The sequence below is a fragment of the Lysinibacillus halotolerans genome (assembly GCF_003711845.1).
In the GTDB taxonomy this organism is placed as follows: Bacteria; Bacillota; Bacilli; order Bacillales_A; family Planococcaceae; genus Ureibacillus; species Ureibacillus halotolerans.
Genome location: NZ_RHLQ01000028.1, coordinates 1 through 46,911 on the forward strand (window position 1 = coordinate 1; position 46,911 = coordinate 46,911).

Genomic DNA, 46,911 nt, shown 5'->3' on the forward strand with positions numbered 1-46,911 from the left:
CAATTTTTTGAGAAGAACCTACACCAAGGAAGTAATCAGCTGCAACTCCCGCTGCCATTTTACCAACCGGCATTGCAACAGATTCTATAATTGTTGCCGGAATTGGTAATACCCCATAAACGTAATTTCCATCTGCTGTTAAAACTGTTGTAGCAGGGAATAGTTTTTCCCAATAATCTGCAGGGTTAACAACTAAAATAACATTACTCACTTTTCTTTTACCGTTTTTAGTAAGAGGGTACATCACATTTTTGCCAAGTGACTTTGGTGTTAAATCTGATAATGCTGTTGCTGTTTTATCAGGATATACACCATCTACTACCGCTCCATTTAAATCTTTAATCATTCCAATCGGTTCATCTTTACCAGTGCCCGAAACAACGGCTGTTTCTAAAGCGATGTTGCAAGCTTCTACTAATACCGCTCGAACATATTTATCTAACCATTCTGGCCCTAAGTTCAGCATTGATTTAGCGACTGGTAAATAAGCTGATAATTTATATAGATTTGTATTAACAACATTAAATCCGTTATCAAGTTTTTGCTTGATTGCGTCTGTTAATTTACCCCAAAATGCTGGGTTTACATCACCATTTTTAGTAATCCATTTTGTGACACCTGTTGTATTTACAAACGTAATTGCTTGTAATAAAGCGTGTGATTGCTCTAATTCATCAAATACTCGGTTAATTACCGTCGCAGGTACAAGCTCTTCAACTCCGCCAAAACCTTCATTGTTAATAACAGCATTGTAATACTTTTGTTCTGCAGAAGTTAATGGACGAATACCGCGCTCAGCTAAGATACGAGAATCGCTCATTTCATTTGTAACTAATGACTGTGCTTCTTGTAATATTTGGTTTTGAATGCCACCTGCAAGAGCCACAAGAGCATTTGCAAATTTTTCTGTGTCCCCCTCTTGTAATGCTGCAACGATATTAGACTTCATTTCATTTTGTGCTTGAATATTTTGATCTGGGTTTAAAATTCCTGGCATATTATTTGCCCTCCTATTTTTTTAAAATAAAAAACGCTACTCGTTTGAGTTGCGCTTGAATTTATTAAGAATATTTTGTTTTTCATTTTGCTCTGGTTTTTTATTTCGGAATTTTGCAAGAATGCTATTTTTTACTTCTAACGGATCTAGTTCTTCTTCTTCCTCTTCTTCTGACTGAGTTGTATTTCCAACACTATCTGCAAAACCTACTTCTACGGCTTCTTCATCTGTAAACCAAGTTTCAGCAACGATGAGTTTTTCTATATCTTCTTTTTCACCTTTGAATCTAGTCATATAAATATTGGCAATGGATTTATCAATACCTTCTAATGCATTCAATGTTTTTTGAATATCGGTTTTGGTACCCCAAACCCATGTTGATGCCTCATGAATCATGATCATAGAACCCGTATTCATAATCACTTCATCACCAGACATGGCTATTAAAGAAGCTGCAGAGGCTGCAACACCATCTATATGGATAATAACTTTTGCATCATGGTTTTTTAAAAGGTTATAAATAGCAATACCATCAAATACATCTCCACCAAGAGAATTAATGTGTACATGAATTTCATCGGCATCAATGTTTTTTAAGGCATTTTCAACATCATTTGCTGATGTTGAATTATCATCCCACCAACTTTCGCCTATGTCACCATAAATAATTAGTTTCGCAACATTCTCAGAAGCTGTTGCTTCAAACTGATTTGTTATATGTTTTTGTCCGTACGTATTGCTGTACGGATTGTTTTTAAAACGACGTTTCGTCAATTTTTCTCACCCCCTTCTGGTGCAGATGCATCTGCATAGTTCTTAGTGACATATCGTTTATCTGCCCATTCTTCATTAATTCTTTCGCCGCCAATGCGTTCAATAATATCATTTATTGATATTGCTCCAATGGCGAATAATTTATCGAGACCTGCAGCTTGTTCTGATAAATCAGTGACTTTAATATTCGTAGCATCTATTTTTATATAGTTGCCGTTTAGATAATCTTCTGGTTTGTACCATTTTTTATTGACTTCTGCTGAAATCAAATCGATAAGTGGTAGTAATCCGAACATTAATAAATAATTAACTAGCTCCTTTACGTTCACAACGTCACCTTTCACTAGTCCCCGTGGCACATGTAATGCTGATGAAACAAAATCAAATATATCATCTACTAAATTACGAACATCCCGACTATCATTTTTATTTGCCCCACTTTTTCCGTTACCACTTAAGTCTTCTAAGACATAACCATCTTGTAACTGAAAAATAGCTCCGGCATTATTGGCTTCCAACCAAGGTTTAAATTGAGCTGTAAGCATCTCGTTAATTTGTTCTTGTCGTTTGTCATTTTGTGGTCTAAAGAAATCCCCTTTTAATACTAGTCGTTTAGCATTAGAACGCTTATAAATATCTCTAGCAGAAGAAATAAGAGAACCATAGTCCGAATACAGTGTGTTTATAACATTCATCACGTTTTCGTTATTTAGTTTGAAATAGAAAACTTGGCTTTCTTTAAATGTTTTAGTTAAACTTAAATCTCCTATTGTCACACCAGAGTAGGTATTTTCTTTAAATGCATATTCTTCTTTGTCGAAACTATCAGCAACATACCACATTTCATTTTGTGGAATCACTAACACTTCATTGTCGTAATAGAGTTTGTATATAACCTTTTTCCAAAATTCAACTGCATTTTCATTTTGGTTAGGGGCTATATTCATTAGGTAATAATTAATTTTTTTCACCGATTTGTTTTCTTCCATTGTTTTAAATTCACATCTTGCAAATGCATCAGCAATTAAATTTACACATGCATCTATTGCTAAGCGTTTATATGAGTCTGCTACTGTAAGTTGTACAACGATGTTCATTAAATCTTTATTTGACGAAAATGGATTCCAATTTCTTAGCCAACCAAACATTGACATGGTACCACCCCTTTCTAAATAACAATTGGTTTGAACTCTGCTAAAGATTCATAGTCAATGTCTCCATAATCCTCTAATTCAGAGTCAAAATTCAGTGCATGTAAAAAAGCGAAAAAACCATCCGTTTTTCGCTTTTCAGGATCTATTTTTTTGTATTCTTTGTTTTGATTATCAAGGTAATCTACATAAACATTTCCGACATACCATCTCATTAAAGGATCATCGCCAAAAACTAATGTTTGATTAATAAACATATCATCAACTAATGGTGATAATTTAGCGTGTGTAAATTTCCCTGTACGACAGACCTCTACTTCAAAGCCTGCCTCTTTTAGTGCGGGACCTAATATTGTGGCTCTATAAGTATCTAAAGAGATTTTCTTTATATAAAACGTTTCTGCTTGTTTAACAAACCAAGCAACTATTTTTTCTGGTGGAATCGACTTACCATAAACTATTTCTGCAAGTCCTTTATCCAGAGCAATCTGTACAATATCCTTATTGATGTCTTGTAATTCTAATGCTTTTTGGTGAATAAACGTATGGTGTAACCAATAACGTTTCCCATTGTATTTAGCTAATAATCCAACTGAGCAGAAATCTCGAACATCTGCAAAGTCTACTCCACCGATAGTATCAAGACCTTCTAATTTGTTATATGGGATAGGTTGATTTGTTGCAAGTCTATCTTCATATGAAGCGACTTCAAAACGTGTATCTTCCATCGGACAATTCATTCGTTTTGTCATAAAAACAATTCGAAGAGCAGCATTTCGTTGCATCTTGTTATATTCTTTAATCATTTTTCTTTTCAATTCATTATTGAACGGAAGAGACGGATTTGCTTTTGGCCACATTTCCATATCATCAACTTCTGATGGATCATCTAATTTACAGATAAACGGGAAAACAGATGATTGCTCGATACCAATCTCTCCATTTAAAATCATTCGGGATTCCTCTTTTAAATCATCCAATGGTCCACCTCTAACCGTTCCATCTGTTGATATATGAAACTCTCGATAGTCTTTGATTTTACCTCCACCAGTTGTAAATACATTAATAGTTTTGTAATCTTCATATTCGTGCTCTTCATCAAAAATAACACAACCCGAACGCTTACCGTCTTTTGTCCTCGCATTAGAAGTATTAAATCTTAAACTACTATTCGTAGCATTATTTCGTATGTTTACCTTTGAACGATAAAATGCCTTTTTTAAACGGTCTTTATTTTTTCCATCTTCTAATACTTCGTAAACATCATCGAACGATCTCTTAGCTTGATCTTCACTCGTTGCAACAATATCAATATCATAATTTTTGATTCCATGTTGTTTTGTTAACATAAAAAAACCATCATACGATATAAAACCATTCTTTCCAGCGCCACGCCCCATATATAAAAAGTACGTATCAAAAACTAACGCATTCGATTGTTTCCACCGTAGACCAAATACAAAAACATTAATAAATTTTTGCCAATCGAATAATTTAAAGGGAAAATACTTTTCTGGAATCTCAACGCTGTTCTTCACCATTTCATCATCAATATAAACATCATCTCGATTTAATATATTTCTTAAATAATCGATTAATTGAAATTGCTCTTTGCATGCAGCTACTTTGCCAGATTCAATTAGATTAAAATATGTTTCTATATATTCATGCGAATTATACGTCGTCACCATCATCACCACCTGGCTTTTCTACTTTAGAAGCATCTAAGCCCAGCTCACTAAGAAGTTTTAGCATTTGTGCATTAGTTTTGTTCAACTCAGTCACACTATCATTCTTCTTTTTATTAACACTACGACCGTTTGCCACTAAAACCGTTACTCCACGTTCTTCAATGTCAGCGATTAATTTATTTTTTACATCCCATAAAGACATATAATCATTAATTAAATCGCTATAGTGAGCCTGTATTACTCCTTTTTCTTCCAGTTGTTTCCGTAAACTAGCTTCAATATTTTTACGGGTGCGTTTGTATTTTTCGTTTTTCACTGTTTTTGTGTGCAATTCATTACTATTCTGTTCTTCATTATCATCATTTTCAGTAATTTTTTTGGCCCAATCATACCGTCGATGCCAACTTTTCACTGTATTAATAGATACATCGTATTTTTCCGCAATTTCCTTGTATTTCAAACCTTTTTTATAATCAATTAATGCTAATTCATGATTCTTTTTTTCCATCTCTCCACCACCTTGCACCCCTAACTACTAGTTGCAACTTGTATGCAAATCGAACTCACGTGAGGAAATGAAAAAATATTTTTTCCCATCGCCCCCCTCCGTTGAATTGTCCCCCGAAAAAAAGCCGAATTTTTTTAAGGGGGGTATAAAATTGTTTTTGGTTTACCATTTTTCTTCGTTAACAAATCTTTTTCCTTGTTGGCCCATGATTGTCCCATAACGATCATGCATCTTGTTATGACAAGAGTTACATAAGCTTTCTAGATTACTAAGAGTTAAGGCAAGTATCGGAACCACTTTAACTTCTTTTAAGTGATGAACGCACTGTGCTCTACGATACCTACCTTTACGTTTACATTCTTGGCATTCATAATTGTCACGCTCAAGCGCTTGAAGTCTAAGCCTCATCCATTCACGAGACTTATAAAACTTCATGAGATTACCCTCATGAATGTATCTCATAAGCTCTTTAAAACGTTTCTGACTAATCATTTATAACGCTCCTTTTCATAGTTCAAAACGTTTTTCCCTTTCACTTATAAGTGGCATTCGTCAACCTCTGCACCCTATAACACAACATATCTATAATTCTGTTGCATTTTAAAATTAGAGTTGCATCCTTGAAATAACTGTATTTTTATTTTTTTATTGTTAAAAACGCACAATTTAGTTATTGTGTTGTATTTTAGGATTCAAGGTGCAATTTCATTTTTAAAATAAAAAAAGAGCTGTTTGAAAAATAATCAAAACTAGCTCTTATATATATATTTTATTTAATTACTTTTGGTAGATTCAATAATTGCAATTCGTGTAGATAATTTTTCTGATTTTCTCCAACTTAGGTCGAGAACAATATCTTCATCTATCTCTAGTTCCATTAATAGATAATATTCTATCATTAATTTTAATAATAATATTAATTGGTATAATTCTTCACCTTTAAGTGATTTTCTCTTTAGTCTTTCATCAAAATGAGTATTATAGTTTCTTGTATTCTTAATATCTCTAATAATTTTAACTTTATCTTTTTTACCTAATCTAAATAAATGATGATACTTTATTTCGTGAGCTTCAGTTTTACCTTTAGGTGTTAATAATTCTTCAAGTCTTTCGTGTAGACTTGGTTCGTTTGAAAAATTCAATTTCTCTTTTATCCAATTTTGATATTGTTCTGGTGCATTTGTTATAATACTTTGTATTTTTCTTTCATGTTCTTCCTTTGGCAACACATGATTTTTCCTAGTTAATCTATGATATGCCTCAAGAGCTTGTACTAAGTTAAGAAAATGACGTTCAAGTGAAGTTCGATGATAATTTATTGACAAATATAAATCTATTACTGGCCTTAACTTTTCATTTTTTTCAAACCAGTTTTTCATACATAAATTGAAATCCTTTTTTATATTATCTAAGCTTATGTATACGTGATAATTCTGTAATTCTTCAATATTTTTATTATCTCCAAATTCTATTGCATTACCATAAATTTTAATAGGGATTTGCAATTCGTCAGGATTAGTATAATGAGGTTTAGCAGTGATATAATCAATATACGTTCTTAAATTAGTGCATAGAGAAATAAAATCTCTAATTTGATATATAATACTATGTATTCTTTCCAAATGCGTTGGTTTGGTAAATTTAAGTTCTAATCGAACATAGGTTTTAATACTTACTGAACTTGTAGAATAACTATAATCCCCTGCGTAAGTATAAATACTAATTTTAAATTCAAATTCTTCATTTTTATGAAGGATTTCATCAGACTTATTAGTAGTTATTGAATATCTCGTATAATCATCGTGTGATTTTACCTCTACATTGTTTTGAAATGCCCACCTTTCTAAATTAGTAACGCTAAAATAAACTTCACTTATTAAAACTTCTTGTTCTGAATTGAAAATCGCATCTTCTAAAATATAATCGCAGTGAACCTTATATATATACTTAGTTTCATAATCATGTACTATTGAGGAATTCGTAGAACCTTCAATTTGACATTTATATAAAGTAAACGCCTTTCCCTGATAAGTTTTTCCATAGACAACATCAGCTTTATATGGAAGTGGCAATTCTTCATCACTATATAATTCTAAAACTCCTGATTCTTCAGTTAGGTTTAATATCCCATTCAAATTAATATCTAAACCACCAATAAACCACTTTCCAAATTGTAGATTGTTTTTACTGTTCATAATATCCTTCCTTTATAAATTCTTCGATTAATTTACTTAATTCTATAAAAAAAGCGTTAATCCTTTTAGATTAACGCAATAACAACTAAATAAATTTTTTAACTATCGATATAACCCTGCAATCTTCTCATCCAAATCATCCTGACCTACACCAATATAAAATAATGTTGTCGTTTCTTTGTTATGATTAAATATTTTCATGAGTGATGCAACTTCTTTATATTTTGAATAAAAGTTGTATCCAAAAGTTTTACGCATTGAATGAGTACCAATTGGCTCTGGATATCCAATAGCTATAGCAGCTTCTTGCAATATTCGATAAGCTCTTGTACGATCGATTGGTTTCTGTTTGCCAGATGATGTTGTTTTTTGACTTTTAAATAGATAATCAGTATTTCTTAAATCTTTGATATAATCATCTAATATTTTTTTTAATGGACGTGGAATAATAAAACGCTTCTGTTTTCCAGTTTTCTTTTCAAATAACATAATATGCGTCCCCAAAACATCCTTTTTCTTTAACAGTAAGATGTCTGATATACGTAAACCTGTATGGATTCCAACCATAAACATTACATAATCTCTCATGTTGTTTTCCTTGAAGTAATTTATAAATTCCTCTAACCAATCTGTTTCACGTATAGGCTCAACATATCTCATGACATTACCCACCCTTCGCCTTCAATTTTCTTTTTACAAGCATCAATCGTTTTCCATACTCCTTGTTTTGTGATACCCAACATCTGCCCTATTTCCTCACAAGTAAATCCCTGTGAGTAGAGTTCTAATATCTCTCTTTGTCTCTTTGTTAGAGAGGCTACAATTTCTTTTGCGATTTGAGATTTATAAGTATCGTCCTCGATTTCATCTGATGATGGATTATCGTGACTATATTGATCGTAGCTTTTGAAATGTATTACATTTCTTTCACTTTTCATTTCTCTTTGATATACTGCTCTTCTTTCAATTCCTCTCATCAGTCCTGGTTGCCGACCTGTTGCTAACCATTCGATAGTAAAGTTAATAGTTCTTAAAGCAGCATTTAATATTCTTTCATCATGCTGCAGCATAAGTAAGTGTTCTTTCCCAGTGGGATTTAAATATCTTTGCTTTTTATAAAATCGTATTTGCTTTTGTACTTTCTTCAATTTATCCTCTGTGAAAATTAAACTAGCTTGATATTCTTTTAATAGATCGAGCACTTATACTGCACCTACCTAACTAATTATTTTTTGCGAAATGAACCTTTTACAGGTTTAAAGGTATCTCTCCTAATACCCATTAATTCCTCTAATTCTCTTTTACTTAATTGTTCTTTAGATTTTTGTATTTTGTTCTTTTGTCTTCTCTTCTTCATTGGTTTTTTAGCAAGTCCATTTTTAATTAGCTGCTCTTGTAGTGTACGTGTCATATTTACTCTCCCCTATGCACAAAATAAAAAGGACATCAAATCATGAGAGTGCCCATACTCTCAAAATTCGATGTCCTCGGTTGTTCCGATAGACTTATAATTTTTCGCTACATTCGTGTACTGCTCTAGTTGGTTTATTTGATTCCCAACTAATTATTGTTTTGCCATAACCTGTTGTTGGTGCTTGCACCTTTTTCATTTGTCCATCTTTCACTAAGTAAATTCCGTCTTGCAATTCTTGTAGTTGTTTGCCCATTCAACCACTCTCCTGCTATAATAATAGTGTCGAGATATAGCAAGAGAGTGTGAGTCGTAGTTGCTGCTACGGCTTTTTTATTTGTCGTAAAATATTGTGGTAAAAATATTTGTTAATGCAACTGAATCCTTTCTTTTTTATTTTATTTCTCAAAATGGTTGTAACTTTGAACTAATAAAGGAATAACATTTTTCCTTTGTTTTAAATCCTTCATGAAGTTCCTCATTTTCAACTTCATAAAACTTGTCCGTTTTTCTAATGTTAAATGATTCAATTTTAACTTCGTCATTTTCTTTTAAGCTATTAATTTTTCTATATACCGGATCATCTTCTAATCCTAGTACTTCATACAAATTCATTTGTAAAAGCAATTAATCAGCTCCCTCCTAATGAATAAAATGTTCGAATTGCATAAGCTCCTCTCCTTAGAATAAAGTCGTCCTTTAGTTGTTTCCGAGTTTTGCTAATATTTTCTGTCTTTCAGCTTCGAAATCAATGTTTTCGTTTGGTTGTTCGGTAGTTTGTGGCTCTTGTTGATTTCGTTTTTTAAACCATTCAGGTATTATTTCAGTTTGTCCATTGTTGTGTTTTTTAGGTGCTGATTCTCTTTCTTTCTCAGCTTTAATTTGTCTTATCAAGGTAGTGGCTTTTTCTCGTAATTTCTTAGTTGATAGAATATTAGATTTCCAGAAAGAGTTATTTTGCGACCACTCAATTAAATATTTGATTTGTTCCACCGTTCGACCATCACGTTCCATCATCAAGCGAATATGATCTGACCAAGTTTGTAAGTTAGGCTCTTTAAAACTTGGATCATCAACTAGGATTTTTTTGTAAAGTAATTTTGCTAATTGATAATGCTCAGAAGATTCGTCGTAAACTTGTTTGCGATTCTTCTTTTTCTCTGTTGTATTCTCTGTTGTATTCTCTGTGTATTCTCTGGTTATTGGTACTGCCATTTTGTCATGTTCAGATACCGCCATTTTGTCATTGTCCATTGCGTCATTTTGTCGTGATTCATTTAGACAACTTGGCGCATTCATTGATGACAAATTGTCATCTTCGATAATGTCATTTTGTCGTAATGCGTTATTGCAAAGTTTTTCAAGTTTTTCATAGTCAATTCGATACCATTTTGTTCTGTCAAATTTCAGCTTATTAAAGTTGCCTACTACAAGGATCTCTTTACCTTCTAACTCTGCAATAATCCTTTGAACAGTGCGTTTTGAGTAAAATGGGAACTGTTCTGCCCATTCGTCCATGGACTTGTACACCCAAGCGTGACCATCACGAATGTTATTTGAAATGCGTAGCCAGTAATGCACTTGCTGAACCACTATGGCATTATTTAAACCTATTTTAGTTGCAAGTGTTGGTAGAACCTGCAACGGCGGTTCATTGATTAATAGATTCATAATTTTATTTACCCCACTTTTCGACAAAACATAGTGCATCTTGAAGTTGATACTGCTTAATGTCACGATATGAACCTACATGATAACGCTCTTTAAGAGCAGCATAGAGTGAACGGAATAAGGATTGTCTAGCCCCTTGATTATCAGTTAATTGGCAAACACGAGTGTTAACTGCTTTGCGTAATCTTAATTGTTCACCTGAATGTAAAGTTGAGTTCTTTGCAAGTTGTTCCAAAGTTTCAACCCTCCTTTCAATTTGCTGAAATAATTTATAAGAAATCGCTAGAGTTTGAGGTTCTTCCTCAAGTTGCTCCTTGATTTGGTAGTAGCTTGAAATCAACATATTGTATGCTTGCCAAGCCTTATCGCTATTGAGTGATTTGGCATGAAGCCATGCTCCTTGTTCAGTCCATAAGTACAGTACTGAGACATATTTAAGGGAAACGTCATTTTGACGGGAACTTTTAAATTGTTTTAAAGTCTCTCCAGATAAAGCAAAATAGTGCATTCCCTGCTCGTAACGATCTTGATTACGTTGAAAGTTACGTGCGATAATTTTTGCGTTAGTTCCAAAAGCTTCGGCAATTTGATTAGTTGTTAGCACCCTTTTATCCAAATGCTCTATTACTGGTAATTGCTGCATTTGTTATCCTCCCTTGCAAAAGGCTCCGTCAATTTGACGTTAAGCCTTTCCTTCAACTTTTAATGCCATATTTAAAGTGTCTTCAATACCACTAACACGTGCTAATTGAGTTGAATAGATAGCTTTGGCTTTTGCTAGTTCATAATCTGATTTAGCATTTGCTACATCTAGAGCTAAATCAGTTAACAGTTCCTTTTCATCAGCTAAAAATTGCTTTAATTGTTGAATGTAAGTTTTCATAAGTATCAGTCCCCTTTTTCACGATTTTATGTTATAATCGTTATAGTTAAAATTTGATTAATTTCTTTTACTGTTTAATCGTTGGCGCGATTAAGCAGTTTTTTATTTGCACTGAATTGTAGTAATACTAGCTTTTGTTCGAAAGTTAGATGTTTCCACGCTTTAACTTTAATTTGCAAATCGTTTCACCACCTTCGCAACCACACCAATTCTTTTCAAATAATGTGGCATTACATTTAACTGCTTGCGTTTTTCTAATTCTTGTAGAGCATTGATAGATTTAATTGCATCTTTCAATAATTCCCGTGCAATGTTCCAATCTCCACGCTCTCTATAAACATCTGCCCTTGTAATTAAATCTTCGTAACATAAATTTTCAGTCACGATCTTTTGATTGATTTCTTTTAGATCCATAAACTAAAACCTCCTATGAATGTTGGTACTAATTGAGCTGCTTGCATAATTGCATCAACACTAAATATTGATGAAATAACAATATCCTCTGAATTTGTTACCTTTGCTGCTTTCATTAAGAATCTTGCTTCAACAGCAATAAGGTTTTTTTCAATTCTGCTAATAGTCGACTGTGTTGTGTGCATCAAGTCTGCAAATACTTCTTGTGACAATTTTGCTCTTTTACGACAGGTCTTTACTAACTTTCCGAAATCTACTTCCACTCTGAATCACCCCCTTTTTATGCGTTATCTGCATATATGCATATTGTGCATGGTAAGTTATTCCACAAGTTAGTAGAATTAAATTATAGAGTTCATGCCCAAACCTATTGTTTCGACTGCCTTTTCAACCATTTCACAACATAATCATGTGCTTCTTGTGCAGGCATAAGCCATTTGCTCCCGACTTTAAACTTTGGAAAGTCTTCATTATAGAAGAAATGGTCTTTTATAAAAGGGATACTCATACAAACTTGACGAGACAACTCGTTCATATCCCATAGAGTGTGTTGGATGATTGCTCGTTCCACTTTCTTTTGAGCTTCCTCGCGAACAATTTCTTCAACTTTCATCTCATCGATTGCGATGTTCAACATTCTTTCCCCTCCTAAAATGAAGGCTGTAGACTACAGCCTTTAATATTTAATACACTCACCGCACGTTTTGTGTTGTTCATGAGTAAAAAATTTCTCCTACACTTTTATTAAAGTAGGAGGCTATTTTTACTTTTATCTCGTCCTTAGGTATACGTTGACCGTTTTCGTACATCTGCCAAGCACTCACACTAACGCCAATTTTACGCGCAACATCTTCCCTAGTTTCTTCTCCTCTCAGCTTGGTTAATTTCTGACCAATTCTCTCTTTATTCAATTTCCCACCTCCGCACGTTTCGTGTTGTTAAATCAACTATAAACCACACGAAACGTGTTGTCAACATGTAATATTAATAATTTTTCCTAACACGTTTTGTGTTAGAATTGAGATAGGTGATATGACTATGACAGAACTTTTTGGAAAAAAGTTAAAAGCACTTCGTACTTCTAAAAAGATATCTCAAAAAGAATTTGGGAAACTATTTGGAGTTGCTGAAAGCACAATTGGGATGTACGAACGTGATGAGCGAAGACCTGATTTTGAATTGTTAAATAAATTCGCTGATTATTTTAAAGTTAGCACCGATTACCTTCTTGGTCGTACTGACACCAAAGAATCTACAACAAAAGACGATGAGGCAGAATTCCAAGCATTCATCAATGATCCAGAACTCCAAGTATGGTACAGAGAACTTCCGAAATCTGATGAAGAAGAACTGCGAAAACTTCGCATGATTTGGGAGATGATTAAGAATGAGAAAAAATAAAAGCGACATGTCTAGTCGACATGTCGTTTATACGATTTCTTTATGTAAATATTAAACATTTATGGATTTAATATTTTTTTTAAACTCTATGTAGATATATTGGATTACGACATAAGTTACATTATTGGGATTAAGAGATAATTAGTTAATTTACATATATAATATATCCTTACTACATTTTAATTTATCTTTTTGTTAATATTGTGTTACATAAAAAGTTAAATTTTTAGGAGGGATATAATTATGAACAATTTCTTTAAAAACACTGATTTATATTATAATAATCGTTCTATTGAAATCGTTCAGCTATTTCCCTCCTTTAATTTAGCAAAAATAAAGTACTCAGGAACTTCTGAAGAAATTACAGTAGATATTAATTTTATTGATAATCAAATTTCTAAGGAGAGCTATTTAACAATAAAAATTTGAGAGGATAAACAAATGATCTTTGACTTATTAGATTCCTCATTGGATGGAGATTTATGGGAAGAACTTATAGTGAAATGTTATAAATTGAAATACAATAACCAACATTTCACACCGATTCCTGCTGAATATCAAGGAGATGGAGGAATAGAAGGATTCACCAAATCAGGTGTCGCTATCCAATGTTATTGCCCTAATGATTCTAATTTATCTAATGAAAAGCTTCACGAAAAGTTACGAACTAAAATGACTAACGATATCAACAAATTTATTAATGTTCAATACATTAGTAAATTAAAAAAATTAGGTATTCCTATAATTAAAGAATGGCATTTTGTTATACCAGAATATCGAGATAAAAGAATCATAGAACATGCAGCCAAAAAAAAAGAACTTGTTTTAAGCACTAGAGAAAAAGACTTACAATTATATGATTATATATCAGAAGATTTCGATATAATCATAAAAGTTGCTGATGATTATATGGTAGAGCTATCTACTATAGTACGTTCCAAAATCACTAATGTTAAATTAAATATAGTATTAAATGAGAATAGTAAACCAAACTGGACAAATTGTGATATTGATAAAATTAACAATGTTAAGAGAAAATTATTAGCGATTCAACCTGATTTATCTAACTACCCCAATCAATTTAATGAATTATTAGATATGTATATGACTTTCTATATGTTAGGCATTGAGCAATTGGAAAGGTTAAATGATAACTTTCCAGATATAAGAAAAGATATTTTAGAACTCACTGCATCCTTCCGATCTGAAGTAACAATTAAAACATTATTTAACACAGATAAAACATTAAATTCAAAATTATTCATTGAACTAGGTGAAACATTTGAAAAAAATTTGAGAAGAGACTTTGACTTTTTATCTAGTGCATCAATTATGAATTTAAAAAATAATATAGTAGCAAGTTGGTTAGCAGATTGTTCAATGGAATTTAAAGGAGATGTTTAAATTGAAAAACAATATTCTTATTCCATCTGAATATGTTAAATTTGATGCAAAACCAGATGCTGTACCATATAAATATCGATTAAGTTATAGAATATCTATTACATGTCTAATATTAAAAATTACAGGTGGAAGAAGCGGATGTTCCTTAACCAAGATACATCTAATCACTATTTCTATGTATTCCACTAAAAGTATGGACCATTTATTAGCTTATTTAAATGAACCTAAATCAAATTTTTTAACACTAAGATTTGATCCTGCAGTCAATAAAACAATTAATTTTATGCTTGCAGACAAAATTATATATCAACAAAAAAATGGACTATTTAGACTCTCTGATAAAGGGAAAAAATTCACTCAAAAATTAATTCGCTCAAATGAATTATTAATTTCTGAGAAAAGTTTTCTAAATAATATCTCTACTCATTTATCAGAAGATATTATAAAAAATATAAGCAATACTCTTCTGGGGTGATAAAAGTGTTGACAATCAATGAAGTAAAAATTGACATTGAAACAAATTTAAAACGATTCAGTTTTTCAAGCATTTTTAAAAAGGGTGTTAACTTAATATACAGCGAAGGTAATACAGTAGGGAAAAGTTCTGTAATCTCTGCAATTTACTATGCTATTGGATTAGAAGAGATAATTGGGGGCAAAGGTCCAAATGTATTAAGTTCTGCTTTTAAAACACAAATTGAATATGATGAAAAAGAAATACCTGTTTTAGAATCAAAAGTATATCTAGAAATATCAAATGGAATTGAACCTATTACAATATTTAGAGCAGCAAAGTCTTCTACACGCGGGTCAAATTTAATTACAGTATATTTTTCAAGTTTAGATAAAATTAATGATCTTAATATTAAAAAAGAAGATTATTATGTTCATTTGCATAATTCTGCAAAACATCAAAAAGGTTTCTATACCTTTTTAGAATCATTCTTACAATTAAACTTACCCTATGTACCTAGTAAAAATGAAGAGGAAAGGAAATTATATCTCCAATTAATATTTTCTTCGATGTTTATTGAACAAAAGCGTGGCTGGGGAGATATTTTTTCAGGTATGCCCTATTATGATATACTAGACCAAAAAAAACGTGTTATTGAATATATTTTAGGATTAGATACACTCGCAAATGAAAAGTTAAAGTATTCCTTAAAGAATGAAGAGAAACTCTTAAAAGAGAAATGGGAAAATTTATATAAACAATATAGTATTAAATTAAATCCCTATAAACTTGAATTAAAAGGCATCAACAAAAATATACATATAATAGAAAAAGACTCCATAGACTTAATTTATACAGATAATGAATTGAATTATAATATAAAAGATTATATAAAAATTTTAGAAGATGAATTACAAGAATTAAATAAAGTTAAGATTAAAAAAAAGGAAAATCTAGAATCCTTGATTAAAGAAGTAGAAGAAACAAAAAATAGTATTAAAGAATTTGAAGATAAACTAAAAAATACAACTGAGTATTATGATAAAGAACTTTCAAGTTTAAAACACTTGCAAAATAGTTTAGAAATGATAAATATTGATATTTTAAATAATAAAGATGCCTTAAAACTACAAAACTTAGGGTCGATGGAGAAGTTTAAGACTTTTGATAATTTTTGCCCAACATGTGAACAACCTATTCAAGATACTATTTTAACTAATCAAATGTCTACTAATATAATGAGTATTGAAGAAAATATAAATCATTTAGAATCTCAGAAAAAATTATTTGAGTATGCAATAACCCAGAAAGAAAATACTATCATTAAATTAAAAGAGGATATTAAAACATATAGAACTTCTATTAAGAAACTATATTTTCTATTGCAAATTACTAATAACGATTTATATTCACCAGTTGAGACATATTCAGAAAAAAGTGTTTATAGAAAAGTAGAACTTCAAAAATTAATTTATGATTTATATGAAGTTATATTGTTAAAAAATGAAATCAATGAGTCATTCTATAACTTGTCTTCTGAATGGAAATTAAATCAGGACAGTATTTTAAAGCTTCCTAATAGTAACCTTACATTTCAAGATATAAATAAATTGGATAAATTACGTGCATACTTTATAGAGAATTTGAATACTTTTGGATATAGAAGCTCATTAGATATTAATAAAGTACAAATATCTAAAGATACCTACATGCCAATGATTGAACAGTTTGATATGAAATTTGATTCCTCAGCAAGTGACCATATTAGAAGAATCTGGGCATTTACCATAGCTTTATTACAAACATCTATTGAAATGAATGGAAATCATCCAGGAATATTAATATTTGATGAACCTGGACAACATAGCATCATTGTAGACGATATGAAAAAATTCTTTAATGTATTGAGTAAAATTAAAGGTGTTCAGATAATTATAGGAATTACTATAAAAGAAAGTGATATTAGAAAAGTAGTGCTTGAAGAAGTGCAAACCGGTTCTTTTGGAATTCCACTTATAAATCGAGCTTTTAGTTAATATAAACCCCACTACCAAAAGGTGGGGTTTTGTTTTATACTAAAATAGGAACATTCGTTCCTATTTTGTTTCAAAGCATTGGAGATGGTAGTATGTATTACAGTCATATAGAAGACTTTGTAAAGGAATTTTATACAAGGATGGATATTAATGATCCCTTACAACTCAATTTTAAAAAAGTATCTTCGAAACTAGGAATAAGAGTTTTCTACTGGAACGAATCAAGTCAGGCACTTTTTTTAAATAATTATTCATACATATTTTTAAATAATCAATTAACCGAACAAGCAATGTGGCAAGACTTTTGTCATGAACTTGCTCATGTTTTATTACACGTCGGTAACCAGAGGCAGATGCCAAAAAGTTTTAGAGAATATCAAGAAGCGAAAGCAAATAACTTTATGTATCATGCTTGTGTTCCCACTTTTATGTTGGAACAACTAGAAATTACTGATTATACGAATGAATCTATTAAGTTAATACAAACATTATTTAATGTCGAAAAGGCATTTGCTTTACACCGTTTAACTCAATACTTAAATAAAAAATTTTTTATGCTAAATTCGCATGGTGCTTAACTTCTAACTTTTCTATAGTTAATTTACTAGTTTAAGATTTATATTTTAGATAGAAGGTGAGAATATGGCGAGTTTTCGTAAAATAAATGGTACTTGGGAATATCGAATTCGCTTCAAGGATTTTGCTAGTGGTAAGTGGAAAGAAAAGTCAAAACGTGGATTCTCTACAAAAAAAGAGGCTCAATTAGCTGCAAACGAAGAAGTATTAAAATTTGAGTACTATGGCTTTCAAGAAGATGGTAAGGAAACTCTAAATGAATTTATTGTGAAGTGGTTTGAACTTTATAAACGACCAAACTTAAAACAATCAACAGTTGATTTGCAAGAACGAAATATTAAAAATAATATACTCCCTCGATGGGGTAACTATAAACTAAAAGAAATTACGAGATTGGAATATAAAGAGTGGTTAACAGATTTAAGTGAACGTTATTCAGAAGGGTCTATCCGAAGAATTCATAGTATTATGAGTACTGCAATGCACGATGCTGTTCATGAATTTCGAATACTCCGTGAAAACCCAATAACACGTATGAAGATTCCAAAATTAGCGGAAGAACATAAGATCAAGTATTTTTCCGTAGAAGAGATGGAAAAATTGATTTGTGTAGCAAAAGAAAAAGTAAAAAAATCAAAATACAGAGAATCCAGTCAGCATTACACACTAATATATTTTTTGTTTCACACTGGGTTACGAATTGGTGAAGCTCTTGCATTAACTTGGGACGATATAAATTTTGAACATGCTCAAGTATCTGTTGATAAAACCTGTAGATATAAAGATAAAGGTAAAGAAGTCGTCATTACCAGTACGAAAACAACTTCAAGTGAACGTATTATTGAAATTGATATCGATACTTTAGAAGTTTTAAAAGAATATAAAAAAAATCAACAAGACATGTATTCCAAGTTTAATTATTATAAAAAGCCTGAAAATGATCTAATTTTCCATACACCGACCGGAGAATATTGGAGAGCTAATGTCATTCGGGAACAATTCAAAGTCTTTTGTAAAAGAGCAGGAATTCCAGAACTATCACCACATGCATGCAGACATTCTCATGCAGTTCACTTACTTGAAGCTGGGGCAGATATTAAATACATTTCAGAGAGACTTGGACATAAGTCTGTAGAGACTACTTACGATACCTACACACACATAACAAAAAAGATCGAGCGCAATGCACTCGACCTGTACAAAAAATATTTAAAATCATAATTTTGTGGGGCGTTTGTGGGTTTGTGTTATTTTCACACCACCCACAAGGCCTTAACAGTACTGATTTTATTGGAATTAACCAATAGAACCTTCCATTTCGAATTTGATTAAACGGTTCATTTCTACAGCGTATTCCATTGGTAATTCTTTTGTGAATGGTTCGATGAAGCCCATTACGATCATTTCTGTTGCTTCACCTTCTGAAATACCACGGCTCATTAAGTAGAATAATTGCTCTTCAGATACTTTAGAAACTTTTGCTTCATGCTCTAAAGATACATTATCGTTTAAGATTTCGTTATATGGAATTGTATCAGATGTTGATTCGTTATCTAAAATTAACGTATCACATTCGATGTTAGAACGTGCACCTGTTGCTTTTTTACCAAATCGAACGATACCACGGTAAGTTACTTTACCACCTTGTTTAGAGATCGATTTAGAAACGATTGTTGAAGATGTGTTTGGTGCTAAGTGAATCATTTTTGCACCAGCATCTTGGTGTTGACCTTTACCTGCAATCGCAATTGAAAGGGTCATACCACGAGCACCTTCTCCTTTTAAAATACATGCTGGGTATTTCATCGTTAATTTTGAACCGATGTTACCATCAATCCATTCCATTGTACCGTTTTCTTCAACAACCGTACGTTTTGTAACTAAGTTATATACGTTGTTCGCCCAGTTTTGGATTGTTGTATAACGGCAATAAGCATCTTTCTTAACGATAATTTCAACTACTGCTGAGTGAAGGGAGTTTGTAGTATATACAGGAGCTGTACATCCTTCTACATAGTGAACACTTGATCCTTCATCAACAATAATTAACGTACGTTCGAATTGACCCATATTTTCAGAGTTAATACGGAAGTATGCTTGAAGTGGAGTATCTAATTTTACACCAGGTGGAACGTAAATGAATGATCCACCAGACCAAACAGCTGAGTTTAGAGCAGCAAATTTGTTGTCTGATGCTGGAATAACTGTACCCCAATATTGTTTGAAAATATCTTCATTTTCACGTAATGCTGAATCTGTATCTTTGAAGACAATTCCTAAATCTTCAAGATCCTTTTTCATGTTGTGGTAAACTACTTCAGATTCGTACTGAGCAGATACACCAGCTAAATATTTTTGTTCAGCTTCAGGAATACCTAATTTATCAAATGTAGCTTTGATTTCTTCTGGTACTTCATCCCAAGATTTTTGAGTTGCTTCAGATGGTTTTACATAGTAAGTAATTTCATCGAAGTTTAAAGCAGATAGGTCGCCACCCCATTGTGGCATTGGTTTAGAGTAGAAAATTTCTAACGCTTTTAAACGATAGTTTAACATCCACTCCGGTTCATTTTTCATATTTGAAATTTCACGGACGATTTCATCAGTTAATCCACGTTTTGAACGGAAAACTGAAACGTCTTTATCATGGAAGCCGTATTTGTAATCGCCGATATCAGGCATTTTTTTCGCCATTTTTATTCTCCTCCGTTCAAAAATTAATTTTGATCGCTTACGCCTTTTTCCATTGCTTTCCAAGCTAATGTAGCGCATTTAATTCGTGCTGGGAATTTTGAAACACCTTGAAGGGCTTCAACATCCCCTAAATCATATTTATCGCTATAGTCTTCACCTAGCATCATTTTCGAAAAAATATCAGCTAGTTCAAGAGCTTCATTTACTTTTTTTCCTTTAATAACTTCTGTCATCATAGAGGCAGAAGACATTGAAATGGAACAGCCTTCTCCATCAAATTTAGCATCTTCGACTATACCATCGTTGATTTTTAAAGTTAAATGAATGCGGTCACCACATGTAGGGTTATTCATATCGATTGTGACACTGTCACCATCCAATGAACCTTTGTTACGCGGTTTTTTATAATGATCCATAATGACTGAGCGGTATAGTTGATCTAAATTATTAAAAGACATCGTTAAAATACTCCTTCGCTGTGCGCAATCCTTCAACAAGTCGATCAATATCTTCCTTCGTATTATACATATAGAAGCTTGCTCGAGCTGTTGCAGTACATTGTAGCCATTTCATTAGCGGTTGAGCACAATGATGACCTGCACGTACAGCAATACCATTCATATCTAAAACAGTTGCTAAATCATGTGGATGTACACCGTCGATATTGAATGTAATTAAGCCGCAACGTTTCTGTGGATCTCGAGGTCCGTAAATGGTTAAACCATCGATTTTATCCATTTCACTTATAGCATATTCTACTAGGCTATGTTCATGTTCCGCAATTTTTTCCAATCCAATTTCATTTAAGAAATCAATCGCAGCACCTAAGCCAATAGCACCAGCAATATTTGGAGTACCACCTTCAAATTTCCAAGGCAGTTCTTTCCAAGTAGAATCATATAAGCCTACAAAGTCAATCATTTCCCCGCCAAATTCAATTGGTTCCATGTTTTCTAAAAGCGCTTTTTTACCATATAGTACACCAATACCTGTTGGACCGCACATTTTATGACCAGAAAAACCTAAAAAGTCACAATCAAGATCTTGCACATCGATCGGCATATGCGGTGCAGCTTGTGCTGCATCTACTACGATTACTGCACCAACTTCGTGGGCGATTTCAGCAATTTCTTTAATTGGATTAATCGTTCCTAAAACGTTTGAAGCCATTGTAATCGCGACAATTTTCGTTTTTTCTGTAATCGTATTGCGAACAGTATCTAATGTAATCGTACCATCTGGTTCAAGGTCAAAATACTTTAATACAGCACCTTTTTCCTTCGCCAATTGTTGCCAAGGAATTAAGTTTGAATGGTGTTCCATATAGGAGATAATAATTTCATCTCCTTCTTCAACATTCATTCGTCCATAAGCAGCTGCTACCGTATTTAAAGAAGTTGTAGTACCACGAGTGTAAATAATTTCTTCTGTTGACGTCGCGTTAATGAACTTACGGATTTTCTCACGAGCTCCTTCATATGAATCAGTTGCTCGATTTCCTAAAGTATGTACACCACGGTGAACGTTGGAATTATCTAACTCGTAATAGTTTTTTACTGCTTCTAATACTTGAATTGGCTTTTGGGATGTTGCTGCACTATCAAGGTAAACGAGCGGATGCCCGTTTACTTCTTGATTGAGAACAGGAAACAATTTACGGATTTCATTCATTAGCGAACTTTCCCTTCAATGACTTTCGTCAATTGATTTTTAACGCTTTCGATAGGAAGGTTAGTAACAACAGGCGCAAGGAATCCGTGGATAACTAAACGCTCTGCTTCTGATTTTGAAATACCACGACTCATTAAGTAATAAAGTTGAATTGGATCAACACGACCAACAGATGCTGCGTGTCCTGCCATTACATCATCTTCATCAATTAATAAAATTGGGTTTGCATCACCACGAGCATTTTCAGATAACATTAATACGCGTGATTCTTGTTCTGCATTTGATTTTGTAGCACCGTGTTCAATTTTACCGATACCATTGAAGATTGTTTGAGCTGCATCTTTCATAACACCATGTTTTAAGATGAAGCCTTCAGAGTTTTTACCCCAGTGACGAACTTCTGTTGTGAAGTTTTGTTTTTGTTCTCCGCGCCCTACTACTACTGTTTTCGCATTGGCAGTTGAACCGTCACCAATTAAGTGAGTAATATTTTCAGAAATTGTATCTGAATCGTTCATTAAACCTAAAGCCCAGTCCATTTTCGCATCGCGTTTAATATGACCGCGGCGGTTTACGTAAGTTGTAAAACCTTTAGCAAGAACATCTACAGCACCGAAAGTAACTTGTGCATTGTCTAATGCAACAACTTCTTCGATTAAGTTAGCTTGTCCATTTGCTTGTTCTACTGTAGATACATAAGTTTCTACATATGTTACTGCTGAATTGCTGTCAGCTACGACAAGAACATGGTTAAATAATGAAGCGTCTGCATTGTCGTTTAAGAAAACAACTTGTAATGGTTGTTCAACAACAACGTTTTTTGGTACGTATACGAATACACCACCGTTAACTAATGCAGCATGGTAAGCAGTTAATTTATGCTCATCTACTTTAACAGCTTCTGTCATAAAGTATTTTTGAACTAAATCACTGTGCTCACGAATCGCAGTTCGGATATCTGTAAAAATAACACCTTGAGCTTTTAACTCTTCAGAAATTTTAATAAATGCAGGTGTATTATTACGTTGAATATAAAGGTTTTCTTGGCCTTCAATATCAATGATTTCTTTTACTTCTGTAGGAAGCTCATCTAAAGAATTAAATGGTGCACTTTCTACTGTATGTTGAGGGAACTCGATAAAGTTCCAACCTGTAATATTTGTTTTATCTGGCTTTGGCATTGGTAGCTCAGCAGCCTTTTCAATTGCTTCCGCGCGCAAGTTCGCAAACCATGATGGTTCATTGTTGCTTTGCGAGAACGAGCGTACTTCTGTAGCTGATAACGCCAATTTTGTTTCAACCGTCATGTTGTTTCGCCCTCCTCCATTAAGCTTCTTCTGTTACCGCGTCTGTATCTTCGATTCCTAATTCTTTTTTAATCCAGTCATAACCTTCTGCTTCTAGACGTTGAGCTAATTCTGGACCACCAGATTTAACAACGCGACCTTGCATCATAACGTGTACATGATCAGGAGTAATGTAGTTTAATAAACGTTGGTAGTGAGTGATTGCAAGACATCCGAATCCTTCACCGCGCATTTCGTTAATACCTTTTGCAACAACTTTTAATGCGTCGATATCAAGACCTGAGTCGATTTCGTCTAAAATAGCGAAAGTAGGTTTAATCATCATTAATTGAAGAATTTCATTACGTTTCTTTTCCCCACCAGAGAATCCTTCATTTAAATAACGTTGAGCCATATCTTGATCCATTTCTAGGAAATCCATTGTTTTATCAAGCTCACGGATAAATTTCATTAATGAAATTTCATCGCCTTCTTCACGACGAGCGTTAATAGCTGAACGGATGAAATCTGCGTTTGTTACACCTGAAATTTCAGAAGGGTATTGCATAGCTAGGAATAAACCAGCTTTTGCACGCTCATCAACTTCCATTTCAAGTACGTTTTCACCATCTATTTCAATAGTACCTTGAGTAACTTCATATTTAGGGTGACCCATAATAGCAGAAGCTAATGTAGATTTACCTGTACCATTTGGACCCATAATTGCATGGACTTCATTTGTATTAATTGTTAGGTTTACACCTTTTAAAATCTCTTTATCTTCAATCGATACATGAAGATCTTTAATAACTAAAGTTGACATTATATTACCTCCGTAGTTGCGAGTTAAATGGTAGAACCATTTCTAATTTATTATCATTCTAATCTTAACCGAAAACTTCAAAGCATGCAAAAGATTTATTCCACAATCATTAGATTTCAACAAAAACCATTATTATATTGGTGTTTTACACATTTTTTCAGTTTTGACGAAAACTAATTTTTAAAAAAAGGAAAGAAATTCATTTTCAATAAAAGAATACTAATTGAGAATAGATTTCAAATATCATAGAGTAAAAAATAATTTTAATCATTGAGATTAGAGACTTAAGTAGTTTTCCTTAGTATAACCAATTCTTATACATGTTGCGAAGAAATTATATTAATAAAATGTTTGATTCAAAATCAAAAAAAGACGACTTCTGAGTTCTATTAAAAACTCAAAAATCGCCTAATCAAATTATGCTTTAACCGTTGTCATTAAAAATTCATCAACACTTGCTGCTACCGCGCGACCTTCTTTAATAGCCCAAACAACTAAGCTTTGACCCCGTCTTGCATCCCCTGCTGTAAATACACCAGGAACATTTGTTTCAAAATCTTTAATGGATGCTTGGATACGGTTATTGACTAATTTCACACCGAATTGTTCTGGTAATGATTTTTCCACTCCTTCAAATCCAATCGCAACAAACACATATTGAATTGGCCAAACCTTTTCAGTACCTGGAAGCTCTTTGAAGAAATAAAATCCGTCATCGCCTAAAATTTTCTCCATTTGAATCGTATGAAGTTCTTTTACGCGTCCGTTTTTATCAGCAACAATTTTTTTCGTTTGAATGCAATATTCCCGTGGGTCACGGCCCTTTGCCGCTTCTACCTCTTCATAGGCATAATCCAATTTATAAACATTTGGATCTTGCGGCCAAGGACGATCTTCTTGTCGTGTTTTTGGTAATTGTGGATGTTTACCGAACTGATACACAGAGCGTGCCTTTTGACGAATAGCTGTCGCCACACAGTCTGCACCAGTATCACCGCCTCCGATAACAATTACATCCTTACCAGCAACATCGATTGCTTTTTTATCTTCAAAATTAGAATCTAGTAAACTTTGCGTAACACCTGTTAAGTAATCCATAGCTAAATGAATTCCTTCAGCCTCACTGCCCTCTAAATGAAGCACCCGTTGTTTTTGAGCACCGATACAAAGTATTACAGCATCGTATTGAGCCTTTAATTCATCTGCAGTAATATCCTTGCCAATTTCCGTATTTAATATGAAATCAATTCCTTCTTGACGAAGTAAATTTACTCGACGTTCAATGACGTCTTTTTCTAATTTCATATTCGGAATACCATACATTAATAAACCGCCTGGACGGTCAGCCCGTTCATAAATCGTTACACTATGGCCAAGTTGATTTAATTGATCTGCCGCTGCTAATCCAGCCGGCCCTGATCCAACGATGGCGACCCTTTTCCCTGTACGAGTTTGAGGAATACGAGGAACAATCCAATTATTTTCAAACCCTTTATCAATAATGGAACGTTCGATTGATTTAATGGCAACGGCAGGATCCGAAATTCCTAATGTACATGATCCTTCACAAGGCGCTGGACAAACGCGCCCTGTGAATTCAGGAAAGTTATTCGTCATATGTAGACGATCTAATGCTTCTTTCCATTTCCCTCTATAAACTAAATCATTCCATTCGGGAATAACGTTTTGGATTGGACAGCCTGCAGCTGCACCGCGAATTTCCACGCCCATATGACAGAACGGTGTACCGCAATCCATACAACGCGCGCCTTGCCTTTGTAATGATTCATCTGACAGCCTTGTAGCATATTCATTCCAACTCGAAATACGCTCTAGTGGAGGCTGTTCCTTTGTTTTTTCTCGTTTATATTCCATAAATCCTGTTGGTTTCCCCATGCTAGAACCCCCTCTTATTTGGAAATCGCTAATTCTTTCACTCCAGTTGTTTCAACAAAAGCTTGCATCGCAGCTCCATCCTCTGTTAACCCTTGGAATCGATGGTAATTGATTTTCTCAATCATCGCTTTATAATCCGTCGGTACAACTTTAATAAACTTCTTAACAAATTGATCCCATTTCGCTAGAATATCTAACGCAATCGTACTTTCAGTATGCTCCAAGTGTTTAATAATCATTGAGCGTACAGCCTCGATTTCCGCTTTATCTTCTAAACGTTCCAATTGAATCATTTCTGTATTACATTTTTCTTTGAAACTTGCTTCATCCGTTGGTAAAACATAAGCAGTTCCACCACTCATACCAGCAGCAAAGTTTTTTCCTACATCTCCTAAAATAACGACACGACCACCAGTCATATATTCACAGCCGTGATCACCGATACCTTCCACCACTACATTGGCACCGCTGTTACGAACCGCAAAGCGCTCTCCTGCTCGACCATTTATATAAGCAGTTCCACTAGTCGCTCCGTACAAACAAACGTTACCAGCGATCACATTCTGTTCTTGCTCGCCTTTAATAGGGGCAATGGCAACTAATTTACCTCCAGATAACCCTTTGCCGAAGTAGTCATTGACATCACCAACACAGGATAACGTCATCCCTTTCGGAACAAAGGCACCGAAACTTTGGCCAGCATGACCAGTAAATTTCAATGTAACCGTGTCATCTTTCAATCCTTTTTCGCCGTACTTTTTCGAAATTTCACTTCCGATAATTGTTCCAACAACCCGGTCTGTATTTTTAATCGTGTACTCTAACTCTATATGCTCTTTTTCTTTTATACTATTTTCTACTTTCGGTAGAAGCTCGCGTACATCGAAGGTTTCGTTAATACGTAAATCTTGCTCTGTTTGTTTCGTACGAACCCCTTGTACTTGATAAAGCAATGCCGATAAATCAAGTTGACTCGCTTTCCAGTGGGATTTTGCCCGTTCACTAATTTGAAGGACGTCTGTACGGCCGACCATTTCTTCCATTGTACGGAATCCTAATTTCGCCATATATTCTCGAATTTCTTCCGCTACAAATGTCATATAGTTCACGATATGATCTGCATTCCCCATGAATTTTGCACGCAATTCTGGATTTTGAGTTGCTACACCAACTGGGCACGTATCTAAATGACAAGCACGCATCATAATACAGCCAAGGACAATTAAAGGTGCTGTAGCAAATCCGTATTCTTCCGCTCCTAGCAAAGCCGCCATGACAACGTCTTTACCTGTCATTAACTTTCCATCTGTTTCTAATGTTACCTTTTCCCGAAGTCCGTTTAACATTAATGTTTGATGGGCTTCGGCTAACCCAAGCTCCCAAGGTAAACCGGTATGTTTAATAGAAGTTTTTGGTGATGCACCCGTTCCGCCATCATATCCAGAAATAACGATGACATCAGCTCCACCTTTCGCAACACCGGCTGCGATTGTTCCTACACCTGCTTTAGCAACAAGTTTCACTGAAATACGAGCGTTACGGTTAGCATTTTTCAAATCGTAAATTAGTTCTGCTAAGTCTTCAATTGAATAAATATCATGATGTGGTGGCGGAGAAATTAATCCTACACCTGGTGTTGACCCGCGAACTTCAGCAACCCATGGATATACTTTATTCCCTGGCAATTGTCCACCTTCACCTGGTTTTGCCCCTTGAGCTACTTTAATTTGCAACTCATTCGCATTCACTAAATAATGGGATTTTACACCAAAACGTCCTGAAGCAATTTGTTTAATCGCACTATTACGGTTATCACCGTTTTGATCTACTTCAAAACGAGCTGTATCTTCTCCCCCTTCACCAGAATTCGAACGACCACCAATTCGATTCATCGCAATAGCTAATGTCTCATGGGCTTCTTTTGAAATCGAACCAAAGGACATTGCCCCCGTTTTAAACCGTTTAAAAATCGATTCTACCGGCTCTACATCTTCTAACGGAATTGATTGGTTCGTTGTTTTGAATTCAAAGAGGTTACGTAAAAAGCCAATACGTTCTTCATTTGCCATCTCAGCATACATTCTATATAAACCGTAATCATTTCTTCTCGTAGCAGTTTGCAACGTATGAATCGTTTTTGGATTAAAGGCATGATGTTCACCATCTGCACGCCATTGGAAGTCACTGCCGGATTCTAATAATTCCGACTTCGAATGACACGCTAATGCATGACGGCGTTTTGCTTCCTCACCAATCGTTTCTAAATCAATACCATCAATTTGGGATGCTGTACCTGTGAAATACTGATCAATCACTTCTTTACTAATACCTACCGCTTCAAAAATTTGAGCTCCACGGTATGATTGAACTGTAGAAATCCCCATTTTTGACATGACTTTCACGACACCATCTGCAATCCCTTTACGATACTTCGCTACAGCATCTTGATAACTTAAGTTAAGATGTCCTGCTTCAATTGTCTGTTGAATTGAAGCGTAAGCTAAATACGGATTGATTGCATCAGCACCAAATCCAATTAAAGAGGCAAAATGATGAACTTCTCTTGCTTCACCACTATTGACAATTAAACTTACTAAAGTTCGCTTACCTGTACGAACTAAATATTGATGTAAGCTACTTACCGCAAGTAAGATTGGTATTGTTGGTGTGTGGACTGAATCAAGTTCATCCGTTAAAACGAGCAATGTTACTCCTGCGTTAATTGCCTCATCTGCTTCTTTGAAAAGACGTTCCAATTCTTTTTCTAAAGACATTTCAAATTGAAGATTGATGACTGAATGTTGAAAATATTTATTCGACAAGCTTGTCAGTTCATCCAACTCACCGTTTGTTAATATAGGTGTTTCTAAGAAAATACGACGGGCATTTTCAGCATTCGGGTGTAGCAAGTTTCCTTCCGCACCTAACAAAGTCATCGTAGAAGTAACGATATGTTCACGGATTGAATCGATTGGCGGATTCGTAACTTGAGCAAACAATTGCTTAAAGTAATTAAACAATGATTGGGGACGATCGGATAATACCGCTAATGGTGAATCATTCCCCATTGAACCAATCGGATCCTTTGCACTGCTTGAAATTGGAACTATATATTTTTGAATATCTTCAAATGTGTAACCGAAGGATTTTTGACGTAAAGATAAATCATCTACCTTTTTCGGTAATTCATTTTCTGCTTCGATCGTTACTAAGTTCTCTTCTAACCATTGGGCATAAGGTTCGGCCTGTGCCATTTCTCTTTTTAACTCTTCATCGGAAACAATTTTCCCTTGTTCTAAATCGATGAGCAACATACGACCAGGACTTAAACGTTCTTTATATAAAACGTTTTCCTCTTCGATATCAACAACCCCTACTTCTGAAGAAAAAACAATCATATCATCTTTTGTTACATAATAGCGTGCTGGACGTAACCCGTTACGGTCTAAAATCGAGCCAATTTGTTTACCATCTGTGAAACAAATTGCAGTCGGTCCATCCCACGGCTCCATTAAGCTTGCATGATATGCATAAAACGCTTTTTTCTCTTCTGAAATATGAGGGTTTTCTGTCCACGGTTCTGGAATTAACATCATTGCCGTATGGGCAGGAGTTCTACCTGCTAATACGAAAAATTCAAAGGCATTATCCAACATGGATGAATCTGAACCTGAGTTATCAATAATCGGTAATAATTTCTTTAAATCTTCACCAAAGCTTTCTGAAATAAAACGTTGTTCCCTAGCCGTCATCCAGTTAATATTGCCACGTAATGTGTTGATTTCACCGTTATGAACGATATAGCGGTTTGGATGAGCACGTTCCCAACTCGGGAATGTATTCGTTGAGTAGCGTGAATGGACTATGGCAAAAGCTGAAACAAAGCTTTCATCTTGTAGATCTATATAAAACTCACTTACTTCTTCTGGAGTTAATAACCCTTTAAATACAATCGTTTGGCTCGACATACTTGGGCAATAAAATTTCATATCTTGTTCCTTTGCCCAAAACTCCGTCTGCTTACGAATTAAATACAATTTACGCTCAAAGGCTAAAGTATCTTTAACGTTTTCTGCCTTTATAAATACTTGGCGAACAACAGGCGCCGTTGACTTAGCAACATCGCTTAAAATCTCTTTATTTGTAGGAACAGTTCTCCATCCGATTAAAGATTGCCCTTCTTGTTCAATGAATTCGTTTATTTTTTTCTCAATGGATTCTCTCTCTTTATGATCCTCTGTAAAAAATAATTGCCCTACACCATACTCACCTTTCGCTGGTAAGTTTAGCTCTGGACAATTTAATTTATAAAATAGGTCAGGAATTTGTACCATTAAACCAGCACCGTCGCCAGTTTTGCCGTCACCTCCGCGTCCTGCTCGGTGATCTAAGCGACATAACATTTCTAATCCATTTTTTACAATTTCATGTGAAGCGTGTCCCTTAATATTTGCATAAAAACCGATACCACAAGCGTCATGTTCAAAAGTCGGTGAATAAAGACCTTGTGCCTTCGGATACTGATGAAAAGCCATGTAAATCCCCCCAAATCTCATAAATACCTTATTTACATTTTAAGGTTTATAAAATAATATAAACAATATATAGTTTGGATTGAATTAATCTAATTTTTAGATAAATGGGGTGAAAACGTTGGAATTACGCCAATTGCGATACTTTGTAGAAGTGGCAGAAAGGGAACATATTTCTGAAGCAGCCGAACATTTACATGTCGCCCAATCAGCAGTCAGCAGACAAATTGCAAACTTAGAAGACGAGCTAGGTACAGCACTTTTTGAGCGAGTAGGTCGAAATGTGAAGCTGACACCAATTGGTAAAATCTTTTTAGACCATACAGTTACCGCACTGAAGGCAATTGATTTTGCAGTCAAACAAGTGGAAGAATATTTAGACCCCGCAAAAGGAACCATTAAAATTGGCTTCCCTACTAGTCTTGCAAGCTATGTATTACCAACCGTTATTTCTGCTTTTAAAAAAGAATATCCAAATGTTATGTTCCATTTACGCCAAGGATCATATCGCTATTTAATTGATGCCGTAAAAAATCGAGAGCTTAATTTGGCTTTTTTAGGCCCTGTACCACAGGCAGACGAAAGCATCAATACAACGATCTTATTTAGTGAGAAAATCCATGCTTTACTTCCTGCTAGCCACCCGTTAGCTAAACGAAACAAAATTCATTTATCCGACCTACGCCATGATAATTTTGTATTATTTCCGGAAGGGTATATTTTACACAAAGTCGCCATTGATGCTTGTAAATCGGCAGGCTTTATCCCAAACGTTACTTCTAAAGGGGAAGATATGGATGCATTAAAAGGATTAGTTGCTGCCGATATCGGTGTATCACTCCTACCCGAAAGCTCTTTGTACGACTCGACACCACGTTTAACCGTTAAGATGGAAGTGGAAAGCCCTATTTTAACAAGAACTGTCGGTGTCATCTATCCGACTAATCGAGAACTCGGACCGTCGGAACAAGTATTTTTAAAATTTATTAACACATTTTTCTCAAGATTAAATCGTTTTATATAATGTAAAAAAACCTTCGGATCAATCCGAAGGTTTTGTAATAATTATTCATTTACAGGTACGACTGCGCCGCCCCACTCATCAAGAATGAATTGTTGGATTTCGTCAGAATGTAGTACTTCAACTAAACGTTTAATCGCTTCATTATCTTTATCTTCAGAACGTACAGCAATCACATTTACATATGGAGATTCAGAATCTTCAATCGCGATTGAATCTTTAATTGGGTTAATACCCGCATCGATTGCGAAGTTCGAGTTAATTACAACCGCATCGCCTTCGCCTTCTTCATAATACGTAACTAACATTTCTGGAGCAGAGCTATTATCAATCGTTAAATTTTTAGGATTTTCAACGATATCATCAACAGTTGCTACTGCTTTGTCGACATTTTCATCTAATTTAATTAAACCTTTTGCTTCTAGAAGAGTTAAAATACGACCTTGGTCACCAACAGAATTAGAAATAATAATCGTTGCACCTTCCGGTAGCTCATCTAATGATTTATATTTTTGAGAATAAATACCGATTGGTTCGATATGAATGCCACCAGCGTTTACAAAATCATAACCTTTATCTTTAATTTCAGTTTCTAAATAAGGAATGTGTTGGAAGTAATTTGCATCAAGACCACCAGACTCTAAATCTTGGTTCGGCATTACATAATCTTGGTAAGGTTTAATATCTAATTCAATACCTTCTTCAGCTAGAATTGGTTTTGCTTGTTCTAAAATGATGTCATGTAAACCGTTTGAAGCACCGATTGTAATTGTTTTTGATTCTTCTTTTCCACCTTCACCAGTTGTCTTTTCATCTTCAGCGCTACCACAAGCTGCTAAAGCAAGTACGACTACTGATATCAATAAAAATGATAAAAATTTCTTCATTTTCTTGTTCCCCTTTTCTTAATATCTTATATATGTGAACGGTCTTACCGTAAGCACTGGAGTGATCTTTATCGTTTATCGGTCTTTGTTGTTATAAAGTCCCCAATAAATTGAATAATAAACACAATAATTAAAATAATAATGGTTGCCATTAGTGTTACATCATCACGACTACGTTGGAAACCATCGATGAAGGCTAAGTTTCCTAACCCTCCAGCACCGATAATTCCTGCCATCGCAGTGTATCCTACTAGCGTTACTGCCGTTACTGTAATACCTGAAAGTAAAGCTGGCATCGATTCTGGAATTAATACTTTCCAAATAATTGTAGAAGTTTTCGCTCCCATTGAACGGGCTGCTTCTATAACTCCTTTATCAATCTCACGTAATGCAATTAATACCATCCGCGCATAGAAAGGTGCTGCCCCAATAATCAATGCCGGCAAAGCTGCTTCTACTCCACGAATTGTTCCTAGTAAAAACTTCGTAAATGGAATTAATAAAATAATCAACACGATAAATGGAATCGAACGGAAAATATTGACTAATGATCCGGTAATAAAGTTTGCAATTTTATTTGCCCAAATTTGATGTGGACTCGTTAAAAACAATACAATACCAACTATTAAACCAATAACAAAGGTTGCTGCCGTTGAGATGATTGTCATATAAAGGGTGTCATATGTAGCTTGCCACATATCTTCCCATCGAACATTCGGAAATAATTCACTAAGCATGTTCAATCACCTCCGTTTGAATTTCTATTGAATTGAGTAAATCTAATGCTTTTTGAACGTTGCTATCTTCACCAACAATTTGAACAATTAATGTTCCATATGGTCCACTTGCCGTTTGTGAAATGTTACCGTGAACAATATTCACTTCTACATCGAACTGTTTAATTAATTGGGAAATGATTGGCTGTTCCGTCTTATTTCCTATAAACGTTAGTTTCACAATTTTACCCGTTGGATAATTAGCTAAAATTTGTTCAATGGAATTTTTTGAATCCTTTGTCCCAGACACTTGCATAACAAAGTTTTTCGTAATATCTGCTTGAGGTTGTTGGAACACTTGAAGAACATCGCCTTGTTCCACAACTTGTCCCGCTTCCATCACGGCCACACGGTGACAAATTTTACGAATGACGTGCATTTCATGGGTAATCAAAACAATTGTAAGACCTAGACGCTTATTAATATCTAATAACAATTCTAAAATGGAATCTGTCGTCTCTGGATCCAACGCGCTCGTTGCTTCATCGCAAAGTAACACTTCTGGATTATTAGCTAACGCCCTTGCAATTCCTACCCGCTGCTTTTGCCCCCCTGATAATTGGGAAGGATATGCTTTGTCTCGACCAGATAATCCTACTAAATCGATCAACTCTTTAACCCGTTTTGTACGTTCCGCCGCTGGAACACCGGCAATTTCCAATGGGAAAGCGATATTTTCCGCAACTGTGCGGGACCATAGTAAATTAAAATGTTGGAAAATCATACTAATTTTTTGTCTTGCTTGACGAAGTTTACTACCTGAAATAGAAGAAATCGGCTGACCGTTTACAACAACCAATCCAGCAGTTGGTTTTTCTAATCCATTTAACAAACGAATCATTGTACTTTTTCCTGCGCCGCTGTATCCAATGATGCCGAATATTTCACCTTTTTGAATGGTTAAATTAACATTTTTTACAGCTGCTATTTCACCATTTTTTGTTTTATATATTTTCGATATATCCTTTAGCTCAATCATATATGTACTCCTTTTTATTACGCCTCAATAATTTATGTTGAGGAAGAAATGTATGTAAAATACACAACTTTTTTATCCTTTTCTTTTTAATCCCAAAATAAAAACCCTTTCTACAAAGACAAGTAGAAAGGGCACGCAATAAAACTTCTATTTACGATAACCGTTCTCTTATCTTTCAAAGTATCCACTTCGCGTGACTTGGCACCTTTTCACATAATGTGATGGTTGCCGGGTTTCATAGGGCACTTCCCTCCACCGCTCTTTATAAGAGTTACGATATTTAATTTTAAGATTATGGATGTAACTTTATCACGTTCATTTTAAGTAGTCAACTACTTTTTTAACTTTTCGTATAAATAGGGTACAGATTGAAAGGCATACACTTTTTCAACCTGATTATCCCTACTAATCAACAAACAAGGAACACTTTCTATTTGATAATCAAATGCTAGTTGTTCTAGAAAATTAATGTTAGCTTTACCTAAAGATAGTTCAGGCAATAGTGTTTCTATTACGTCCAACATTTTGGAGGCGACTGCACACGTTCCGCACATAGGGGTATACAAATAAAAAGCCGTTAACGAATTTTGCTCCTTTTGCTGCTCCCAAGTTTCAATCGTCCATTCTTCCATCTTTCATCATCCTACTCAATTTTATATCAATAAGCTGTATTTTTTCTAAAAAAACCGGTTATCCCATAAGTAATTATACTTCTGTGGATGAAGATAAATATTGCTTATGCACTGAAAACTTTGCCTCATTTAATAAATGGGCCAACACTTTTTTAGGCGCATTGGCAACTTCTATATACGTTCTAGGAATGAAAAGGTGGATTGCTTCCGAATAAATTCTTTTCGTCAACTTTCTCAACTTTTCTCCTGAATTATCCGCATCAAATAAAGTGTAGAGCTTACATTCTTCAAAGGGCTCTAAAAGATCCAGTAAAGCATCTTCACTAATCGTCCCATTTGTACAAATAATTTTAACATCCTCAGCAAAAATTGGTGCAATGTTCAACTTATCCGATCGGCCTTCAACAATTATACACTTTTCAACAGTCATTTGCTTCACCCCACGCTTTGTAGTTATACAGCTAAAAAATGTCTGCAAATATGCATAAAAAATTAGAAAAAGAAGATGGTTACTTATTATATTTTATTGTAAAAAAAACGCCAGTGGTTTTCTGGCGTTTTTACTATATCATATTCTTATTCTGCATCAATTAATTCATTATATTGCTCAGGAGTTAATAAAGCATCAACTTGCGAAAGATCTGTTGGTTCAACAACAATCATCCACGCTTTTTCGTATGGTGATTCATTAACATATTCTGGACTATCTTCAAGCTCAGAGTTAATTTCAACAACTTTCCCTGAAATAGGTGCATATAGTTCTGAAACAGTTTTAACAGATTCTACACTACCAAATGGCTCGTTTAATTGAATTTCGTCGCCTACTTGTGGAAGTTCTACGAAAACAATATCGCCTAGTTCCGATTGGGCAAAGTGGGTAATTCCTACACGTACTTTTCCATCTTCTACTTTAATCCATTCGTGTTCTTTTGAATAACGTAAATCTTTCGGTGTGCTCACTAAAAACCCCTCCAAATATGTAATTCATTCAAGTTTAGTTTGACATATTTCTATAGCAAATACAAGCTAGTTCAGATGATTATTTCCAAGATTCTGCAAACTCAGCTTCTTTAAAACCTAACGTTACTTTTTCACCGTCAGTTACGATTGGGCGTTTAATTAACATCCCGTCAGAAGCAAGTAATTCTAGTTGTTCATCTTCAGACATTGAACTTAATTTGTCCTTTAACCCTAACTCTTTATACTTCATGCCAGATGTATTAAAAAATTTCTTTAACGGAAGGTTACTTGCTTTCCAATACGACTTTAACTCTTCTTTTGTAGGGGTTTGTTCTACAATATGAATTAGCTCGTAGGAAATACCGTTTTCATCTAGCCATTTTTGAGCTTTTTTGCAAGTTGTGCAGCGTGGATATTGAATCAATTTTAGTGTCATTTCACTACTCCTTCATAAGTTATAAAATTTAAATAAAGTATACCAGAGATTGATTGTACTGAAAAAGATAAAGTGAAACTTCAATCAGTAGATTATTATTTTGGATCTCGCTAGGAGACTTCGCTGTCTTTCATTTAATAAAAACAGCCTAAATGCAAAATACCATTCCTAACAAATAAATAGAAAAAGGTATCCAAAGAGGATACCTTGTTTATTTCGTCTTATACAATATATTTTTCAGCTTCGATTAGTTTTTTAGATGCTTCACGCTTTTTCAAAATTAAATTGTAAGGGTTGCTACGAGTTAATTTACGTAGAGCGGAAAGCATCATTTTACCGTTATCTCCTTCGGCAGAAGCAAGGATTGTTTCTTTTGCCTCTTTTTCAATTTCTGCAAAGGCTTCTTGGCAGAAAATTTCAGTATAAAGAAGTTTTTGTTTCGATTTTTCAACACCATCACGTTCAATTGCTTTTGCTGTACGAATCACTGCAGATTCCATTGCATACAGTTGATTAGCAATGTTCGCAATGTTTACTAAAACTTCTTGTTCATTTTCTAATTTTGCACCGAAGGCTTGTGCCGCTACGCCCGCTGTTAAAATACCGATTTTCTTCGCATTTTTTACAAGATATTTTTCTTGTGCTAATGGCTCATCTCCGATTTCTTCAGGCATTAACATTAACAACTCTTCTTGTAGCTTTTGAGCCGCTTGAAGTAAAGGTAATTCTCCTTTTAATGCCTTCTTCATAAATGTTCCCGGTACAAGTAAACGGTTAATTTCGTTCGTTCCTTCAAAAATACGGTTAATTCGTGAGTCACGATAAATACGTTCTACTTCATATTCTGCCATGAAACCATAGCCACCGTGTAATTGTACAGCCTCATCTGCAATATAATCTAATGTTTCAGAACCAAATACTTTGGCAATTGAACATTCAATCGCATATTCCGCAATCGCTGCAGCAATAACTTTACCATCCTTTTGTTCCTCTTCTGATAATTGGCTTAAACGATCTTCAAAGTATCCGACAGTTCGATAATTCAATGATTCTGAAGCGTATAGTTGAGATGCCATTGTTGCAATTTTTTCTTTCGTTAAATTGAAACTTGAGATTGGTGTTTTAAATTGTTGACGTTGATTTGAATAGGCAATCGCTAATTCTAATGCTCGTTTAGAAGCACCAACAGTACCAACACCTAATTTGTAACGACCGATATTTAAAATATTAAAGGCAATGACATGACCACGGCCAACTTCACCTAGTAAATTTTCAACAGGAACTTCAGCATCTTCCAAAATTAATGTACGAGTGGAAGAAGATTTTATCCCCATTTTCTTTTCCTCTGCCCCTACTGAAACTCCAGGATAGCTCCGTTCAACGATAAAGGCTGAGAATTTGTCGCCATCAATTTTTGCATATACAACGAAAACATCGGCAAATCCAGAGTTTGTAATCCACTGTTTTTCACCATTTAAAATGTAATGAGTTCCCGCTTCATTTAATTTAGCTACCGTCTTTGCTCCTAGGGCATCTGATCCAGAACCTGGTTCAGTTAAAGCATAAGCTGCAATTAACTCACCCGATGCAAGCTTTGGTAAATATTTTGATTTTTGTTCATGGTTGCCGAATAGAACAATTGGTAAAGAACCGATACCTACATGGGCACCGTGGGTAATGGAGAACCCTCCAGCTGGAGACATTTTTTCAGCGATTAATGCCGAAGAAATTTTATCTAACCCTAATCCTTCATATTCTTCCGGTACATCTGCAGCTAGTAATCCTAATTCCCCTGCTTTTTTCAATAAACGTACAGAATGTTCAAATTCGTGGTTTTCTAAGTTCTCTACTACTGGTTTTACTTCATTTTCAACATAATCCGTTGTCGTTTGAGCAATCATCAATTGTTCATCTGTAAAATCTTCAGGAGTAATTACACGACTTAATTCCACATCTTCAATTAAAAAACTTCCACCTTTAATAACATTTGTTGTTTGAACCATTTACATTTCCTCCCCTAATAGAAAATATTTAAACCCTTGAATACTCGCACTTCATTTCCTAATTACTTCACAAATTCTATTTTTTACAGCACTTCGAATACACCAGCAGCACCCATACCGCCACCAATACACATTGTGACAACGCCATACTTTTTACCTTGACGTTTTAATTCATGGATTAACTTTAATGTTAATATGGCACCTGTTGCACCAAGGGGGTGACCTAAAGCGATTGCCCCTCCATTTACATTCACCTTTTCTATATCGATGCCTAAATGGCGTACTACTTGAATTGATTGGGAAGCAAAGGCTTCATTCAGCTCCCATAAGTCAATATCCTCTAAAGATAATCCAGCGATTTTCAATGCTTTTGGCACAGCTTCAATCGGGCCAATCCCCATTACTTCAGGAGGCACTCCCCCAACAGCAAACCCTAAAAATTTAGCCATCGGTTTTAACCCTTGGGCTTCCGCCTCTTCTCGATCCATAACTAAAACTGCTGCTGCACCATCGGATGTTTGAGAAGAGTTACCTGCCGTAACAGACCCTTTCACGTTAAAAGCAGGACGTAATTTTGCAAGTCCTTCCATCGATGTATCAGGACGGACCCCTTCATCTGTATCAAAGGTAAAGGTTTTCGATTGCAGCTTGTTATTTTCATCTACGAAATGTTGGACAACTTCAACGGGTACGATTTCATCTTTAAACTTTCCTTCTTTAATCGCTTTTGCCGCTAATTCATGGGAACGTACAGCAAATGCATCTTGATCTTCTCGACTGACCCCGAAACGATTGGCGACTTCCTCAGCAGTATGGCCCATGCTCATATAATATTGGGGTGCTTCTTCAGCTAGCTTCGGATTTAAACGAACTGTATTACCGGTCATTGGTATCATACTCATCGATTCAACGCCACCAGCTAAAATAGCCTTCGAATGGCCTAACATAACCCGTTCGGCTGCATAAGCTATCGCTTGAAGTCCAGACGAACAGAAACGATTGATCGTAATTGCCGGTGTCGTGTCTGGTAGCCCAGCTAACGCCCCAATATTTCTCGCTACATTCATTCCTTGTTCCGCTTCTGGCATTGCGCAGCCCATAATTAAATCATCGATAGGCCCTTCATATCCAGCTCTTTTTAATGTTTCCTTTACAACAACTGCCCCAAAATCATCAGGACGGAAGTTAGCAAGAGAACCTTTTTTTGCTTTTCCAATAGGTGTTCTTGCACCTGCTACAATTACGGCTTCACGCATATTGATATATCCCCCTTATCCATTGGCTTTTGTATTTTCAGTTCATCGACATTCCTGTCAATCCTATGATTAATTGCGTAATGGTTTTCCTTTTATCAACATGTGTTGCATCCGTTCTTGCGATTTCGGTTCGGCAACAAGTTGTAAAAATGCTTCACGCTCTAAGTTTAATAAATAATCTTCCGTTACTTCTGTTCCGTATGGCACAAGACCACCTGCGATGACATATGCAAGCTTTTTCGCAATCTTTAAATCATGCTCACTAATAAAGCCCGATTGGTACATTCCTTGAGCCCCTAACAATAATGTTGCGTACCCTGGTGCCCCAACAACTTTCACTTTTTTAGGTATTGGTGCAGTATATCCAGCTTCTGATAAAGCAAGCACCGTCTGTTTCGCATCGTAAATTAAGTGATCAGGATTTACTGAAATACCATCAGCAAAGTTTAAGAAATTATTTTCACGAGCTTCTTCACCGGATGTAGAAACTTTAGCTAAAGCAATTGTTTCAAATACTTTATTGGCAATCACTTGATAGTCTATTTCTACTCCGTTTGGAATTCCTTTTATAAACTTTTCATAAAGTGCTAGATTTCCACCACCACCTGGTATTAATCCAACTCCTACTTCAACTAATCCCATATACGTTTCACTAGATGCTTGAATATGAGCAGCTGGTAAACATACTTCCGATCCACCGCCAAGGGTCATACCAAAAGGTGCTGCCACAATTGGTTTTTTACTGTACTTAATTCTACGCATCGCTTTTTGGAATGCTCGAATAGTAAAATCTAGTTCAAAAATGTTATCATCTTGAGCTTCCATTAAGATCATGCCAAGGTTGGCCCCTACACAGAAGTTTTTCCCTTGGTTTCCAATTACAAGGCCTTTATAATTTGCCTCCACTTCATCTATTGCGAAGTTGATCATTTGAATAATATCTAAACCAATTGCATTGGATTTTGAATGGAATTCTAGTAACGCGACCCCATCACCTAAATCTATTAAACTAGCACCAGAATTTGATTTAATAACCCCATGTTTTTTCTTATAACGTTTTAAATCAATGACTTTATCATTCACTGGTACTTTTACATATTCATTGCCATTGTAGTAAGCTAAATCTCCATCTATTTCTGTATAGAAAGATTCATAACCTTTAGCTAAAAACTCTTTTACAAACGAAGGGATTTCCCTTCCTTCAGATTCCATTTTTTCAACAGATTGTTTGACCCCAATGGAATCCCACATTTCAAAAGGTCCTTGTGTCCAACCAAAGCCCCATTTCATCGCATTATCAATTTCAACAATTGTTTCTGCAATGATGCCTGTTAATTCAGCAGAATAAAGTAACGTCGGAGCAAATATGTTCCATAGTAGCTCTCCTACTCTGTCATTAGCATATACTAATGTCTTCACCTTATTTGGAAGCCCTTTTGTTTGTTTAGCCATTTCAATTGAAGGCGTTTGTAATTTTTTCATTGGCACATACTCTAATGTGGATGGCTCAATTTCAAAAATTTCTTTTCCTTTCTTCACAAAGAAACCTTGACCTGATTTTGCCCCTAGCCAGCCGTTATCAACCATTTTCTTCAACAACTCAGGCACTTCAAATACTTTTTGTTCTTCCCCTGTTGTTTGGTCATAAACCGTTTTCGCTACATGAAGGAATGTATCTAAACCAACGACGTCTAAAGTTCTAAAAGTTGCGGATTTCGCTCGACCGATTAGTGTACCCGTTACCGAATCCACTTCCCCAACAGAATATCCACGATCTAACATCTCTCTAAGCGTAATTAACAAGCCATACGTTCCAATTCGGTTAGCTACAAAGTTTGGTGTATCTTTTCCTACTACAACCCCTTTGCCTAATACATCCTCAGCAAATGTTTTCATAAAATGAACAACTTCAGGTAACGTATATTCAGTAGGTATAACCTCCAACAGTTTTAAATAACGAGGAGGATTGAAAAAATGGGTTCCTAAAAAATGTTTTTGGAAATCTTCCGAACGGCCTTCAACCATTGCATTTACACTAATGCCTGAAGTATTGGAACTAATAATTGTCCCTGGCTTGCGCACCGCATCTACCCGCTCGAATAAACTTTTCTTCACATCTAAGTTTTCAACTACGACTTCGATGATCCAATCAACATCCTTAAGCTTTTCTAAATCGTCTTCCAAGTTACCAACTGTTATGAGTGATAAATTTTTCTTAGCCGTTAATGGTGCTGGTTTTTGTTTTAATAGCTTTTGAATCGCATTGCTCGCAAATCGATTGCGAACTACTGGATGTTCTAGAGTCAGTCCTTTTGCTTCCTCTTCTTTCGTTAACTCCTTTGGTACGATATCTAATAGTAATGTTGGAATACCGATATTCGCTAAATGTGCGGCAATACCTGATCCCATAACCCCTGAGCCTAGTACGGCTGCTGTTTGAATTTTGTAAGACATATGCATCCCCCTTATCACCTTTGAATGAATACTCATTCATTTTATGCTAAAAAAAATATAACTCTCGCCAAAATTAATGGTTCCAAACAGTTTTTCTGTTCTTAGTGTAGAATATTTCTTCATTTTTAGCAATAATTTTTAACTTAATTTTCTAAAAAATCAATAATTAATTTACTAAATTAATAGTAATTACTATATTTTATGAACAACCATTCATTTAAGTCAAATTTCTTTTAAAATAATTTAAAATGTGTACACTAATGATAAGGAGAGTGATATAGAATGCAAGCAATTACTACAGCTGAACAATTTAATGAAATTATCGCATCTGAACAACCGGTAATCGTAAAATTTTATGCAGGTTGGTGCCCAGACTGCACACGTATGAACATGTTTATCGATCCAATTATCGAGGAATACAATCAATACACTTGGTATGAAATTAACCGTGATGATTTCCCTGAACTAGCTGAAAAATATCAAGTTATGGGAATTCCAAGTTTATTAATCTTCAAAAATAGTGAAAAATTAGCTCACTTACACAGTGCAAACGCTAAATCACCGGAAGATGTAAAAGAGTTTTTAAACGCTCAAAACTAATTGAACAGACTACAAACTAAAGTTCCATAGTTTGTAGTCTTTATTTTTACTAAAATTCCTAACTAAAATAAATAAACAGAGGAGTGGATAATATGCCATTCGTAAACATTAAAATTACAAATGAAGATGTAACGCCAGAGAAAAAAGCAGCTTTAATTAAAGGAGCAACTCAACAACAGTCGTAGTTATCGATGAAGTAGATACGGATAATTGGGGTATTGGTGGGGAAACCGTTACAAAAAGAAGAAAAGAAGGAAAATAAGTAAGATGGGTGGCTTTTGGAAAAGAGCCACCCATTTTTTATTGATTTACTTGTAAAATTTTATAAAGTTCCTCAAGTTTAGTTATTTCATAGGTAGGGGTAATGTCTGATTCCATCGTTATTTGTTTATGGTTGATCCAACAAGTGTCTATTCCCACATTCCAACCACCTGTTATATCTGCACTAAAGGAATCACCAATGATCAATGTCGTTGTTAAATCTAAGTTTTCAATTTGTGAAAATACTACATGAAAGAACTCTTTCATCGGTTTTTGATAACCGGTATCTTCTGATACAAACACCTTTTTAAAATAAGGAGCCAAACCAGAATCATGAAGTCTTTTCTCCTGCGTCTTGGACTCCCCATTGGATACGACATACAAATCAAATTGCTTATGTAATGTTTTTATTAAATTCAGTGCCCCTTCAATGAGGTGATGCCCTTCCGATAAATATTTTCGATAATTTTTTTCTAAAGCGACCCCATCTACTTCAATACCATATTGTTTAAATAAAATGGCGAATCGCGTATTCACGACTTCATCCCGATCCATTTGGTCCTCTTCATAAGCTCGCCATAATTCTCTATTTAACTTTTTATAGTTAGCTTTTATTTCAGGTGTTAACTCAACTTGTTGATGAGAAAATAACTTTTGCAAAGCTACTTCTTCTGTTGCCCCAAAATCAAGCAATGTGTCATCTAAATCAAATAATAATGTTTTGTACTGTTTCAAAATTAACTCCCCCTCATAAAAGCTTTAAATTGAAGACTCTTCATTTATCATATAGCCCAACTTCTATTATACTTTTGTATAGTCCATTGGGACAGTTATTAAAGAAAATGATGAAATAGAGGTATACGATGAAGACTCAACTTAAGGTAAAAGGAATGTCCCAATATAGTATAGATGTTCATCCAACTTTCCAAAACTCAGCATGTGGTCCAACGACTGTTTTTGTTATTTTAAACTACTTACTAAAAGATCCATTAAATATAGACGCGAATCAACTTTATACCCTTTTAGGAGGGACAAAAATTGGTTTATTTAAATGGCGTTTAATAAAAAATCTACAAAAACTATTAGGTCCAAACTGGAATGTTTCGAGTTGTTCGTTAGCAATCGCGTTAAAAGAAATCGATGCTGGAAGGCCCGTAGCGATGAAATTTGATAAATATTTTACCTTTCAATGGCATTCAAAACCGACTTTCAAATACCATTGGGTTCCATTAATTGGTTATGAAATCGAACAAAACGAATTACATTTTTTTGTTCATGATAACGGTGGACCTAATCGTGATAGTCAAATAAGAAAAGTTCCTTATGCCCCTAATAGTAAAGTTATTCGTTTCGTAAAAATAGAGCCGAAGTGACCTATTGAAAGTTCACCTCGGCTCCTTTATTTTCATTAAACGAGTGAATATAATGATCTTGCATGCTTCACAATTAAACTTAATCCTCTTTCTTGTAAACGTTCAAACGTTTCTTGTTCATAATCTACTAATTGAAGTTCATTTAATTGGGCATTAATAGGTACTTCCCTTTGAATGGTTGCTAATTCTTTCGATAACTTCAACATGTCCACATTATCAGCGATTTTTGATCGTTGAGCAGGCTTTAATGCATCTAAATTGGCTAACACATTTTCAACAGATCCATAGTTTTGGATAAGCTGTAAAGCCGTTTTTGGACCAATCCCCTTTACTCCTGGATATCCGTCACTTGTATCACCCATAAAAGCTTTTACATCAGCAAATTGATAGGGCTCAATCACATACTCTTCCTTAAAACGTTCTTCTGTATAGACGTCATATTCTGAATATCCTTTTTTCGTAAAGGCAATTTGAGTCGATGGGTTTAATAATTGAAGCAAATCTTTATCACCACTAATGACGGTAATATTCGCTTCTTCTTTCCATTTCTCAATCATAGACCCAATTGTATCATCCGCTTCCATACCAACTTCACCAAAGTTTTTCCAGCCGATCATTTCCGAAACTTCTTTTGCCATATCGAATTGAGGCAACATTTCTTCAGGGGGTGCTGGTCGATTCGCTTTATATCCATCAAATAATTCGTTGCGGAAAGTTTGTGCGCCCATATCCCAACAAACAGCTAAATGGGTCGGTTTCATAATCGATTGGGCCGTTAAAACATGACGGGCAAATCCTTGTACCCCATTTGTTGGCGTTCCGTCTTCTAAACGAATATAGTGTCCCATTGCACTTGAAGCAAAAAATGAACGGAACAGTAACGCCATCCCATCTACTAGTAAAAGATGCGGTTTATTTGTCATCATCAAAAATCCTCTCTAACTCTATTATTTCCATTATATCAAATTATGCAGTGGAATGAGATGACAATTGAATTGTTAATTAATAAGTAGATTCCCATACACTTCTATCTAAACGATTTATTCGTAAATCGGACCTTTCATTCCTCGCCACCACCTAAATTGTAAAAGCATGTTACTAATAAAGGATTTCGAAATAACGCCAGAAAAAACGGTCTCAATTGTTCCTCCATAATTTTCTTTTAAATGTTCTAATTGAGATTCTTCTTTAATGTCACCAAAGTCATAAATTTTATATCCTAATCGTCGAAAATACTTTATATTTTCCCAGATTAAAAAGGCGTTCCCAAAATCTTCAACTCGGCCTTCTATATTACAATCGTATAAAGACATAGCCATTTCACCATTGATGACATAAGCACGATAACAAATCGTTTCATTCCGATCATCCATCAGCCTTGATATGAGTAATCCACCTTTTTCTCGTAGCAATTTTAATGTTTGCATGTCGAAACGATTTAATTTTCTCCGTTTGTCCCTTTTCCTATTTGAGTTGTAAAATTGTATGAAATCGTGAATTTCTTGATCCATTACTTTGTCAACTATAACAACATTCCAGCTATTTTCTTGTATCTCCTGTATTCCTTTTCGGAAATGGGTAGACAGCGAATTCAATAATATTTTCTCTTCTTTTTGTAAATGAATGTGAACTGTTTTTTGCCCTTGCAATTGTCTAGTTGGTTTTAGTAAATGAGTGTAACGAATTAATTTCGGATCAAATCGACTGTCATATTTCTTATCTTGAAAGTACACATGATGGAATGGCAATGCAAAATATTTTCTACTAATTTGAAGCATAAAATTCACTCCTTCAACCTTCATTTTTTATGGATTATGATTGCATCATTATGGAGAAAGATCGATTCATTATTTTTCTCATCTAAAATAGTTAGTTTAGTAGAAAAATTAATTTATCAATTATTCTCCGTTTTATTTCCTAGGGAATAAAATGAAGTAATGGATTATATGAGTTTCATCCAAACAATTCCACAAAACTACTTCTATCTAAAATTTTGTAGACATAATTTTTAAATATTTCGAATATATTATTTTTCTGCAGAATAAATCCATTACCATTAACCCTATTTCTACCATTATTACCAAAATATCTTTACACTAATCACTTTTTACAAATTGAGTAGGAGGGAGTGATTAACTCCCGACCTCTCACACCACCGTACGTACGGTTCCGTATACGGCGGTTCAATTAAGATGAATAACGCAAAGTTTCGTAACGAACTTTCAGACTTTTCAGCCCTTGGCTTTCCCAATAGGAATTGCCGGGGGTTCTGTGTAATATGGGGCTTTTAGAAATGCGCCAGTACCCTTTTCGGGTGTTTCCCCACTCGTATGCTTTTCCATAAGGAACTTTCAACCGAGTAAGATTTCTGACTCTTGTTTGAGGTTTCTTCCAATTCTTCCATAGACACATCCTTAATCTTCTTTTAATCCAGCTATCTAGTGATTTGAATATGGAATTCGTATCTGCTAATGCAAAATAACCACACCACCCCATTAGAAATTGGTTTAACTTCTCGATTCTGTATTCCATGGAGTATGGCATCTTTCTTGAGGTAATTTCTCGTATTTTCTTCTTCATTCGAACTAAGCTTGTTTTCGCAAGACGAACCTTTGGTTCTTTATGATTCGTGAAACTAAAACCTAAGAACTTCCGGTTCCAAGGACGGTCTACTGCTGATTTCTTTTCGTTTATTTTTAAACGAAGTTTTCCTTCGATAAATCTTTGTACACTCGTCATTACTCTTAATCCCGCACGTTCTGTTTTCACATAAATATTACAATCATCTGCGTATCGAACGAATTT

At 34.7% G+C, this 46,911-nt stretch carries 50 protein-coding genes, 1 pseudogene and 1 riboswitch; of the genes and pseudogenes, 11 read left to right on the forward strand and 40 right to left on the reverse strand.

The window, feature by feature from the left end; all coding sequences use genetic code 11:
- The 19 genes from EC501_RS11610 to EC501_RS11700 form a co-directional block, all read right to left on the reverse strand.
- A partial coding sequence (locus EC501_RS11610; protein ID WP_122972467.1) for a phage major capsid protein occupies positions 1–997 on the reverse strand: 997 nt, incomplete at its 3' end.
- 36 nt (positions 998–1,033) lie between these two features.
- Positions 1,034–1,771, reverse strand: a complete 738-nt coding sequence (locus EC501_RS11615; protein ID WP_241559327.1) for a head maturation protease, ClpP-related — start codon at positions 1,769–1,771, stop codon at positions 1,034–1,036.
- Complete coding sequence (locus EC501_RS11620; protein WP_122972468.1) at positions 1,768–2,925, reverse strand: phage portal protein; 1,158 nt, start codon at positions 2,923–2,925, stop codon at positions 1,768–1,770. The genes EC501_RS11615 and EC501_RS11620 overlap by 4 nt, the downstream gene beginning before the upstream one ends.
- 14 nt (positions 2,926–2,939) lie before the next feature.
- A complete protein-coding gene (locus tag EC501_RS11625) occupies positions 2,940–4,613 on the reverse strand; it encodes a terminase TerL endonuclease subunit (RefSeq protein WP_122972469.1) in 1,674 nt (557 codons plus the stop codon).
- Complete coding sequence (locus EC501_RS11630; protein ID WP_122972470.1) at positions 4,597–5,121, reverse strand: P27 family phage terminase small subunit; 525 nt, start codon at positions 5,119–5,121, stop codon at positions 4,597–4,599. The genes EC501_RS11625 and EC501_RS11630 overlap by 17 nt, the downstream gene beginning before the upstream one ends.
- A 162-nt stretch (positions 5,122–5,283) precedes the next feature.
- The gene (locus EC501_RS11635) at positions 5,284–5,613 is read right to left on the reverse strand and encodes an HNH endonuclease (protein WP_241559328.1); all 330 of its coding nucleotides are present in this window, start codon (positions 5,611–5,613) and stop codon (positions 5,284–5,286) included.
- Between the two features lie 281 nt (positions 5,614–5,894).
- Positions 5,895–7,316, reverse strand: coding sequence for an ApeA N-terminal domain 1-containing protein (locus tag EC501_RS11640; protein WP_122972471.1), 1,422 nt, complete (start codon positions 7,314–7,316; stop codon positions 5,895–5,897).
- A 102-nt stretch (positions 7,317–7,418) separates the two neighbouring features.
- Positions 7,419–7,976: a tyrosine-type recombinase/integrase gene (locus tag EC501_RS11645; RefSeq protein ID WP_122972472.1), complete on the reverse strand. Its 558-nt coding sequence runs from the start codon at positions 7,974–7,976 to the stop codon at positions 7,419–7,421.
- Positions 7,973–8,518, reverse strand: coding sequence for a sigma factor-like helix-turn-helix DNA-binding protein (locus tag EC501_RS11650; protein WP_122972473.1), 546 nt, complete (start codon positions 8,516–8,518; stop codon positions 7,973–7,975). Before EC501_RS11650 ends, EC501_RS11645 begins: the two co-directional genes overlap by 4 nt.
- Positions 8,519–8,541: 23 nt before the next feature.
- Positions 8,542–8,727, reverse strand: coding sequence for a hypothetical protein (locus tag EC501_RS11655; protein ID WP_122972474.1), 186 nt, complete (start codon positions 8,725–8,727; stop codon positions 8,542–8,544).
- Between the two features lie 94 nt (positions 8,728–8,821).
- Positions 8,822–8,983, reverse strand: coding sequence for a DUF3954 domain-containing protein (locus EC501_RS11660; RefSeq protein WP_122972475.1), 162 nt, complete (start codon positions 8,981–8,983; stop codon positions 8,822–8,824).
- Positions 8,984–9,132: 149 nt separating this feature from the next.
- A complete protein-coding gene (locus EC501_RS11665) occupies positions 9,133–9,354 on the reverse strand; it encodes a hypothetical protein (RefSeq protein WP_122972476.1) in 222 nt (73 codons plus the stop codon).
- Between the two features lie 72 nt (positions 9,355–9,426).
- The gene (locus tag EC501_RS11670; RefSeq protein WP_122972477.1) at positions 9,427–10,398 is read right to left on the reverse strand and encodes a hypothetical protein; all 972 of its coding nucleotides are present in this window, start codon (positions 10,396–10,398) and stop codon (positions 9,427–9,429) included.
- A gap of 4 nt (positions 10,399–10,402) precedes the next feature.
- Entirely contained in the window at positions 10,403–11,041 is a 639-nt protein-coding gene (locus EC501_RS11675; RefSeq protein ID WP_122972478.1) for an ORF6N domain-containing protein, read from the reverse strand.
- A 39-nt stretch (positions 11,042–11,080) separates the two neighbouring features.
- Positions 11,081–11,281 carry a hypothetical protein gene (locus tag EC501_RS11680; RefSeq protein WP_122972479.1) on the reverse strand — a complete coding sequence of 67 codons (201 nt, stop codon included), beginning with the start codon at positions 11,279–11,281 and terminating at the stop codon, positions 11,081–11,083.
- Between the two features lie 168 nt (positions 11,282–11,449).
- Entirely contained in the window at positions 11,450–11,695 is a 246-nt protein-coding gene (locus EC501_RS11685) for a hypothetical protein (RefSeq protein WP_122972480.1), read from the reverse strand.
- The gene (locus tag EC501_RS11690; protein ID WP_122972481.1) at positions 11,686–11,958 is read right to left on the reverse strand and encodes a helix-turn-helix domain-containing protein; all 273 of its coding nucleotides are present in this window, start codon (positions 11,956–11,958) and stop codon (positions 11,686–11,688) included. Before EC501_RS11690 ends, EC501_RS11685 begins: the two co-directional genes overlap by 10 nt.
- A gap of 104 nt (positions 11,959–12,062) precedes the next feature.
- A complete protein-coding gene (locus EC501_RS11695; protein ID WP_122972482.1) occupies positions 12,063–12,332 on the reverse strand; it encodes a group-specific protein in 270 nt (89 codons plus the stop codon).
- A gap of 76 nt (positions 12,333–12,408) precedes the next feature.
- Complete coding sequence (locus EC501_RS11700) at positions 12,409–12,606, reverse strand: helix-turn-helix transcriptional regulator (protein WP_122972483.1); 198 nt, start codon at positions 12,604–12,606, stop codon at positions 12,409–12,411.
- Between the two features lie 127 nt (positions 12,607–12,733).
- Between EC501_RS11700 and EC501_RS11705 the strand changes: the two genes are divergently transcribed.
- From EC501_RS11705 to EC501_RS11735, 7 genes are all read left to right on the forward strand, one after another.
- Positions 12,734–13,096: a helix-turn-helix domain-containing protein gene (locus EC501_RS11705; protein WP_122972484.1), complete on the forward strand. Its 363-nt coding sequence runs from the start codon at positions 12,734–12,736 to the stop codon at positions 13,094–13,096.
- A 243-nt stretch (positions 13,097–13,339) separates the two neighbouring features.
- Entirely contained in the window at positions 13,340–13,525 is a 186-nt protein-coding gene (locus EC501_RS11710; RefSeq protein WP_122972485.1) for a hypothetical protein, read from the forward strand.
- Positions 13,526–13,537: 12 nt separating this feature from the next.
- Entirely contained in the window at positions 13,538–14,500 is a 963-nt protein-coding gene (locus EC501_RS11715; protein ID WP_122972486.1) for a hypothetical protein, read from the forward strand.
- 1 nt (position 14,501) lies between these two features.
- Positions 14,502–14,975: a hypothetical protein gene (locus EC501_RS11720; RefSeq protein ID WP_122972487.1), complete on the forward strand. Its 474-nt coding sequence runs from the start codon at positions 14,502–14,504 to the stop codon at positions 14,973–14,975.
- A 5-nt stretch (positions 14,976–14,980) separates the two neighbouring features.
- Positions 14,981–16,990: a hypothetical protein gene (locus EC501_RS11725; protein WP_122972488.1), complete on the forward strand. Its 2,010-nt coding sequence runs from the start codon at positions 14,981–14,983 to the stop codon at positions 16,988–16,990.
- Between the two features lie 29 nt (positions 16,991–17,019).
- Positions 17,020–17,568: an ImmA/IrrE family metallo-endopeptidase gene (locus tag EC501_RS11730; protein ID WP_241559329.1), complete on the forward strand. Its 549-nt coding sequence runs from the start codon at positions 17,020–17,022 to the stop codon at positions 17,566–17,568.
- Positions 17,569–17,632: 64 nt separating this feature from the next.
- Positions 17,633–18,787 carry a site-specific integrase gene (locus EC501_RS11735; RefSeq protein WP_122972489.1) on the forward strand — a complete coding sequence of 385 codons (1,155 nt, stop codon included), beginning with the start codon at positions 17,633–17,635 and terminating at the stop codon, positions 18,785–18,787.
- 75 nt (positions 18,788–18,862) lie between these two features.
- Here the strand turns inward: EC501_RS11735 and sufB are convergent, their stop codons facing one another.
- The 7 genes from sufB to gltB all read right to left on the reverse strand — a co-directional run bounded on the left by sufB (position 18,863) and on the right by gltB (position 30,471).
- Positions 18,863–20,260, reverse strand: coding sequence for a Fe-S cluster assembly protein SufB (sufB, locus tag EC501_RS11740; RefSeq protein WP_122972490.1), 1,398 nt, complete (start codon positions 20,258–20,260; stop codon positions 18,863–18,865).
- A gap of 23 nt (positions 20,261–20,283) precedes the next feature.
- Positions 20,284–20,718 (reverse strand): Fe-S cluster assembly sulfur transfer protein SufU, encoded by a 435-nt coding sequence (sufU, locus tag EC501_RS11745; protein WP_122972491.1) that lies wholly within the window; start codon positions 20,716–20,718, stop codon positions 20,284–20,286.
- Positions 20,708–21,931 (reverse strand): cysteine desulfurase, encoded by a 1,224-nt coding sequence (locus EC501_RS11750; RefSeq protein ID WP_122972492.1) that lies wholly within the window; start codon positions 21,929–21,931, stop codon positions 20,708–20,710. Before EC501_RS11750 ends, sufU begins: the two co-directional genes overlap by 11 nt.
- Entirely contained in the window at positions 21,931–23,238 is a 1,308-nt protein-coding gene (sufD, locus tag EC501_RS11755) for a Fe-S cluster assembly protein SufD (RefSeq protein ID WP_122972493.1), read from the reverse strand. Before sufD ends, EC501_RS11750 begins: the two co-directional genes overlap by 1 nt.
- A gap of 19 nt (positions 23,239–23,257) precedes the next feature.
- Entirely contained in the window at positions 23,258–24,040 is a 783-nt protein-coding gene (gene sufC, locus EC501_RS11760) for a Fe-S cluster assembly ATPase SufC (protein ID WP_122972494.1), read from the reverse strand.
- 417 nt (positions 24,041–24,457) lie between these two features.
- The gene (locus EC501_RS11765) at positions 24,458–25,936 is read right to left on the reverse strand and encodes a glutamate synthase subunit beta (protein ID WP_122972495.1); all 1,479 of its coding nucleotides are present in this window, start codon (positions 25,934–25,936) and stop codon (positions 24,458–24,460) included.
- Between the two features lie 14 nt (positions 25,937–25,950).
- Positions 25,951–30,471 (reverse strand): glutamate synthase large subunit, encoded by a 4,521-nt coding sequence (gene gltB, locus EC501_RS11770; RefSeq protein ID WP_122972496.1) that lies wholly within the window; start codon positions 30,469–30,471, stop codon positions 25,951–25,953.
- A 118-nt stretch (positions 30,472–30,589) separates the two neighbouring features.
- Here gltB and gltC point away from each other — a divergent pair, with 118 nt between their 5' ends.
- Entirely contained in the window at positions 30,590–31,492 is a 903-nt protein-coding gene (gene gltC / locus EC501_RS11775; protein WP_122972497.1) for a glutamate biosynthesis transcriptional regulator GltC, read from the forward strand.
- A gap of 41 nt (positions 31,493–31,533) precedes the next feature.
- On the opposite strand, the gene EC501_RS11780 is transcribed toward gltC, so the two are convergent.
- The 10 genes from EC501_RS11780 to EC501_RS11825 all read right to left on the reverse strand — a co-directional run bounded on the left by EC501_RS11780 (position 31,534) and on the right by EC501_RS11825 (position 41,872).
- On the reverse strand, positions 31,534–32,376 hold the full coding sequence (locus tag EC501_RS11780) for a MetQ/NlpA family ABC transporter substrate-binding protein (RefSeq protein WP_122972498.1): 843 nt from the start codon (positions 32,374–32,376) through the stop codon (positions 31,534–31,536).
- A 68-nt stretch (positions 32,377–32,444) separates the two neighbouring features.
- Positions 32,445–33,113 carry a methionine ABC transporter permease gene (locus EC501_RS11785; RefSeq protein WP_122972499.1) on the reverse strand — a complete coding sequence of 223 codons (669 nt, stop codon included), beginning with the start codon at positions 33,111–33,113 and terminating at the stop codon, positions 32,445–32,447.
- A complete protein-coding gene (locus EC501_RS11790) occupies positions 33,106–34,131 on the reverse strand; it encodes a methionine ABC transporter ATP-binding protein (RefSeq protein ID WP_122972500.1) in 1,026 nt (341 codons plus the stop codon). Before EC501_RS11790 ends, EC501_RS11785 begins: the two co-directional genes overlap by 8 nt.
- Before the next feature lie 165 nt (positions 34,132–34,296).
- Positions 34,297–34,402, reverse strand: a riboswitch (SAM riboswitch).
- 61 nt (positions 34,403–34,463) lie between these two features.
- Complete coding sequence (locus EC501_RS11795; protein ID WP_122972501.1) at positions 34,464–34,763, reverse strand: thioredoxin family protein; 300 nt, start codon at positions 34,761–34,763, stop codon at positions 34,464–34,466.
- A 73-nt stretch (positions 34,764–34,836) separates the two neighbouring features.
- Positions 34,837–35,193 (reverse strand): toprim domain-containing protein, encoded by a 357-nt coding sequence (locus tag EC501_RS11800; protein WP_122972502.1) that lies wholly within the window; start codon positions 35,191–35,193, stop codon positions 34,837–34,839.
- A 146-nt stretch (positions 35,194–35,339) separates the two neighbouring features.
- The gene (gene gcvH, locus EC501_RS11805) at positions 35,340–35,723 is read right to left on the reverse strand and encodes a glycine cleavage system protein GcvH (protein WP_122972503.1); all 384 of its coding nucleotides are present in this window, start codon (positions 35,721–35,723) and stop codon (positions 35,340–35,342) included.
- Positions 35,724–35,802: 79 nt separating this feature from the next.
- Positions 35,803–36,159, reverse strand: coding sequence for an arsenate reductase family protein (locus EC501_RS11810; RefSeq protein WP_122972504.1), 357 nt, complete (start codon positions 36,157–36,159; stop codon positions 35,803–35,805).
- 221 nt (positions 36,160–36,380) lie between these two features.
- Positions 36,381–38,162, reverse strand: coding sequence for an acyl-CoA dehydrogenase family protein (locus EC501_RS11815; RefSeq protein WP_122972505.1), 1,782 nt, complete (start codon positions 38,160–38,162; stop codon positions 36,381–36,383).
- Positions 38,163–38,245: 83 nt separating this feature from the next.
- Positions 38,246–39,418, reverse strand: a complete 1,173-nt coding sequence (locus EC501_RS11820) for an acetyl-CoA C-acetyltransferase (RefSeq protein WP_122972506.1) — start codon at positions 39,416–39,418, stop codon at positions 38,246–38,248.
- Positions 39,419–39,487: 69 nt separating this feature from the next.
- Entirely contained in the window at positions 39,488–41,872 is a 2,385-nt protein-coding gene (locus EC501_RS11825; protein WP_122972507.1) for a 3-hydroxyacyl-CoA dehydrogenase/enoyl-CoA hydratase family protein, read from the reverse strand.
- Positions 41,873–42,154: 282 nt separating this feature from the next.
- On the opposite strand from EC501_RS11825, the gene EC501_RS11830 reads away from it, so the two are divergent.
- Both EC501_RS11830 and EC501_RS18495 read left to right on the forward strand, forming a co-directional pair.
- Positions 42,155–42,472, forward strand: a complete 318-nt coding sequence (locus EC501_RS11830) for a thioredoxin family protein (RefSeq protein WP_122972508.1) — start codon at positions 42,155–42,157, stop codon at positions 42,470–42,472.
- 92 nt (positions 42,473–42,564) lie between these two features.
- Positions 42,565–42,734 (forward strand): annotated as a pseudogene (locus EC501_RS18495) (tautomerase family protein).
- 38 nt (positions 42,735–42,772) lie between these two features.
- On the opposite strand, the gene EC501_RS11845 reads toward EC501_RS18495, so the two are convergent.
- Positions 42,773–43,468, reverse strand: a complete 696-nt coding sequence (locus tag EC501_RS11845; RefSeq protein ID WP_122972510.1) for a YjjG family noncanonical pyrimidine nucleotidase — start codon at positions 43,466–43,468, stop codon at positions 42,773–42,775.
- A 128-nt stretch (positions 43,469–43,596) separates the two neighbouring features.
- Between EC501_RS11845 and EC501_RS11850 the strand changes: the two genes are divergently transcribed.
- Complete coding sequence (locus EC501_RS11850) at positions 43,597–44,106, forward strand: C39 family peptidase (protein ID WP_122972511.1); 510 nt, start codon at positions 43,597–43,599, stop codon at positions 44,104–44,106.
- Between the two features lie 35 nt (positions 44,107–44,141).
- Here EC501_RS11850 and EC501_RS11855 read toward each other — a convergent pair whose 3' ends face one another.
- The 3 genes from EC501_RS11855 to EC501_RS11865 all read right to left on the reverse strand — a co-directional run.
- Complete coding sequence (locus EC501_RS11855) at positions 44,142–45,029, reverse strand: 5'-3' exonuclease (RefSeq protein ID WP_174232688.1); 888 nt, start codon at positions 45,027–45,029, stop codon at positions 44,142–44,144.
- Positions 45,030–45,146: 117 nt separating this feature from the next.
- On the reverse strand, positions 45,147–45,884 hold the full coding sequence (locus tag EC501_RS11860) for a hypothetical protein (protein ID WP_122972513.1): 738 nt from the start codon (positions 45,882–45,884) through the stop codon (positions 45,147–45,149).
- 409 nt (positions 45,885–46,293) lie between these two features.
- A partial coding sequence (locus EC501_RS11865; RefSeq protein ID WP_277749721.1) for a group II intron maturase-specific domain-containing protein occupies positions 46,294–46,911 on the reverse strand: 618 nt, incomplete at its 5' end.

Coding starts and splice junctions, on each gene's coding strand:
- sufU (WP_122972491.1), bottom strand. CDS start 20,718: ATGTCTTTTAATAATTTAGATCAACTATACCGCTCAGTCATTATGGAT.
- EC501_RS11635 (WP_241559328.1), bottom strand. CDS start 5,613: ATGATTAGTCAGAAACGTTTTAAAGAGCTTATGAGATACATTCATGAG.
- EC501_RS11630 (WP_122972470.1), bottom strand. CDS start 5,121: ATGGAAAAAAAGAATCATGAATTAGCATTAATTGATTATAAAAAAGGT.
- EC501_RS11710 (WP_122972485.1), top strand. CDS start 13,340: ATGAACAATTTCTTTAAAAACACTGATTTATATTATAATAATCGTTCT.
- sufB (WP_122972490.1), bottom strand. CDS start 20,260: ATGGCGAAAAAAATGCCTGATATCGGCGATTACAAATACGGCTTCCAT.
- EC501_RS11735 (WP_122972489.1), top strand. CDS start 17,633: ATGGCGAGTTTTCGTAAAATAAATGGTACTTGGGAATATCGAATTCGC.
- EC501_RS11800 (WP_122972502.1), bottom strand. CDS start 35,193: ATGACTGTTGAAAAGTGTATAATTGTTGAAGGCCGATCGGATAAGTTG.
- sufC (WP_122972494.1), bottom strand. CDS start 24,040: ATGTCAACTTTAGTTATTAAAGATCTTCATGTATCGATTGAAGATAAA.
- EC501_RS11825 (WP_122972507.1), bottom strand. CDS start 41,872: ATGTCTTACAAAATTCAAACAGCAGCCGTACTAGGCTCAGGGGTTATG.
- EC501_RS11705 (WP_122972484.1), top strand. CDS start 12,734: ATGACAGAACTTTTTGGAAAAAAGTTAAAAGCACTTCGTACTTCTAAA.
- EC501_RS11675 (WP_122972478.1), bottom strand. CDS start 11,041: ATGCAGCAATTACCAGTAATAGAGCATTTGGATAAAAGGGTGCTAACA.
- gltB (WP_122972496.1), bottom strand. CDS start 30,471: ATGGCTTTTCATCAGTATCCGAAGGCACAAGGTCTTTATTCACCGACT.
- EC501_RS11660 (WP_122972475.1), bottom strand. CDS start 8,983: ATGGGCAAACAACTACAAGAATTGCAAGACGGAATTTACTTAGTGAAA.
- EC501_RS11625 (WP_122972469.1), bottom strand. CDS start 4,613: ATGGTGACGACGTATAATTCGCATGAATATATAGAAACATATTTTAAT.
- EC501_RS11670 (WP_122972477.1), bottom strand. CDS start 10,398: ATGAATCTATTAATCAATGAACCGCCGTTGCAGGTTCTACCAACACTT.
- EC501_RS11810 (WP_122972504.1), bottom strand. CDS start 36,159: ATGACACTAAAATTGATTCAATATCCACGCTGCACAACTTGCAAAAAA.
- EC501_RS11640 (WP_122972471.1), bottom strand. CDS start 7,316: ATGAACAGTAAAAACAATCTACAATTTGGAAAGTGGTTTATTGGTGGT.
- EC501_RS11685 (WP_122972480.1), bottom strand. CDS start 11,695: ATGGATCTAAAAGAAATCAATCAAAAGATCGTGACTGAAAATTTATGT.
- EC501_RS11855 (WP_174232688.1), bottom strand. CDS start 45,029: ATGACAAATAAACCGCATCTTTTACTAGTAGATGGGATGGCGTTACTG.
- EC501_RS11820 (WP_122972506.1), bottom strand. CDS start 39,418: ATGCGTGAAGCCGTAATTGTAGCAGGTGCAAGAACACCTATTGGAAAA.
- EC501_RS11765 (WP_122972495.1), bottom strand. CDS start 25,936: ATGGGGAAACCAACAGGATTTATGGAATATAAACGAGAAAAAACAAAG.
- EC501_RS11715 (WP_122972486.1), top strand. CDS start 13,538: ATGATCTTTGACTTATTAGATTCCTCATTGGATGGAGATTTATGGGAA.
- sufD (WP_122972493.1), bottom strand. CDS start 23,238: ATGACGGTTGAAACAAAATTGGCGTTATCAGCTACAGAAGTACGCTCG.
- EC501_RS11830 (WP_122972508.1), top strand. CDS start 42,155: ATGCAAGCAATTACTACAGCTGAACAATTTAATGAAATTATCGCATCT.
- EC501_RS11750 (WP_122972492.1), bottom strand. CDS start 21,931: ATGAATGAAATCCGTAAATTGTTTCCTGTTCTCAATCAAGAAGTAAAC.
- EC501_RS11795 (WP_122972501.1), bottom strand. CDS start 34,763: ATGGAAGAATGGACGATTGAAACTTGGGAGCAGCAAAAGGAGCAAAAT.
- EC501_RS11815 (WP_122972505.1), bottom strand. CDS start 38,162: ATGGTTCAAACAACAAATGTTATTAAAGGTGGAAGTTTTTTAATTGAA.
- EC501_RS11620 (WP_122972468.1), bottom strand. CDS start 2,925: ATGTCAATGTTTGGTTGGCTAAGAAATTGGAATCCATTTTCGTCAAAT.
- EC501_RS11680 (WP_122972479.1), bottom strand. CDS start 11,281: ATGAAAACTTACATTCAACAATTAAAGCAATTTTTAGCTGATGAAAAG.
- EC501_RS11790 (WP_122972500.1), bottom strand. CDS start 34,131: ATGATTGAGCTAAAGGATATATCGAAAATATATAAAACAAAAAATGGT.
- EC501_RS11695 (WP_122972482.1), bottom strand. CDS start 12,332: ATGTTGAACATCGCAATCGATGAGATGAAAGTTGAAGAAATTGTTCGC.
- EC501_RS11785 (WP_122972499.1), bottom strand. CDS start 33,113: ATGCTTAGTGAATTATTTCCGAATGTTCGATGGGAAGATATGTGGCAA.
- EC501_RS11860 (WP_122972513.1), bottom strand. CDS start 45,884: ATGCTTCAAATTAGTAGAAAATATTTTGCATTGCCATTCCATCATGTG.
- EC501_RS11850 (WP_122972511.1), top strand. CDS start 43,597: ATGAAGACTCAACTTAAGGTAAAAGGAATGTCCCAATATAGTATAGAT.
- EC501_RS11645 (WP_122972472.1), bottom strand. CDS start 7,976: ATGAGATATGTTGAGCCTATACGTGAAACAGATTGGTTAGAGGAATTT.
- EC501_RS11780 (WP_122972498.1), bottom strand. CDS start 32,376: ATGAAGAAATTTTTATCATTTTTATTGATATCAGTAGTCGTACTTGCT.
- EC501_RS11655 (WP_122972474.1), bottom strand. CDS start 8,727: ATGACACGTACACTACAAGAGCAGCTAATTAAAAATGGACTTGCTAAA.